This is a genomic window from Azospirillum sp. SYSU D00513, from assembly GCF_017356015.1.
Lineage (GTDB): Bacteria > Pseudomonadota > Alphaproteobacteria > Azospirillales > Azospirillaceae > Azospirillum.
This window is the reverse complement of sequence record NZ_JAFIQV010000002.1, coordinates 162382-218513: the sequence shown is the minus strand read 5'-3', so window position 1 is coordinate 218513 and position 56132 is coordinate 162382. Positions and strand designations below refer to the sequence as shown.

The 56132-nt window shown below is 70.3% G+C and carries 51 protein-coding genes (2 of these 51 only partly in view); 18 read left to right on the top strand and 33 right to left on the bottom strand.

All coding sequences use genetic code 11. The features are described from left to right. The 4 genes from pstA to phoB all read left to right on the top strand — a co-directional run. On the top strand, positions 1-532 hold the 3' end of the coding sequence (gene pstA, locus JUB11_RS02505; RefSeq protein WP_247886802.1) for a phosphate ABC transporter permease PstA. Its footprint begins 734 nt before the window's first position; 532 of the gene's 1266 nt are visible here — the last part of the coding sequence; its start codon lies beyond the left edge, outside the window; the stop codon is at positions 530-532. A 4-nt stretch (positions 533-536) separates the two neighbouring features. Beyond that, positions 537-1355: a phosphate ABC transporter ATP-binding protein PstB gene (gene pstB, locus JUB11_RS02500; RefSeq protein WP_207455897.1), complete on the top strand. Its 819-nt coding sequence runs from the start codon at positions 537-539 to the stop codon at positions 1353-1355. Positions 1356-1452: 97 nt separating this feature from the next. Further along, positions 1453-2211, top strand: a complete 759-nt coding sequence (phoU, locus tag JUB11_RS02495; RefSeq protein ID WP_207455895.1) for a phosphate signaling complex protein PhoU — start codon at positions 1453-1455, stop codon at positions 2209-2211. Between the two features lie 56 nt (positions 2212-2267). Then, positions 2268-2972: a phosphate regulon transcriptional regulator PhoB gene (gene phoB / locus JUB11_RS02490; RefSeq protein WP_207455893.1), complete on the top strand. Its 705-nt coding sequence runs from the start codon at positions 2268-2270 to the stop codon at positions 2970-2972. A 237-nt stretch (positions 2973-3209) separates the two neighbouring features. Here phoB and JUB11_RS02485 read toward each other — a convergent pair whose 3' ends face one another. The 8 genes from JUB11_RS02485 to coaBC all read right to left on the bottom strand — a co-directional run bounded on the left by JUB11_RS02485 (position 3210) and on the right by coaBC (position 9169). Continuing rightward, positions 3210-3470: a hypothetical protein gene (locus JUB11_RS02485; protein ID WP_207455891.1), complete on the bottom strand. Its 261-nt coding sequence runs from the start codon at positions 3468-3470 to the stop codon at positions 3210-3212. Positions 3471-3475: 5 nt separating this feature from the next. Further along, positions 3476-3913, bottom strand: a complete 438-nt coding sequence (locus JUB11_RS02480; protein WP_207455890.1) for a DsrE family protein — start codon at positions 3911-3913, stop codon at positions 3476-3478. A 22-nt stretch (positions 3914-3935) separates the two neighbouring features. Next, positions 3936-4724 carry a molybdopterin-synthase adenylyltransferase MoeB gene (moeB, locus tag JUB11_RS02475; RefSeq protein ID WP_207455889.1) on the bottom strand — a complete coding sequence of 263 codons (789 nt, stop codon included), beginning with the start codon at positions 4722-4724 and terminating at the stop codon, positions 3936-3938. A 112-nt stretch (positions 4725-4836) separates the two neighbouring features. Further along, the gene (locus JUB11_RS02470; protein ID WP_207455888.1) at positions 4837-5664 is read right to left on the bottom strand and encodes a hypothetical protein; all 828 of its coding nucleotides are present in this window, start codon (positions 5662-5664) and stop codon (positions 4837-4839) included. Between the two features lie 247 nt (positions 5665-5911). After that, positions 5912-6871, bottom strand: a complete 960-nt coding sequence (gene cysK, locus JUB11_RS02465; RefSeq protein ID WP_207455887.1) for a cysteine synthase A — start codon at positions 6869-6871, stop codon at positions 5912-5914. 137 nt (positions 6872-7008) lie between these two features. After that, positions 7009-7464, bottom strand: coding sequence for an Rrf2 family transcriptional regulator (locus JUB11_RS02460; protein ID WP_207455886.1), 456 nt, complete (start codon positions 7462-7464; stop codon positions 7009-7011). Between the two features lie 17 nt (positions 7465-7481). Then, positions 7482-7928 carry a dUTP diphosphatase gene (gene dut, locus JUB11_RS02455; protein WP_207455885.1) on the bottom strand — a complete coding sequence of 149 codons (447 nt, stop codon included), beginning with the start codon at positions 7926-7928 and terminating at the stop codon, positions 7482-7484. Next, on the bottom strand, positions 7925-9169 hold the full coding sequence (coaBC, locus tag JUB11_RS02450) for a bifunctional phosphopantothenoylcysteine decarboxylase/phosphopantothenate--cysteine ligase CoaBC (protein ID WP_247886801.1): 1245 nt from the start codon (positions 9167-9169) through the stop codon (positions 7925-7927). The genes dut and coaBC overlap by 4 nt, the downstream gene beginning before the upstream one ends. A gap of 438 nt (positions 9170-9607) precedes the next feature. Between coaBC and JUB11_RS02445 the strand changes: the two genes are divergently transcribed. Continuing rightward, positions 9608-11029, top strand: coding sequence for a sigma-54 dependent transcriptional regulator (locus tag JUB11_RS02445; RefSeq protein WP_207455883.1), 1422 nt, complete (start codon positions 9608-9610; stop codon positions 11027-11029). Between the two features lie 345 nt (positions 11030-11374). Continuing rightward, a complete protein-coding gene (locus JUB11_RS02440) occupies positions 11375-11584 on the top strand; it encodes a cold-shock protein (RefSeq protein WP_207455882.1) in 210 nt (69 codons plus the stop codon). 132 nt (positions 11585-11716) lie between these two features. On the opposite strand, the gene JUB11_RS02435 is transcribed toward JUB11_RS02440, so the two are convergent. The 8 genes from JUB11_RS02435 to JUB11_RS02400 all read right to left on the bottom strand — a co-directional run bounded on the left by JUB11_RS02435 (position 11717) and on the right by JUB11_RS02400 (position 20829). After that, positions 11717-14572 carry a PAS-domain containing protein gene (locus JUB11_RS02435; protein WP_207455880.1) on the bottom strand — a complete coding sequence of 952 codons (2856 nt, stop codon included), beginning with the start codon at positions 14570-14572 and terminating at the stop codon, positions 11717-11719. Beyond that, complete coding sequence (locus tag JUB11_RS02430; protein ID WP_207455878.1) at positions 14572-15573, bottom strand: metal ABC transporter permease; 1002 nt, start codon at positions 15571-15573, stop codon at positions 14572-14574. Before JUB11_RS02430 ends, JUB11_RS02435 begins: the two co-directional genes overlap by 1 nt. Positions 15574-15595: 22 nt before the next feature. Continuing rightward, the gene (locus tag JUB11_RS02425; protein WP_207455877.1) at positions 15596-16885 is read right to left on the bottom strand and encodes a metal ABC transporter permease; all 1290 of its coding nucleotides are present in this window, start codon (positions 16883-16885) and stop codon (positions 15596-15598) included. Next, on the bottom strand, positions 16882-17748 hold the full coding sequence (locus tag JUB11_RS02420; RefSeq protein WP_207455876.1) for an ABC transporter ATP-binding protein: 867 nt from the start codon (positions 17746-17748) through the stop codon (positions 16882-16884). Before JUB11_RS02420 ends, JUB11_RS02425 begins: the two co-directional genes overlap by 4 nt. Before the next feature lie 11 nt (positions 17749-17759). Further along, positions 17760-18743, bottom strand: a complete 984-nt coding sequence (locus tag JUB11_RS02415; protein ID WP_207455875.1) for a zinc ABC transporter substrate-binding protein — start codon at positions 18741-18743, stop codon at positions 17760-17762. A 396-nt stretch (positions 18744-19139) separates the two neighbouring features. Next, entirely contained in the window at positions 19140-19847 is a 708-nt protein-coding gene (locus tag JUB11_RS02410; protein WP_207455872.1) for an HAD family hydrolase, read from the bottom strand. Positions 19848-20001: 154 nt separating this feature from the next. Continuing rightward, positions 20002-20235: a hypothetical protein gene (locus JUB11_RS02405; protein ID WP_207455871.1), complete on the bottom strand. Its 234-nt coding sequence runs from the start codon at positions 20233-20235 to the stop codon at positions 20002-20004. Between the two features lie 159 nt (positions 20236-20394). Then, positions 20395-20829 carry a Fur family transcriptional regulator gene (locus tag JUB11_RS02400; RefSeq protein ID WP_207455870.1) on the bottom strand — a complete coding sequence of 145 codons (435 nt, stop codon included), beginning with the start codon at positions 20827-20829 and terminating at the stop codon, positions 20395-20397. A 222-nt stretch (positions 20830-21051) separates the two neighbouring features. Between JUB11_RS02400 and JUB11_RS02395 the strand changes: the two genes are divergently transcribed. Further along, positions 21052-22002, top strand: coding sequence for a transglutaminase family protein (locus JUB11_RS02395; RefSeq protein ID WP_207455869.1), 951 nt, complete (start codon positions 21052-21054; stop codon positions 22000-22002). 468 nt (positions 22003-22470) lie between these two features. On the opposite strand, the gene htpG is transcribed toward JUB11_RS02395, so the two are convergent. Beyond that, on the bottom strand, positions 22471-24354 hold the full coding sequence (gene htpG / locus JUB11_RS02390) for a molecular chaperone HtpG (protein WP_207455868.1): 1884 nt from the start codon (positions 24352-24354) through the stop codon (positions 22471-22473). Positions 24355-24480: 126 nt separating this feature from the next. Next, positions 24481-26073 carry a hypothetical protein gene (locus tag JUB11_RS02385; RefSeq protein WP_207455866.1) on the bottom strand — a complete coding sequence of 531 codons (1593 nt, stop codon included), beginning with the start codon at positions 26071-26073 and terminating at the stop codon, positions 24481-24483. A 218-nt stretch (positions 26074-26291) separates the two neighbouring features. Between JUB11_RS02385 and JUB11_RS02380 the strand changes: the two genes are divergently transcribed. The 3 genes from JUB11_RS02380 to JUB11_RS02370 all read left to right on the top strand — a co-directional run bounded on the left by JUB11_RS02380 (position 26292) and on the right by JUB11_RS02370 (position 30314). Beyond that, on the top strand, positions 26292-28814 hold the full coding sequence (locus JUB11_RS02380) for a helicase-related protein (protein ID WP_247886786.1): 2523 nt from the start codon (positions 26292-26294) through the stop codon (positions 28812-28814). 184 nt (positions 28815-28998) lie between these two features. Beyond that, the gene (locus tag JUB11_RS02375) at positions 28999-29475 is read left to right on the top strand and encodes an RNA-binding S4 domain-containing protein (RefSeq protein ID WP_207455864.1); all 477 of its coding nucleotides are present in this window, start codon (positions 28999-29001) and stop codon (positions 29473-29475) included. An 89-nt stretch (positions 29476-29564) separates the two neighbouring features. Continuing rightward, a complete protein-coding gene (locus JUB11_RS02370) occupies positions 29565-30314 on the top strand; it encodes a TerC family protein (protein WP_207455862.1) in 750 nt (249 codons plus the stop codon). A gap of 45 nt (positions 30315-30359) precedes the next feature. Here the strand turns inward: JUB11_RS02370 and JUB11_RS02365 are convergent, their stop codons facing one another. Then, positions 30360-31106 carry a creatininase family protein gene (locus JUB11_RS02365; protein WP_207455861.1) on the bottom strand — a complete coding sequence of 249 codons (747 nt, stop codon included), beginning with the start codon at positions 31104-31106 and terminating at the stop codon, positions 30360-30362. A 175-nt stretch (positions 31107-31281) separates the two neighbouring features. On the opposite strand from JUB11_RS02365, the gene JUB11_RS02360 reads away from it, so the two are divergent. From JUB11_RS02360 to JUB11_RS02350, 3 genes are all read left to right on the top strand, one after another. After that, positions 31282-32817: a YifB family Mg chelatase-like AAA ATPase gene (locus tag JUB11_RS02360; RefSeq protein ID WP_207455860.1), complete on the top strand. Its 1536-nt coding sequence runs from the start codon at positions 31282-31284 to the stop codon at positions 32815-32817. Between the two features lie 74 nt (positions 32818-32891). Further along, positions 32892-33170, top strand: a complete 279-nt coding sequence (locus JUB11_RS02355) for a hypothetical protein (protein WP_207455855.1) — start codon at positions 32892-32894, stop codon at positions 33168-33170. 248 nt (positions 33171-33418) lie between these two features. After that, positions 33419-33619, top strand: coding sequence for a hypothetical protein (locus JUB11_RS02350; RefSeq protein WP_207455853.1), 201 nt, complete (start codon positions 33419-33421; stop codon positions 33617-33619). A gap of 16 nt (positions 33620-33635) precedes the next feature. Here the strand turns inward: JUB11_RS02350 and JUB11_RS02345 are convergent, their stop codons facing one another. Then, positions 33636-35126, bottom strand: a complete 1491-nt coding sequence (locus JUB11_RS02345) for an alpha/beta hydrolase (protein WP_247886785.1) — start codon at positions 35124-35126, stop codon at positions 33636-33638. A 727-nt stretch (positions 35127-35853) separates the two neighbouring features. On the opposite strand from JUB11_RS02345, the gene JUB11_RS02340 reads away from it, so the two are divergent. Continuing rightward, entirely contained in the window at positions 35854-36054 is a 201-nt protein-coding gene (locus tag JUB11_RS02340) for a hypothetical protein (protein ID WP_207455848.1), read from the top strand. Then, positions 36032-36427: a MarR family transcriptional regulator gene (locus tag JUB11_RS02335; protein WP_207455845.1), complete on the top strand. Its 396-nt coding sequence runs from the start codon at positions 36032-36034 to the stop codon at positions 36425-36427. The genes JUB11_RS02340 and JUB11_RS02335 overlap by 23 nt, the downstream gene beginning before the upstream one ends. A 185-nt stretch (positions 36428-36612) precedes the next feature. On the opposite strand, the gene JUB11_RS02330 is transcribed toward JUB11_RS02335, so the two are convergent. From JUB11_RS02330 to JUB11_RS02315, 4 genes are all read right to left on the bottom strand, one after another. After that, the gene (locus JUB11_RS02330; protein ID WP_207455843.1) at positions 36613-39480 is read right to left on the bottom strand and encodes a [protein-PII] uridylyltransferase; all 2868 of its coding nucleotides are present in this window, start codon (positions 39478-39480) and stop codon (positions 36613-36615) included. A 255-nt stretch (positions 39481-39735) separates the two neighbouring features. Continuing rightward, positions 39736-40173: an iron response transcriptional regulator IrrA gene (irrA, locus tag JUB11_RS02325; protein WP_207455840.1), complete on the bottom strand. Its 438-nt coding sequence runs from the start codon at positions 40171-40173 to the stop codon at positions 39736-39738. Positions 40174-40335: 162 nt separating this feature from the next. Next, the gene (locus tag JUB11_RS02320) at positions 40336-41733 is read right to left on the bottom strand and encodes a nitronate monooxygenase (RefSeq protein WP_207455838.1); all 1398 of its coding nucleotides are present in this window, start codon (positions 41731-41733) and stop codon (positions 40336-40338) included. A gap of 214 nt (positions 41734-41947) precedes the next feature. After that, positions 41948-42691 (bottom strand): glycerophosphoryl diester phosphodiesterase, encoded by a 744-nt coding sequence (locus tag JUB11_RS02315; RefSeq protein WP_207455835.1) that lies wholly within the window; start codon positions 42689-42691, stop codon positions 41948-41950. Between the two features lie 118 nt (positions 42692-42809). Between JUB11_RS02315 and JUB11_RS02310 the strand changes: the two genes are divergently transcribed. Continuing rightward, on the top strand, positions 42810-43844 hold the full coding sequence (locus JUB11_RS02310) for a lysine-2,3-aminomutase-like protein (RefSeq protein ID WP_207455833.1): 1035 nt from the start codon (positions 42810-42812) through the stop codon (positions 43842-43844). Between the two features lie 3 nt (positions 43845-43847). Here JUB11_RS02310 and JUB11_RS02305 read toward each other — a convergent pair whose 3' ends face one another. Then, positions 43848-44384 carry a TspO/MBR family protein gene (locus JUB11_RS02305; protein ID WP_207455832.1) on the bottom strand — a complete coding sequence of 179 codons (537 nt, stop codon included), beginning with the start codon at positions 44382-44384 and terminating at the stop codon, positions 43848-43850. Between the two features lie 110 nt (positions 44385-44494). Between JUB11_RS02305 and JUB11_RS02300 the strand changes: the two genes are divergently transcribed. Both JUB11_RS02300 and JUB11_RS02295 read left to right on the top strand, forming a co-directional pair. After that, positions 44495-45418 carry a neutral zinc metallopeptidase gene (locus tag JUB11_RS02300; protein ID WP_207455831.1) on the top strand — a complete coding sequence of 308 codons (924 nt, stop codon included), beginning with the start codon at positions 44495-44497 and terminating at the stop codon, positions 45416-45418. A gap of 66 nt (positions 45419-45484) precedes the next feature. Beyond that, entirely contained in the window at positions 45485-46048 is a 564-nt protein-coding gene (locus JUB11_RS02295; protein ID WP_207455829.1) for a Uma2 family endonuclease, read from the top strand. 128 nt (positions 46049-46176) lie between these two features. Here JUB11_RS02295 and pnp read toward each other — a convergent pair whose 3' ends face one another. The 8 genes from pnp to rimP form a co-directional block, all read right to left on the bottom strand. Next, a complete protein-coding gene (gene pnp / locus JUB11_RS02290) occupies positions 46177-48300 on the bottom strand; it encodes a polyribonucleotide nucleotidyltransferase (protein WP_207455827.1) in 2124 nt (707 codons plus the stop codon). A gap of 273 nt (positions 48301-48573) precedes the next feature. Next, positions 48574-48843, bottom strand: coding sequence for a 30S ribosomal protein S15 (gene rpsO, locus JUB11_RS02285; protein WP_207455826.1), 270 nt, complete (start codon positions 48841-48843; stop codon positions 48574-48576). A gap of 16 nt (positions 48844-48859) precedes the next feature. Next, complete coding sequence (gene truB / locus JUB11_RS02280) at positions 48860-49798, bottom strand: tRNA pseudouridine(55) synthase TruB (RefSeq protein ID WP_207455825.1); 939 nt, start codon at positions 49796-49798, stop codon at positions 48860-48862. Beyond that, positions 49788-50405 (bottom strand): 30S ribosome-binding factor RbfA, encoded by a 618-nt coding sequence (gene rbfA / locus JUB11_RS02275; RefSeq protein WP_207455824.1) that lies wholly within the window; start codon positions 50403-50405, stop codon positions 49788-49790. Before rbfA ends, truB begins: the two co-directional genes overlap by 11 nt. 141 nt (positions 50406-50546) lie before the next feature. After that, entirely contained in the window at positions 50547-53312 is a 2766-nt protein-coding gene (gene infB / locus JUB11_RS02270) for a translation initiation factor IF-2 (RefSeq protein ID WP_207455823.1), read from the bottom strand. After that, a complete protein-coding gene (locus tag JUB11_RS02265) occupies positions 53302-54015 on the bottom strand; it encodes an RNA-binding protein (protein ID WP_247886784.1) in 714 nt (237 codons plus the stop codon). The genes infB and JUB11_RS02265 overlap by 11 nt, the downstream gene beginning before the upstream one ends. A gap of 60 nt (positions 54016-54075) precedes the next feature. Next, the gene (gene nusA, locus JUB11_RS02260) at positions 54076-55623 is read right to left on the bottom strand and encodes a transcription termination factor NusA (protein WP_207455818.1); all 1548 of its coding nucleotides are present in this window, start codon (positions 55621-55623) and stop codon (positions 54076-54078) included. A gap of 87 nt (positions 55624-55710) precedes the next feature. Then, on the bottom strand, positions 55711-56132 hold the 3' portion of the coding sequence (gene rimP / locus JUB11_RS02255; protein ID WP_207455816.1) for a ribosome maturation factor RimP. It continues 133 nt past the right edge of the window; the window shows 422 of its 555 coding nt (coding positions 134-555); the start codon falls outside the window, past its right edge — the gene reads right to left on this strand; its stop codon occupies positions 55711-55713.

The following is a 56132-nucleotide window of genomic DNA, read 5'->3' as shown; positions in this document are numbered from 1 at the left end:
CAACAACCTCGCCGCGGTGCCGTCGATCATCTACGGCCTGCTCGGGCTGGCGGTGCTGCTGGGCTTCTTCGGCATGCCGCGCTCGGCCCCCCTGGTCGGGGGCGTCGTGCTGGCCCTGATGACGCTGCCGGTGATCATCATCACCTCGCGCGTCGCGCTGAAGTCGGTGCCGCCGTCGATCCGCGAGGCGGCACTCGGCATCGGCGCCTCGCCGCTCCAATCGGTGACGCACCATGTGCTGCCGCTGGCGATGCCCGGCATCCTGACCGGCACCATCATCGGCATGGCCCGCGCGCTCGGCGAGACGGCGCCGCTGCTGATGATCGGCATGGTCGCCTTCATCGTCGACGTGCCCCAGGGCTTCACCGACAGCGCCACCGTCCTGCCCGTCCAGATCTTCATGTGGGCGGACAGCCCGGAGCGCGCCTTCAGCGAGCGCACCTCCGGGGCCATCATGGTGCTGCTCGGCTTCCTCATCCTGATGAACGGCTTGGCCGTGTTCCTGCGCAAGAAATTCGAGAGGCGGTGGTAGTCCCATGACCGTGCAGACCCAGTTCCAGACCGGCGCCCAAGCCGCCGCGCTCCGCCAGTCGGGCGCCAGCGTGAAGATGGTCGCCAAGGACGTGAAGGTGTTCTACGGCGCCAAGCAGGCGCTGAAGGGCATCGACCTGGAGATCCAGGAGAACCGCGTGATGGCCCTGATCGGGCCGTCGGGCTGCGGCAAGTCGACCTTCCTGCGCTGCCTGAACCGCATGAACGACACGATCGAGAACTGCCGCGTCGAAGGGCTGATCGCGCTCGACGGCGAGGACGTCTACGGCCGGCAGATCGACGCGGTCCAGCTGCGCGCCCGCGTCGGCATGGTGTTCCAGAAGCCGAACCCCTTCCCGAAGTCGATCTACGACAACATCTCCTACGGCCCGCGCATCCACGGCATCGCGTCGCACCGCGACGAGATGGACGAGATCGTCCAGAAGTCGCTGGAGCGCGCCGGCCTTTGGAACGAGGTGAAGGACCGCCTGCGCGAGCCGGGCACCGGCCTGTCGGGCGGCCAGCAGCAGCGTCTGTGCATCGCGCGCGCCGTCGCCGTCAGCCCCGAGGTGATCCTGATGGACGAGCCCTGCTCGGCGCTCGACCCCATCGCGACCGCCCACATCGAGGAGCTGATCGACGAGCTGCGCGAGAACTACACGATCGTCATCGTCACCCACAACATGCAGCAGGCGGCGCGCGTCTCCCAGAAGACCGCCTTCTTCCACCTGGGCGAGATGGTGGAGTGCGACGACACCGAGGAGATCTTCACCAACCCGCGCGACGAGCGCACCCAGGGCTACATCACCGGCCGCTACGGCTGATCGACGGTCCCGGCCGGCCCCCGCGGCCGGCCGGGCAATGAACGGACCGGCCGCGAGGCAAGGGCCGGACCCGTCCGGCCCCGAGGGGGAGTGGAGCATGAGTCCCGAACACATCGTCCGTTCCTTCGCCCAGGAACTGGAACGCCTGGCCAACCTGCTGACCCAGATGGGCGGCGTGGCCGAGGCGCAGGTCGCGGGCGCCGTTCGCGCCGTGACGCGCCGGGACGTGGAGCTGGCGGCCCAGGTCATGGCGGCCGACCAGCGGCTCGACGAGTATGAGCGCGCCATCGAGGCGGAAACGATCCGCCTGCTGGCGCTCCGCCAGCCGATGGCGCAGGACCTGCGGGAGATCGTCTCGGCGCTGAAGGTCGCCGCCGACCTGGAGCGCATCGGCGACTACGCCGCCAACATCGCCAAGCGCTCGCTGGCGTTGGCCCAGGTGCCGGTGGTGCCTCCCGCTTCGGGGATCGCCAGCATGGGGCGGCTGGTCGGGACGATCCTGAAGGACGTGCTCGACGCCTACATCGAGCGCGACGTCGAGAAGGCGGTGGCCGCCTGGAAGCGCGACGAGGAGTTGGACGACCTGCACACGGGCCTGTTCCGCGAGCTGCTCGCCCACATGACCGCCGACCCGCTCACCATCACGCCCTGCACGCACCTGCTGTTCATGGCCAAGAACCTGGAGCGCATCGGCGACCACGCGACCAACATCGCCGAGACCATCCATTTCGTCGTGGTGGGATCGCCGCTGGCGATGGAGCGCCCCAAGGGCGACGGCAGCAGCTTCGCCGTCATGACGCCCGGCTCCGGGCCGGAGGCGCGGACCTTGCCCCGCCGGCCGGGCAACGCCGCCTGAGACATGGCACCGACCGTCCCGCGGACCGAAACAAGAACCTGGATCAAGAGGGAACGATGAACCCGGCGCAGAAGCCGCTCGTCCTGATCGTCGAGGACGAAACCGACCTTGTCACCCTGCTGAAGTACAACCTGGAAAAGGAAAGCTTCCGCACGGCCGTCGCCAACGACGGCGAGGAGGCCCTTCTGCTGGCCAACGAGCAGCCGCCGAACATCGTCCTGCTGGACTGGATGCTGCCGCTGATGTCGGGGCTGGAGGTCTGCCGGCAGATGCGCCGCAACCCCAAGACCCGCGACACGCCGATCATCATGCTGACGGCGCGCGGCGAGGAGGGCGACCGGGTGCGCGGGCTCAACTCCGGCGCCGACGACTACATCACCAAGCCCTTCTCGCCGACCGAGCTGGTCGCCCGCATGCGCGCGGTGCTGCGCCGCGCCACGCCCGGCATCACGGAAGAGACGCTGAGCTTCCACGACGTCACCATGGATCTCGCCGCCCACCGGGTCCGCCGCAACGGCCGCGACGTCCATCTCGGCCCGACCGAGTTCCGCCTGCTGCGCCACTTCATGCAGCACGCCGGCCGCGTCTTCTCGCGCGAGCAGCTGCTGGACATCGTCTGGGGCCACGACGTCTATGTCGAGCCACGCACCGTGGACGTCCACATCCGCCGCCTGCGCAAGGCGCTCAACGAGGAGACTGAGGTGGACCTGATCCGCACCGTCCGCTCGGCGGGCTATTCGCTGGACGCCAACTCGATGTGAGGTTCCGGCCAGCCCTGGTTTAGGACTCGCACACATCTCGCAATACAGCATTGATTGCGAAAGCAACAACTTGACCGTCATCCCCGCGAAAGCGGGGATCCAGGCTTCACCAGAACAACACGCAATGGAAAGCTCTGGATCCCCGCTTTCGCGGGGATGACGGAAAACTTGCTTTCTCCGTAGGCAGTTCCTGCGGTGCGCGCTTACAGCAGTGCAAATATTTGCGGCCCCGCTCCCCTACCCCCGCAGCCGCTCCGCCGCCTCGCGCAGGATCGCGACCTTCCGCGCGAAGCGCCCGTCCGGGGCGCTCTCCTCGATCATCGCGCACAGGATGCCGAGCGCGCGGGCGACCTCGCCGGGCAGGCCGGGGGCCGGGTGCGCCCGCACGCGGCGGGCGAGGTCGGCGAGTGCCTCGGCGTAGGGCCGGCCCTCGAAACCGTCCGTGGCGATGGCCTCGAAGCGGTTGGCATGGTCGATGATCAGCGCCGGTTCCGCCATGCCGCTCACACGAAAAGGACGGCACCGGTCTTCGGCGCCTCGTTCAGGAAGGTGACGACCCCGCCGGTGCGCACGGGCACGTCCGCGCGCAGCGGCGTGCCCGTGGGAAGGCCCAGCGCGCGGACGCCCATCTCGCAGGCCATGACGGTCGCGTTCAGCATGACGCAGGCCTCCAGCAGCTCCTCGAAGCCGCCGACGCCGTTGTCGCGGAACCAGGCGTCGCGCTCGGCGGGGCTGCGGCCGTCGTCGGCGGGATCGAGCCCGTGCCAGCCCGGAGCACCCCCGGCGTTCTCCGCGAGCAGCGCGTTGAGCGCGCGGCCGGTGAAGAACAGCGTCACCTTGCGGTTGGTCGCGGCGGCCGCACTCGCCATGACGAGCGCGTAATGCACGCGGTCGAAGCCCCCCGCGAAGAGGACGATCGACAGGCTTTCGGGTCCTTGCATGGTCTGTTCCCCGGGTCAGGCCCTAATGGCCGGACAGGTCGCGTATGGTCGGATGCGCGCCGCAGAGCGGGCAGTCGGGGTCGCGCCGGACCGTGACGCGCTGGAAGGCAGTGTTGAGCGTGTCGAGCATCAGCAGGCTGCCCGACAGGCTCTCGCCGATGCCCAGCAGCTCCTTCAGCACCTCCGTCGCCTGGAGCGAGCCGACGAAGCCCCCCAGCGCTCCCAGAACTCCGCCCTCCGAGCAGGAGGGCACGAGGCCCTTGGGCGGCGGCTCGGGGAAGAGGCAGCGGTAGCAGGGGTGGGGTGCACCCTGATGCGCCTTGTAGGTGGAGAGCTGCCCGTCGAAGCGCAGGATCGCCGCCGAGACCAGCGGCTTTCCGGCGAAGTAGCAGGCGTCGTTCAGCAGGAAGCGCGTGGCGAAATTGTCCGAGCCGTCGGCCACGAGGTCGTAGCGCCCGATCAGGTCGAGCGCGTTGTCCCGGCCGATGCGCGTGCGGTGGGTCTCGACCCTGACATCCGGGTTCAGCGCCCGCAGCCGCGCCGCGGCGCTCTCCACCTTGGGCGCGCCGATCCAGGCCTCGTCGTGGATGACCTGGCGCTGGAGGTTGGAGAGATCGACCGTGTCGTCGTCCACGACGCCGATCGTCCCCACCCCTGCGGCGGCGAGGTAGAGGAGCAGCGGCGCGCCGAGTCCGCCCGCCCCGACCACGAGCACGCGCGAGCGGAGCAGGGTTTCCTGCCCGGTGCCGCCCACCTCCGGCAGGATGATGTGGCGGGAGTAGCGGTGAAGCTGGGTTTCGGTGAAGTCCATGGGCGGGAGCATAGCCCAACGGCACCCCTCCCCCGCAAGAGGCGGCGCCGGAAATTCCGGGTTGCAGGATGAGCGCGGGTCCGCCCGCCCGGACCGCCGGGCTTCGAGCCTGTCAGGCGGTGAGGTTCGTCTTGTTGGCCGGCTTCCTCGCATCCTCCGAGGCCCAGCGGGCGAGCCGCTCCTCCCGCTCGCGCATGATGCGGTCGAACTCCCGCTCTTGCGTCGGCGCCTCCAGGGACGCCGTCTTGGCCACGAACTGGAGATTGTAGGGCACCTCGCCCTCGACCTTCTTCGGCGGGACGACCATCAGCTCGTACTGGCCGGGCTCCAGCTTGAAGCTGGGCTTCTTCAGGATGTCCTGAATCTGTTCCTCCGGCTTCATGGTGTCGCCCGACGCCTTCACCTTGCCGTCCTTGTCCATGATCACCCAGCGGGTGAAGGGGATCGACAGGTTGGCCGTGAACTCGCCGCCCTGGGCGACGTTCAGCGTGTGCTTCTGCACGCCCGAGTCATTCCCGACCGCCTCGCGCGCCGTACCCCGGAGCATGCCGCCGCCGGCCGTCATCAGCACATTCTCGCGGACCGAGACGTCGAGCTTGTATTCGCTGGCGCTGACCTTGGTGCCGTCTTCCTTCTCGACCACGGCGTTGAGGTTGCTGGCGTATTGCCGTGAGACGACCGCCCGGTAGGTTCCGGGGCCGAGCTTGGCGCTGGCGTCGCCCACGTCCATGCCGGACTTGGCCGTGGCGACGACCTGGTTGCGCTGGTCGACGATCTGGACGGTCGTGTGCGGATTGTTGATCCGGAAATTGAACTCGCCGGCCTTGCTGACGACGAACTGCTGGGTGTCGGTCGGCAATCCCTTGGCCCCGACCTTGTTGGTCTGGCCACTGAATTGATAGAAGTTCCGCATCGACAGGTTGGGAACCGAGACGCCCATGGCCCATCTCCCCTTCGTCGCCCGTCCGCTCCCCGTCCCCGGCCGCGCGGGGGGAAAGCCGGATTCGGCCGCCATTCACACAAAACTCGATCCATCGCTCGAAGGAACGCGCCGCCGCATCGCGGCGCTCCCTTAGGACGAGCTACATCGACAAGCTACATCGACTCCGCGGCCGCCGCAACGGCCCCGCCGGTTCCGGAAGCGCCCCCGCCCCGGCCGGGCGCCGGGACGGGGGGCGAGCGTGGCCTTACTCCAGGCCTTCGAAGAGGGCCGTGGAGAGATAGCGCTCGGCGAAGGACGGCAGGATGACGACGATCAGCTTGCCCTCATTCTCCGGCCGGGCGCCGATCTCCAGCGCTGCGGCGAGTGCCGCACCCGAGGAGATGCCGACCGGCAGCCCTTCCAGGCTGGCGACCCGGCGCGCCGTCTCGAAGGCACGCTGGTTGGAGATGCGGACGACCTCGTCGATCAGCTCCTTGTTCAGGATGTCCGGGACGAAGCCGGCGCCGATGCCCTGGATCTTGTGCGGGCCGGGCATGCCGCCGGACAAAACGGGGCTGTCCTCCGGCTCGACCGCGACGGTGCGGAAGCCGGGCTTGCGCGCCTTCAGAACCTCGCTGACGCCGGTCAGCGTGCCGCCGGTGCCGACACCCGAGACGAGGATGTCGACCTTGCCGTCGGTGTCCTTCCAGATCTCCTCCGCCGTGGTCTTGCGGTGGACCTCCGGGTTGGCGGCGTTCTTGAACTGCTGGAGCATGTAGGCGTCGGGGCCGGCGGCCACGATCTCCTCGGCACGGCGGATGGCGCCCTTCATGCCCTCGGCGGCCGGGGTCAGCACCAGCTCGGCGCCCAGCAGCTTCAGCATCTTGCGGCGCTCGATCGACATGCTCTCGGGCATGGTCAGCACGAGCTTGTAGCCCTTGGCGGCGGCCACGAAGGCCAGCGCGATGCCGGTGTTGCCCGAGGTCGGCTCGACCAGGGTGGTGCGGCCCGGCGTGATGGTGCCGGCGCGCTCGGCCGCCTCGATCATGGCGTTGCCGATGCGGTCCTTGACGCTGGCGAGCGGGTTGAAGAACTCCAGCTTGCCGACGATCTGGGCCTTGGCCCCGGCCTCGTCGGCGAGGCGCCGGACGCGCACCAGCGGGGTGGCGCCGATGGTGTCGAGGATGCTGTCGTAGATCTTGCCGCGGAATTCCGGGTTGGCCATGATTTTACCTCACCTTTTGTGTGTTTCCGCCCGATTTCACAGTCCGGGCCGATTCTATCCGCATTCCACACCGAAGCAAACCGCAAAGAGGGGCTGGAACCGGAGCCCCCGGCCCGGCGATGCCCGGCCGGACCGAGTCAGATCGTGAAGTCGATGCGGTCCTCGGTCTCGCTCTCCACCCCCGCGGTGCGGGCACGCAGGCAGAGATCCTCGATGGTGACCTCGTCGAGCTTCTTCATGCACTCGTCCTGAAGCTCGCTCCACAGGGGGCGCACGACCATGTGGCCGAGGATGGAGCCGGCCGGCTCCTCGATCGGGTCGGTCGCGGTTTCCATGGCGCGCACCACCCGCACGATTTCGCCCAGCGTGATGCGCCGCCGCTCGCGGGCCAGCCGGTAGCCGCCGCGCGGGCCGCGCACGCCGGCCAGCACGCCGTCGCGCACGAGCTGCTGGAGCACCTGCTCCAGATAGCGCTTCGGAATGCCCTGGCGGCGCGTGATCTCGCCGGACTGCACCGGCTCGGTGCCGGCGTTGTAGGCGATGTCCAGAACCGCCTCGATCGCGAACATCAGCTTCTTGGAGATGCGGAGCATCACGGGTTCCTCTGGCTTTACTGTCCGGTGGAGCCGAAACCGCCGGCCCCCCGGTCGCTGTCGGGCAGCACGCCCGTTTCCTCCCAGGCGGCCCGCTCGTAGCGGGCCAGCACGAGCTGGGCGATGCGCTGGCCGCGCTCCACGGTGAAGGGCTGGTCGCCGTGGTTGATCAGGATGACACCGACCTCGCCGCGATAGTCGGCGTCCACGGTGCCGGGGCTGTTCAGCACCGTCACCCCGTGCTTCAGCGCAAGGCCGGAGCGCGGGCGCACCTGCGCCTCCCAGCCGGCGGGCAGCGCGAAGGCGATGCCCGTGGGGATCAGCGCCCGCCCTCCCGGCTCCAGCACCACCGGCGCGGCCACGGCGGCCAGCAGGTCGAGCCCGGCCGACTGGCCGGTCGCGTAGGCCGGCAGCTCCAGCCCCTCCGCGTGGGGCAGGCGCAGGATGGGGATGGTGACCGTCATGCTGTCTCCTCGGCGGGGATGTTTCCCGTGAAACGTGCGGCGATGGCCCCGGCCAGCCGGGCCGCGACCGCGTCCTTGCCCAGCCTCGGCCAAGGCTCCACCCCGTCGGCGGTGATCAGGTGGACCGTGTTCTCGTCGCCGCCGAAGGTGCCGGTGCCCGGCGACACGTCGTTGGCGACGATCCAGTCGCAGCCCTTGCGGGCGCGCTTGGCCGTCGCGTACTCGACCACGTCGCCGGTTTCCGCAGCGAAGCCGACGACGAGCGCCGGGCGCCGTTCCCCCGCCCTGGACAGGGTCGCCAGGATGTCCGGGTTCTCGGTCAGCGTCAGGGCCGGCGGGCCGGCGGCGCCCTTCTTCAGCTTGCGGTCCGAGGAGCCGGCCACGCGCCAGTCGGCGACGGCGGCGGCGCAGACCGCGATGTCCGCGGGCAGCGCCGCCTCGCAGGCGGCCAGCATCTCGCGCGCCGTCTCCACCGCGCGCACGCTGCAGCCCGGCGGGTCGGGGATCCGCACCGGGCCGGTGACCAGCGTCACCTCCGCCCCCAGTTCGGCCAGCGCCGCCGCGATGGCGTGCCCCTGCTTGCCCGACGAGCGGTTGGCGATGTAGCGCACGGGGTCGATCGGCTCGTGCGTCGGGCCGCTGGTGACCAGCGCGCGCCGCCCGGCCAGAGGACGGCCGGCGGGCGGTTCCGGCGCGTTTGCCCGCGCGAAGAAGGCGGCCACCGCCTCCAGGATCTCCATGGGTTCGGCCATGCGCCCGGCCCCGTACTCGCCGCAAGCCATGGCGCCGTCGTTGGGGCCGACACGCAGGACCCCGCGCGACTCCAGCAGCGCCATGTTCGCCCTGGTCGCCGGATGCTCCCACATGCGGACGTTCATCGCCGGGGCGACCAGCACCGGCTTGTCGGTCGCCAGCAGCACCGTGGCCGCGAGGTCGTCGGCCATGCCCGCGGCCATGCGCGCCAGCAGGTCGGCCGTGGCCGGCGCCACCACCAGCAGGTCGGCGTCGCGCGAGAGCTGGATGTGGCCCATCTCCGATTCGTCGGTCAGCGACCAGAGGTCGCGGTAGACCGTGTCCTCCGTCAGAGCCTGGACGGACAGCGGCGTCACGAACTCCGCCCCCGCTTTCGTCAGGACCGCGCGCACCGAGGCGCCGCGCTCCTTCAGCCGGCGGATCAGCTCCAGGCTCTTGTAGGCCGCGATGCCGCCGGCGATGACGAGCAGGATGCGCTTGCCCGCCAGCGCTGCGTGAGGGGAAGCGCCCGCAAGGGAGGCGCCGGTCGGAACGGGCTGGTCGGCCAAGATTGCGTCGCCTGAAGGGGGTGTGACGGGTGCCGGCGGATCGCGCGCGGAAGCGCACACGGCTTTTGTAGAATCTAAATATTCCATCAGGCGGGGCAGGACAAGCGCGCTTTCACCACACATACGGTGTTTTTTGTGTGGAATTCCCCGGCAATCCCCAGCTGTAAAATCGTCGCTTTCCCGCACCGCGCGTGATATATCATTGCGAGGGATCGTTCCGGCTCTTTCGCGGGCCGCGTGCCGCCGTTAGCATCGGATTTCAGGCCCCCCTCCTCCGCACCAGCCCTTCCGCGCACGCCCGGCTCCCTTCCCCGCCACGTCCTTCATCGCCACCTCCGCCGCCCTCCCCGATCCGCCTGACGAGTGCCGATCCCGCCCATGCCGTTCGCCGCGACCCCCGTCCTCCTGGTCGAGGACACGCCCTCCCTGGCCCGCGTCTATGCGGAGTTCCTGAAGAAGGCGTCGCACGCCGTCGAGCTGGTGGACACCGGGACCGCGGCGCTGAAGGCGCTGGAGGACGGCGCGCCCCGCGTGGTGCTGCTCGACCTCGAACTGCCGGACATGAACGGGATGGAGGTGCTGAGGCGGATCGAGGCGCAGGCCCTGCCCTGCGCGGTCATCGTCATCACCGCGCACGGCTCGGTCAGCGCGGCGGTGGAGGCGATGCGCTGCGGCGCCTACGACTTCCTCGCCAAGCCCTTCTCCGCCGACCGGCTGACGGTGACCGTGCGCAACGCGCAGGAGCGGCTGCGCCTCAAGCAGATCGTCGAGACCTACCGGCAGGATCTGGGACGCGTCCGCTATCACGGCTTCATCGGCTCGTCGCTCGCGATGCAGGCGGTCTACCGGATCATCGACAGCGCCGCCTCCTCGCGCGCGACCGTCTTCATCACCGGCGAGTCCGGCACCGGCAAGGAAGTCTGCGCCGAGGCCATTCACCGGCAGAGCCCGCGCGCCGCCAAGCCCTTCGTCGCCATCAACTGCGGGGCGATCCCGAAGGACCTGATGGAGAGCGAGATCTTCGGCCATGTGAAGGGCGCCTTCACCGGGGCGGTGGCCGACCGGCCGGGTGCCGCGGCGCGCGCCGACGGAGGCACGCTGTTCCTGGACGAGATCTGCGAGATGGCGCCGGACCTCCAGACGAAGCTGCTGCGCTTCATCCAGACCGGCACCTTCACGCCGGTGGGCGGCACCGCGCTGGAGAAGGTGGATCTGCGCATCGTCTGCGCGACCAACCGCGATCCCCTGCGCGAGGTGGAGGAGGGCCGCTTCCGCGAGGACCTCTATTACCGGCTGCACGTCATCCCGGTCCATCTGCCGGCCCTGCGCGAGCGCGAGGAGGACGTGATCGAGATCGCGCGCCAGCTGCTGGCCGATTACGGGGCGGAGGAGGGAAAGGGCTTCCGGCGCTTCGCCCCGGAGACGGAGCAGGCCCTGCGCGACTATCACTGGCCGGGCAACGTGCGCCAGCTCCAGAACGTGCTGCGCAACATCGCCGTCCTGCACGACGGCGAGACGGTGACGCCGGCCATGCTGCCGCCGCCGCTCGCCCGGACGAACGGCGACGGCGCGCTGTCCGCCTCCGCCGGCCCGGCCGCCGTTCCCGCCGCGCAAGCTGCGGCGCAGGGCTCCCCGGTTCCGCGCGCCGTGAAGCCGCTGTGGGAGGTCGAGAAGGACGCCATCGAGGAGGCGATCCTCGCCTGCGAGGGCAACATCCCCCGCGCCGCCCAACTGCTGGGCATCAGCGCCTCGACCATCTACCGCAAGCGGCTCGCCTGGCAAGCGGAAGGAAAGCTTTGATGCACTGCAAACAAAGCGCCTCCCCTTCGGGAAGAGACAGCTGGAAACGGATGAGCTGACGCGGGCCGACGGCCTTCGATCGGCGTATCTGCTTGCGATTGTGTTACATCTCCAGGGCATATGCCCTGAATCAGCCTTGTCTGTGGCCGATTACTGTGAAAGCCTTCCAGCGTCGTCTTGGCGGGCGCCGTGCCGGCCCGGGCGATGGCTGCCCGGCCCGCGCCGGGACCAGCCCGCCGCGACACGCCTCCACAGGAAAAGCGGCGGGATGAAGAGGCCGGAAAAGGCCCGACGACGTGCGACCGAACGCACGCGATCCAAGACACGCCAACAGGGAGCAGACGCATGGCCACCGGTACCGTCAAATGGTTCAACACCACCAAGGGCTACGGATTCATCGCGCCGGAGGCCGGCGCCAAGGACGTCTTCGTCCACATCACCGCGGTGCAGCGCTCGGGTCTGCATGGTCTGACGGAAGGCCAGCGCGTGGAGTTCGAGGTGAACAAGGGCACGAACGGCAAGGACGCCGCCGTCAACATCAGCGTCATGGGCTGAGCGCCCGCGCGGGCCGCCCGCCCCGCACGCCCGCCTCCCCCGACCGACCGTCCGGGGAGGCAGGGCGTTGCCGTGCCGGCGGGCCGGCCGGCGGCCGCTCCTACGGATAGCGGGCCCTACAGATAACCGGCCCTACAGATAGCCTCGGCCGCGGTAGTCGGACACGGCCTCCTCGACAAGGCGGGGGATGGCGCGCCGCAGGCGGTCGGCCTCGGCCTCGGCACCCCTCCGGCAGGCCTGTTCCAGCGCGCTCGCCGCCTCGGACAGAGGGAGGGCGCCGAAGGTCGCCGCCGTGCTCTTCAGGCTATGCGCCTCGCGGGCCAGTTCCGCCGGGGTGATGTCGCGCGCGGCGATGCGCACGGCCCGCGTCAGGGTTTCCTCCATGAACTGCCGGACGATGTCGGCGAGCAGGCCGGGGTCGAGGTCCTGCCCCAGCCGCTCGAGCACGCTCCCGTCCACCGCCGCATGCCCGGCGGGGCCGGGGCTGCCGTCCGTTATCGGAGATGATGGCGGGGCCGCCATTGGCCCGGCGGGCGCCAGCCAGCGCGCGATGGTCGCCAGCAGGCGCGCGCGGTCCAGCGGCTTCGCGATGTGGTCGTTCATCCCGGCGGCGAGGCAGCGCTCGCGGTCGGCCTCCATGACGTCGGCGGTCATGGCGATGACGGGCACCGTCCCCATCGGCGCCGGCAGGGCGCGCAGCGCCCGCGTCGCGGTCAGCCCGTCCATCTCCGGCATGGCGAGGTCCATCAGGACGAGGTCGAAGGGGTGAGGATGGGGGTGGGCCTGGACCATCCGAAGAGCCTCCAGCCCGTTCTCCGCGATCTCCACCCGGTGGCCGGCGGCGCGCAGGAGTCCGGCCGCGACCATCTGGTTGGTCCGGCTGTCCTCGACCAGCAGGATGCGGCCCTCCCCCGCGACCGAACCCAGCGGCTCCAAGACCGGCGTCTGCGGAACCGATCCTTCCAGATCTGGACCGCGCACCACCGCCCCGGTCCAGGGATCGGCGGGCGGCGCCGTGAGCGCCGCGAGCAGGCGGTTCCGGCGCGCCGGCTTCGGCAGGGCGCCATCGACGCCCGGAGGTGGCGTCACGACCGCCTCGCCGGGGGCGGCCAGCCAGATGATCCGCCCGGCTCCGGCCGCACGCAGCCGGCGGGCCAGCGCGGACGCGGCGGCGCGGCTGCCGCCGCCGATGACCGCCGCGTCGAAGGACGGCACGCCCCCCCCAAGGCCGCCCTGATCGGGCGGCGGATGCCCCGGCAGGCCGGGGTCCAACCCATCCAGCGCGGTCACCGCGGCACCCCAGGAGCGGAGCTGGCGCGCCGTCAGCTCGCGCCCGACGGCGTTCGGCTCCAGCAGCAGCAGGCGCCGCCCGGCCAGCGGACCCGGCTGCGCGGCATGGGCTGGGGCATGGTCCGGGGCGGGCGCGGCCCGTTCCCAGGCCAGCGGCAGCACGAACCAGAAGCGGCTGCCCCGGCCGGGTTCGCTCTCGCAGCCGATGCCGCCGCCCATCAGCTCGACCAGCCGCTTGGAGATGGCGAGCCCCAGCCCGGCGCCGCCGTGCCGCCGCGACAGGTGGGGATGGACCTGCGCGAACTCGGTGAAGAGGCGCTCCCGCGCCGAATCCGGAATGCCGACCCCGGTGTCCGCGACCTCGAAGCGCAGGCGCGGCGCGTCCCCCTCCCCGTCCAGCGCGACCGTGACGGCGACCCCGCCCTCCTCGGTGAACTTGACCGCGTTGCCGACGAGGTTCAGCAGCACCTGCCGCAGCCGTCCGTCATCGCCGCGCACATGCTCCGGCACGCCGGCACCCACGCAGACCGCCAGCTCCACGCGCTTCGCGGCGGCGCGCGCGGCCTGGAGCGCCACGACCCCCTCCACCACCTCCACGAGGTTGAAGCGGCGTTTCTCCACCGACAGCTTGCCGGCTTCCATCTGCGACAGGTCGAGGATGTCGTTCAGGATGGACAGCAGCGCCTCGGCCGATTCCCGGGCGGTGCGGGCGTAGCTCCGCTGGTTCTCGCGCAAGGCCCCGCTGCGCTCCTCGTCCATCAGCAGCTCGAGCATGCCGAGCACGCCGTTCATCGGCGTGCGGATCTCGTGGCTGATCATGCGCAGGAACTCGGACTTGGCCTGGTTGGCCTGCTCGGCCTGCTCCTTGGCGAGGCGGAGCTGCGCCTCGTCGCGGCGCTGCGCGGTGATGTCGCGGAAGGACACCATGCTCATCCGCCGCCCGCGGTACTGGACGTAGCGCGACTCGCCCTGGACCGTGATGCGCGTGCCGTCGGCCCGGAAGGCGCCCAGCTCGAAGGGCGTCTCCGCCTGCGCGACGAAGCGTTCGCGCAGGATGCCGTGGTCCTCCGGAGCCACCAGCGCCAGCAGGCTGCGCCCGATCATCTCCTCCGGCGCCAGCCCGAGCATCGCCGCCGCGGCACCATTCACGTCGGCGATGCGGCCCTGGTCATGCACGAGGATGCCGTCCATCGACGCTTCCGACAGCTTGCGGAAGCGCTCCTCGCTCTCGCGCAGCTCCGTCTCCGCCCGGCGGGCCGCCGTGATGTCCGTGTAGGTCATCAGCATCGAGCCGTCACGCATGCGCGTGCAGACGATGTCCAGGACTCGCCCGTCCGGCCCCACGCGCTCGGCGCGGGCGACGGTCTCCGGCCCGATGTCGGCCATGCGCTGCGCCGCCAGCTCGGCCGGAACGCCGGGGCCGAAATCCCCGCGCTCGGCAAGGTGGCGCAGGAAGGCCTCCCGCGGCAGGCCCGGCCGGAGAAGGCCCGGGGGCAGCTCCAGGATCTCGGCCAGCCGCGCGTTGCAGACGAGGAGCCGCTGGTCGGCGCTCCACACCAGCAGCCCCTGCGTCATGGCGCCGAGCGTCGCCTGAAGGAGGTCCGCCGCGCCCGCCGCGCCCGACGCCCCCGGCGGCCGCGAAGGCTTCGCCCGCGCCGGACGCCGGAACAGGCCCGCGAGGCGGTGCAGCGGCCCCATCACGCCTCCCCGCCCAGGACGGCGGGGCCGGGGGAGGAAGCGGGGGTGGCGGACGCGCGGACGCGCCGCAGCCCGCGCCGGCGCCCCACCAGCCCGTGGCGCGGCCCGAACAGGACGGCGAGCGCCAGGATCAGCCCGGAGGCGACCGCGATCATTCCGGCCGCGTTCAGGGAATGCTCCGCCCCCAGCCACAGCGGCAGGAAGGCCGCCCCGCCGTAGCCCAGCACCGCCGCCAGCACGCCCAGCAGCACGCTCAAGGCCAATTGCGCCGCGAAGCGGTCGGTCAGCATCCGCGCCGCCGCCGCCGGGCAGATCAGCATGGCGATGACGAGGATGGAGCCCACCGCCTCGAAGGCGGCGATGGCGGTGGCCGCCACCAGCAGCACCACCCCGTAATGGAAGGCGCCCGCCGGAATGCCGAGCGTGCTGGCCAGCGCCGGGTCGAAGGTGGTGATCTTCAGCTCCTTGTAGAAGAGCAGCACGAGCCCCGCGCAGAGCGCCAGGACGAAGCCCAGCGTCATCACCTCGCGCGGCAGGCCGGCCAGCGCCGCCGGGTCGAGCAGCGAGCCCCAGCCGGTCGGCTCCAGCCACAGGATGGTCTCAAGCTGGCCATAGAGCACGCAGTCGGCGTCGAGATCGACGCCGCTCGCCGCCGCGCGCTCGATCAGCACGACGCCGGCCGCGAACATCACCGTGAAGACCACCCCCATGGCCGCACCCGATTCCAGCCGGCCGAGCCGGCGCACCGCCTCGATCAGCACGCCGGCGAGTGCGGCGGCCAGCAGGGCGCCCGCCATCATCGGCAGCGTCTCGCGCGTGCCGGCCACCAGGAAGCCGCCGACGATGCCCGGCAGCACCGCGTGGCTGATCGCGTCGCCCATCAGCCCCTGACGCCGCAGCACCAGGAAATTGCCGACCAGCGCGCAGGCGGCGCAGGCCAGCACCGCCGCCAGCAGGGCCGGGAAATCGATGCGCAGGAAATCCAGAAGCGTCAGTTCCATGGCCGTCTCCGAAGGGTTCCGATCAGGACGCGAGCCGTCCGGGGGCCGGTGCTTGCCGTGCCAAAGCGTTCCGCTCTTGGGCATCGCGCTCTTCGAGCAGCCGCACCAGATCCCCGGGCAGCGCCTCGTCGATGTCGTCGATGCCCCAGCGGAGCTGGCCGGGGAGCAGCGTCGGGTGGTCGATGAGGAAGCGCTCCCAGAGCCGGCGGTTGCGCTCGGCCCGGCGGGCGGCGGCGCGGCCCCGCCCGGTCAGCCGCCCGCCGCGCAGATGGCCGCGGGCGGCCAGCGCCAGCCGGAGCGGCGCCGCGAGAACCGGTGCCGGGGCGCCGCCCTCCGCGGCGAGCAGCCGGACCAGCGCCGCGCGCTCGGCGTAGCCGGCGCGCAGCGCCAGGCCGCGCAGCGCCGCGGCGGCGAGCCCGCGCGCCGGGGCGAACAGGAAGCTCAGCAGGAAGAAGAATCCCGCCACCAGCACGATGACGGCCCCGGCGGGCATCTTCGGCAGGAGCGCCGACAGGGTTGCGCCGAGCCAGCCGCTGAGCGCCCCGATGCCGGCGGCGAGCCAGGTCATGAGGGCGAGACGGTCGGTCCAGAAGCGCGCGGCGGCCGGCGGGATGATCAGCAGCGCCACCACCAGGATCAGCCCGACCGTCTGGAGACCGATCACCGTCACCAGCGTGGCGAGCCCCATCAGGGCGAGGTCGAGCCGGGCCACCGGCCAGCCCTGCACCGCGGCGAAGCCGGGGTCGAAGGCGAGCGCGCGGAACTCCTTGAAGAGCAGCGCCACCGCCGCCGCCGCCCCGGCGGCGAGCAGTCCGATGGCGATGGCCTCCCCCCGCGCCATCGCCGCGGTCTGGCCGAGGATGAAGGTCTTCAGCCCCGCCTGCCCGGCCAGCTCCAGGTTCTGGATGTAGCTGATCAGCACGATGCCCAGCCCGAAGAAGACCGACAGCACGGCGCCGATGGCGGAATCCTCGGTCAGCCGGGTGTGGCGCGCCAGCGCCTGCACCGTCAGCAGACCCAGCACCCCGCTGACCACGGCGCCGGCCAGCAGCAGCGGCAAGGAGCGGCCGGGCAGCCCGAGCGCCGCTCCGATCAGGAAGGCGACGGCGATGCCCGGCAGCGTGGCGTGGCTCAGCGCGTCGCTGACCAGCGCGCGGCGGCGCAGCAGCAGGAAGGTGCCGACCGTCCCGCCGGCGAGCCCGAGCGCCGCCGTGCCGGCCACCACCACAGCGGTGTTGAAGCCGGCCTGGAAGAAGAGCACGCGCAGAAGCTCCTCCAGCGGGATGCCGCCCGTCAGCGCCTCCGCACTCATGGCCGGGCGTCCTGCCGTGCCGGAAGAGCCGCCGCGAAGGCCTGGGACTGGCCACCGTAGGTGCGGGCCAGCAGCTCCGGCGTCAGGGTGGTGGCGACCCGGCCGTGCGCGACCACCCGCGTGTTCATCAGCAGCACATGGTCGAAATAGCCACCCACCGTCTGCAGGTCGTGGTGGACGCAGACCACCGTGCGGCCGGCGGCGTCCAGGTCGCGCAGCACGTCGAGGATGGCGTGCTCGGTCGCGGCGTCCACCCCGGCGAAGGGCTCGTCCATGAAATAGAGCTGCGCCTCCTGCGCCAGCGCGCGGGCCAGGAAGACGCGCTGCTGCTGCCCGCCGGAGAGCTGCCCGATCTGCCGCCGCGCGAAGTCGGCCATGCCGACGCGCTCCAGCGCGTGCAGCGCCGCCTCCTTGTGGGCGCGCGACACCCGGCGGAACCAGCCGATCCGGCCGTAGCGCCCCATGGCGACCACGTCGAGCGCCGAGACGGGGAAGTCCCAGTCCACGCTTTCGCGCTGCGGCACATAGCCGATGCGGCGGCGCTGCTCGCCGATTGGCCGCCCGAAGGCCTCGACCGTTCCCGCGACCTTCGGCACCAGCCCCAGGCAGGCCTTGATGAGGGTCGATTTGCCAGCGCCGTTCGGCCCGACCACCGCGATCAGCCCGCGCGGCGGCGCCTCGTAGGCGACCTCCCACAGCACCGGCCGGCGGTGGTAGGCGACGGTCAGGCCGCGGATGGCGAGCGGGCTCGGCAGGGGATTTGGCAAGGGATTCGGGAGAGGATCAGGAAGGGGGCTGGACCCGGCGTCCGCGTCGCCGGATCCGGGTTCCGCGGCGGCGTGCCGCCCGATGAAATGCTGCATTCCCCAACCCCTTACCGTTGTTCCGCCGGGGCCAGCTTGCCCTGGAAGCCGCCCGCCGGCGCCTGCCCGCCGAGCGCGCGGGCGATGGTCGTCACGTTGTGGTCGATCATGCCGACGTAGGTGCCCTCGTAGCTGCCCGGCGCGCCCATCGAGTCGGAGAAGAGCGCACCGCCCAGCGCCACCGCGTGGCCGCGCGCCGCGGCCCCCTCGATCAGTGCCCGCACGTTGCGGTCCGACACGCTGGTTTCCGGGAAGACCGCCGGGACGCGCCGGTCGGCCAGAAGCGCCACCAGCTCCTCGATGACCTTGAGGCCGGCCTCCGACTCGGTGCTGATGCCCTGGATGCCGCGCACCGCGATCCCGTAGGCGCGGCCGAGATAGTTGAAGGCGTCGTGCGCCGTGACCAGCAGCCGGGCGTTGGCCGGAACGGACTCCAGCACCCGCCGTGCGTAGCCGTCCAGCTCGCGCAGCCGCGCCGTGTAGGCCTCGGCGTTGCGGGCGTAGAGGTCGGCGCCCGCCGGGTCGAGGCGGGACAGGGCGTCGCGCACCGGTGCCACCGCCAGCATCCAGGCCCCGACATCCATCCAGACATGCGGGTCGAAGGAGCCCTCGAACTCCGGCGGCGCGACGAGCCGGTCCCTGGGCACCGCCTCCGCCACCGCCACCACCGGCTTGCCGGCGCCGGACAGGCGGGAGAAGGAATCGGTCATCTTGCCCTCCAGCAGGAGGCCGTTGATGAAGATCACGTCGGCGCCGAGCAGCCGGGCGGTGTCGGAGCGGGTCGGTTTGTAGAGGTGCGGGTCGATGCCCTCTCCCATCAGCGCCTCCACCTCCGCGCGGTCGCCGGCGACCGCCCGCACGAGGTCGGCGACCATGCCCGTGGTCGCGACGGCCTTCAGCCGCGCTTCCGCCGCGCCCGCCGGTGAAGCCACCGGAGAGGCCGCCAGCAGCGCCGCCAGCAGCGACAGGCCGAGCACGCGGCGCAGCAACGGCATGAGTCGCCGCCCCGGCCATCCGAGAAAACGTCTATGTGAACATATGTTCATATTGACTGTTGTCTTCATGTTTGACCCGTCTTTCCCGTCAATGCCAAATAAACAACAGCGGCAAGACTTGCGTTCCACTGTTATATGAAGCGAAGACACGGCCGTGCAAGGGCCACCGCCAACACGCCGATTCACGCCGCCGCCAGAAGCCGGCGGGAGCGGGCGCGCAATATTGGGGAAGAGTCCCTGTTCCGCCGGGCCGGAGCGGGCATCGGCGGCGCGGCGGGGGCAAGCGCCACCAGGAAAAACCGGCGGAAGGAAAGACGGCGGGGGGAAAGACGGCGGAGGGAGGAAGGACATGGAACGCCGCCGGCCGCGAAGGGCCAGCGCCGGATCCTCCGGGGATCAGATCTTCACGAAGACGGGGTTGTCGAGGATGGACAGCATCGGCACGTCGCTCGGCCGGTTGCCGTAGCCCCAGGTCTGGAGGAAGGGGCCATGCCGCTCGATCCAGGCGCGCACGCGCGTGGCCTTGTCCAGCCGCACGCAGTTTCCGGTGCACAGGCGGCCGGTCAGGACCCCGTCCTGCACCTCCATGCCCGTCGCCAGCAGGTCGTCGATCCGCAGCCCGCGCAGCAGCGCCGGCATGTAGATGTCCAGCGCGCCGGTCGCCACCACCACGCGGCGGCCCTCGCGCCCGTGCGCCTTCAGCGTCTCCACCATCGGCTCGTGCCAGCGCAGGCGGTGGACCAGCCGTTCCGCCGCCTCCAGCGCGTCCGCCACGGGCAGCCCGCGCAGGGTCCGCTTCAGCATGATGGCCTTGACCGAGCCGGGGAAATCCACGCCCGGCCCGCGCCGGCGCACATGGCGGTGCAGGCCGGATCGGAGCGCGTCGGCGAAGGCGAGATGGGCGCGGCGCCGGCCGATCACCTCGCCGATGAACAGAAGAAGGCTGTCGCCGTGAATCAGCGTGCCGTCGAAATCGAAGAAGGCGGCGCCGGGAGCGGGGGTCCGTCCCGGCTCCGGCAGGGGATCGGTCTGACGGTCGGTCTGGCGGTCGGAGGAGTGGGATCCTGCCGCCTCGGCCGCCGGGATGCCGTTGAGGGAGCGCATGGAACGGTTATCCGGCGCGGGCGCCCGGCGGGCAAGCGGATTCCGGCCGCGACCGATGCCGAGGGATCAACACAGGGAGGCGTTCCCGATGTTCATGGCCGGAACCCTTAGCCCGGAGAGACGCGCTGGAAGGGACGGTGCCGGGATCAGCGCGTCAGTGCAGGACCGCGTCGGGCGCCATGCCCTCGCCATCCTCCTCGACCTCCACCAGGATCTCCCCGGTGGCCTCCTCCAGCCCGGCCTTCACGGCGATGAGGAGGTTGATGATCTCACCGTTGTCCTGCTCCAGAAGGCGCAGGCGCTCTTCCAGCTGGTCCAGGCGACGCGAGACCTGCTCGGTCAGGCGGTCGATGCGGGCGAGCAGGGGATCGTTGCTGCTGTCGTCCATGACGGGCCGGCTTTCGTCGATTGTTTCTCGACCTTAAGCTAGCCACGCCCCTCCCGTCCGCCTAGCCTCGCACCCGGCGCACTCCGCAAGCGATGACCTACCGAACCGCGCGTGGGTGCGGGCGCAACGGGGTGATGCCTAGCGGATGGGCAGGAGCGCTCAGGACTCCTCGGGCTTGCCCTTCCGGGTGGCGAGCGGCACGCCGTACAGCTCCAGCCGGTGCCCGATCAGCTCGTAGCCGAGTTCGCGGGCGATGGTTTCCTTGAGCCGCTCGATTTCCTCGTTGGTGAACTCGACCACCTCGCCCGACTCCAGGTCGATCAGGTGGTGGTGGTGCTCGGCGCGGTTCTGCTCGTAGCGCGCGCGCCCGTCGCCGAAGTCCAGCCGGTCGATGACGTTGGCTTCCTCGAACAGGCGCATGGTGCGGTAGACGGTCGCGATCGAGATCCGCGGATCGATCGCGGCGGCGCGGCGGTGCACCTCCTCCACGTCCGGATGGTCGGTCGCGTCCGACAGCACGCGCGAGATGACGCGGCGCTGGTCGGTCATCTTCAGACCCTTTTGGACACAAAGCTCCTCCAGGCGCGAGGCCATGACGCTCCCCTTCCCTGTTCGTGACGGCCGAACCCTGCCGCTGTCTTTGGACAGTGTCTCTAGCAAGCTTCGCCCGTCGAGGCCATCTTCTTTCCAGACAGCCCCTTTGTCCCCCGGTTCCGCCAGCATAATGCGAGTTGGAACAGTTCACAAATGGGTGTGTTTCGTGCTGACCGCCAGCGCGGGGACGTCCCTCCCGGCGCGGTATTTTCCGGAACGATCATGCAGACGCTCGAGGTTCATCACAGCACGGTCTACCGCTACGCCAGGCCGGTGCGCTTCGGCGATCACCGCCTGATGTTCCGGCCGCGCGACAGCCACGACCTGCGCCTTCTGGAGACCGGCCTGGTCATCGCGCCGAAGCCGGCAAAGGTGCGCTGGCTGCACGACGTGTTCGGCAACTCCATCGCCGTGGCGAGCTTCGACACCGAGGCCGAGGAGCTGCGGTTCGAGAGCCACATACGGCTCAACCACTACCCGCTCGACGGGCCGCAGTTCGAGATCGAGGATTACGCGGCCACCTACCCCTTCAGCTATTCGGCGGAGGAGATCCCGGACCTCGCCCGCAACGCCCAGCGCCACTACCCCGACCCCGACCATCTCGTGGACGACTGGGCCAAGCGCTTCGTGGTGACGGCCGGCGGGCCGCCGGACACGCGCGCGATGCTCGCCGCCATGACGCTCGCCATCAAGGAGTCCTTCACCTACGCGTCGCGCCACGCCGAAGGGACCCAGACGCCGGTGGAGACGCTGACCGGGGGCACGGGCTCCTGCCGCGACTTCGCCCTGTTCATGATGGAGGCGGCGCGCTCGCTGGGCTTCGCCGCGCGCTTCGTGTCCGGCTACCTCTACGACCCGGCGGCCGACGCCGCCGCGCGCAAGGACGAGGCGAAGGCCGGAGGCGGGAAGAAGGACGCCACCCCGGTCGTCGGCGCCGGCGCCACCCACGCCTGGGTGCAGATCTACCTGCCGGGCGCGGGATGGGTGGAGTTCGACCCGACCAACGGCATCGTCGGCGGCAAGAGCCTGATCCGCGTCGCCGTCGCCCGCGACCCCGCCCAGGCCTGCCCGCTCTCCGGCGCCTGGTACGGCGACGCCGCCGACTATCTCGGCATGACGGTGGACGTGCAGGTCACCGAGGTGAGGGAGCCGGCGGAGAAGGCGGCGGCCTAGGCTTGCCGCATCGAGGCAGCAGGACGGCGGAACCTTTCGCCATCCGCGCGGAACCTCAAAAACCCCAGAATCCCGATCCTTAGAACGCCAAGCCGCTCAAGTCTTCATGGCGTCCATGGCCTCATGGCGTGTGTCTTCATGAAACGAAAATCATGCAGAGATTATTCGAATATGCGCCGGCGCTGGAAAACACGCATGCATGACCGGAGCCTCTAGGCTCTTCCCTGCGGGTCATTTATAGCGGAGGGGTGTGGAGGCACGGGCGGCGGATCGGCCACCGCCCGCACCACACGGTAGGGAGAATGAGGATGTACGCATTCCTCAAGCTCCTGGTCCTGATCCTTCAGGCGGTCAAGGCTATCCTTGATCTCCTAGGCTAAGACCAGGCCGGGGAGAGAGGTAGCCGCCTCTCTCCCTTGGCCCTCAAAATAAGTCCGATGACGGACCCTGACAAGTTTGCTTGTGGCCTTACGCCGCGAGACCCTTCTCCATGGCGCTCGCCAGGCGGCGGGCGAAGGCCGCGGGGTCGGGCAGGGACTCGCCCTCGACGATGCGCGCCTGGTCGAGCAGGAGCCAGGAGGCGTCCTCCAGCGTGTCGGCGGCACCCTCCGCCTTGGCGCGCTCCGCCAGCCGCTTGATCAGCGGGTGGGAGGGGTTCACCTCCAGAATGCGCTTGGACAGGCTGTCGGCGCCGAGCTGCTTGTGCTGCTTCAGCAACCGCTCCAGGTGGATGTCCATGTCGTTCTCGTCGGCGACGAGGCAGACGGCGCTGTCGGTCAGCCGTTCCGACGCGCGGACGTCCTTCACCGCGTCGGCGAGCGTCAGCTTCAGGAGCGCCAGCAGGTCGGTCAGCTCGCCTTCCGGCGCCTTGTCCGCCGGCTTCTCCTCGCCGCCCTTGATCTTGCCGAGGTCGGCGCCGCCACGCGTGACGGACTTGAAGGGCTTGCCCTCATACTGGCCGACGGAGGGGACCCAGAACTCGTCCACCGGGTCGGTCAGCAGCAGAACCTCGACGCCCTTGGCCCGGAAGCCTTCGAGCTGCGGGCTCTTCATCAGGCTGTCGATGTCGTCGCCGGAGATGGTGAAGATGGCCTCCTGGCCCTCCTTCATGCGGCCGGCATACTCCTCCAGCGAGACGAGCCCGTCGCCGTGCGTGCTGCGGAAGCGCATCAGCTTCAGCAGCTCGTCGCGGTTCTCGTAATCCTCGTAGAGCCCTTCCTTGAGGACGGCGCCGAAATTCTCCCAGAAGGCCGCGTATTCGGCGGCGGCTTCCGTGTCGCGGGCCTTCTTGCCGATCTCGCCCAGCACGCGGCGGGTCAGGCCGGCGCGGATCTTGGCGAGCATCGGGTTGTGCTGGAGCATCTCGCGCGAGATGTTCAGCGGCAGGTCCTCGCTGTCCACCACGCCGCGCAGGAAGCGCAGGTAGGCCGGCACCAGCCCTTCGGCGGCGTCGGTGATGAAGACGCGCTTGACGTAGAGCTTCACCCGGTGGGCGCGCTTGGGGTCGAACAGGTCGAAGGGCCGGGTCGAGGGCACGTAGAGCAGGTTCGTGTATTCGATGGCGCCCTCGGCGCGCCAGTGCAGCGTCAGCCAGGGCTCGTCGAAGCCGCCGCCGACATGGTGGTAGAATTCCTTGTACTGCTCGGCCGTGATCTCGCTCTTGGAGCGGGTCCAGAGAGCCGACGCGCTGTTCAGCGACTTCGCCTCCTCGCCTTCCCCGAACTGGATGGGGATGGCGATGTGGTCGGAGTATTTGCGGACGATGGCGGAGAGGCGGTGCTCCTCCAGATACTCGTCGTCGCCCTGGCGCAGATGCAGGACGATGCGGGTGCCGCGCGGCAGGTCCGCGGCCTCGGCGATGGTGAACTCGCCCTTGCCGTCCGAGGTCCAGCGCCAGCCCTGGGGCTCGCCGGCCTTGCGGGTCAGAACCTCGACCTTCTCCGCGACCATGAAGGCCGAATAGAAGCCGACGCCGAACTGGCCGATGAGGTTGACGTCCTTCCTGGCGCCGTCCTTCCCCTCGGCCTCGAGCCCCTTCATGAAGGCCGCCGTGCCGGACCGCGCGATGGTGCCGAGGTTGGCGACGAGGTCGTCGCGGTTCATGCCAATGCCGTTGTCGGCGACGGTCAGCGTCCGCGCCTCCTTGTCCGCCAGCAGCCGCACCTTGAGGTTCGGGTCGTCCGCCGACAGCTCGGGCTGGGTCAGCGCCGCGTAGCGCAGCCGGTCGCAGGCGTCCGACGCGTTGGAGATCAGCTCGCGCAGGAAGACTTCCTTCTCGCTGTAGAGCGAGTGCGCGACGATGTCGAGCAGGCGGCTCACCTCGGCCTGAAAACTGAGCCGTTCCTCGGTCATGAACTCACCATCCGTCATTTTTGTTGCCATGGGGGCCGTTGCAGGGTCCCGGCGAAAGCCGGCGGAGATATGTGCGAGCACACCGCCCCATGCAAGAGCCCCCATGCCACCAAAAGGACGGAAAGATCAGTTCTTCTTCGCTTTCTTGAGCGGCTGCTCCTCGATCTCCTCTTCCTCGTACTCGCCGCCGTCCAGCTCCTCCGGCTCGTCGGAGCCGCCCATGCCGGCCAGCAGCGGCCCCATGTCGGTGCCGTTGAGAAGGAAGCGCCCGTCCTCGGTCATGTCGATCTTGTAGCTGCGCGTCTCGTTGCCGGCATCGTCCTTGCCCGGCTGCCCCATGGCCTGGACCATGGCCAGCCCGGCCAGCAGCCCCGCCGTCTCCTCGTCCGGCTTTCCGGAGGCGGGCTGGAGCGCGCGGGCCGCCCCGTCCAGGCCGCGCAGCAGAACGGTCATCCCGCCGACGGCACCCTGGGCGGCGGTCGCGGTCGCGCGGAAGGCGCCGGACAGGCTGCCGGACAGGGCGGGGCTGTCCATGGCCACCTTGTCCAGGCGCAGCTCGGTGCCGGCCTGCGACAGGGCGCCCATCAGCCGCTGCATGGCGGCCTCCTGACGCGGATCGGCCTCCCCCTCCTCCAGGGTGTCGGACAGGGCGGAGAGGTCGGCGATGGTCCGCCACAGGGCGGGGCTCGGCAGCTTGGCGATGCCGAGCTGGAGCTGCAGGCTCCGCGGCTCGAAGCCGGTCGGGGCGACGGCCGGGCTCATCGAGAAGCCGCTCGCCTCCAGCCCCAGCGACAGCCCGCCGAGCGGCTGGTCCAGATCCTCCACCCCGCCTCCGGCGCTGAGCAGCCCCAGCGCGATCCTGGTCCCGCTCTCCGGTTCGAAGGTCGACAAGCCGGACATGCGCATGCGGACGGACGCCCCTCCGAGCAGGCCGCGCAGGGCGCTCAGCGTCTCGGCGGGCGGCGGCTCCGTGCCCGCGGCGGCCTGGCGCTGAGCGAAGGTCTGGAAGGCGTTGACGCGCGCCAGGTCGACGCGGCTGTAGGTGCCTTCCAGCGCCAGCCCGTCGAGCGACATGAGCTCGCGCTTGGACTCGTCCGTGACGGTGACCTTGCTGACGGCGAGCGCGCCGGGGCCGCTCCAGGTCGGCGCACCGGCCGCGTCCGGCTTCAGCGCCGACATGGCGGTGACCGCGCCGATCCGCAGCACGCCGTCGTTCTTAGCACCGGTCACCGACAGGTCGCCGTAGTCGGCGTCGAGCGACAGGAAGGTCTCGAAGCCGCCGGACCACAGGCCGTCGAACCGCTGCCGGCCGAGGCGGATGGTCGCCTCGGTCTTGCCCTTGTCCAGGATGGGGATGCTGTCCGGCAGGGTCGCCGAGACGGCGTAGGTGGCGCCCTCGCGCGGGGCGACCGTCATGGACACGGTGCCGAACCAGATGCCCGACCCCTCGGCGTCCTTGACGGTCAGCTCCGGGATGGTCACGGCGTAATGGTCGCCCGACGGCACGACCTGGAGCGCCTTCCAGCTCACCGTGGTGCCGTCCTGCGGCGGGAACCAGCGCTTCAGCCCGTCGGAGAGCGCCGCGGCCAGCGTCTTCGCGCCCGCCTCGCTCGGCGCCTGAACCTGGGCTGGGACCTGCGCCCGGGCGGTGTTCCAGGAGAGGGTGGAGGCGGCGACCAGGAGGACGGCGGCGAAACGGTGGGATCGGTGTGGGCGCATGGGTTCCTCGGGGTTTGAGCCCGTTCAGTAAAGCCTGATAATCGACCCCGATCCATGATTTCGCGGCGGCTTCCCCGCGACAAAACCGGGCTCCGGGGCCGTTCCCCGCCGCCCGGCCCACGCCGCCGGAGGGCGGGACGCGGATTTTCCGGACAGCCGGCCCGCTTACGGCCGCCCTCACGCTTGCATTGGAGGCGCCTCCGCCCAATGGTTATGAAATGATGTCCCATTTCGATCCCCTGAGCGCGGGCGGCGGCCTCGGCGCCGGGGGGCGGGTGGTCGCGGTGCTCGGCCCGACGAACACCGGCAAGACCTATCTCGCCATCGAACGCATGCTCGGCCACCGCACCGGGATGATCGGCTTCCCCCTGCGCCTGCTCGCCCGCGAGAACTACGACCGTATCGTCGCGATCAAGGGCAAGAAGGCCGTGGCGCTGGTGACCGGCGAGGAGAAGATCCTGCCGCCGGGCGCCACCTACTGGGTCTGCACGGTGGAATCCATGCCGCTCGACCGGCCGGTGGATTTCCTGGCGGTGGACGAGATCCAGCTCTGCGCCGACCCGGAGCGCGGCCACATCTTCACCGACCGGCTGCTGAACGCGCGGGGCATGGTGGAGACGATGTTCCTGGGATCGGACACGATCCAGCCGCTGATCCGCCGGCTCGTGCCGCGCGCCGAGTTCATCCAGCGCGAGCGCTTCTCCAAGCTGACCTACGCCGGCTACAAGAAGCTGACGCGGCTGCCGCCGCGCTCGGCCGTCGTCGCCTTCTCGGCCACGGACGTCTATTCCATTGCGGAGATGATCCGGCGCCAGCGCGGCGGCACGGCGGTGGTGCTGGGCGCGCTGAGCCCGCGCACCCGCAACGCGCAGGTCGGGCTCTACCAGGCGGGCGAGGTGGACTATCTGGTGGCCACTGACGCCATCGGCATGGGGCTGAACATGGACGTGGACCATGTCGCCTTCGCGCGCATGGTGAAGTTCGACGGCTTCTCCCCGCGCCGGCTGCGCCCGACCGAGGTGGCGCAGATCGCCGGCCGCGCCGGGCGCCACATGCGCGACGGCACCTTCGGCACCACCGACGAGGCGGGCGAGCTGGAGCCCGAGCTGATCGACCGCGTCGAGAACCACCAGTTCGAGACCCTGAAGGCGCTGAGCTGGCGCAACAGCAAGCTGCGCTTCGAGACGCCGGGCTATCTTCTGAAATCCCTGGAGGAGCGCCCGCCCCTGCCCGAGCTGGTCCGCGCCCGCGACGCCGACGACCATCTGACCCTGCAGGCGCTGGTGCGCGACCAGGAGATCCTGGACCTCGCCAAGGGGCGGGAGAACGTGCGGCTGCTGTGGGAGGTCTGCCAAGTCCCGGACTTCCGCAAGACCCTGTCGGACGCGCACACGCGGCTGCTGGCGCAGGTGTTCCGGTCCTTGCGCACGGGCACCGGCCGGCTGGACGAGGACTGGGTGGGCCGGCAGATCGCCCGGCTCGACCACACGGACGGCGACATCGACGCGCTGGTCGCGCGCATCGCCCACATCCGCACCTGGACCTACATCTCCAACCGGCCGGCCTGGCTGAAGGACCCGATCCACTGGCAGGAGCGGTCGCGCGTCATCGAGGACCGGCTGTCCGACGCCCTGCACGAGCGGCTGACGCAGCGCTTCATCGACCGCCGCTCGGCCACGCTCGCGCGCTCGCTGAAGGACGGGCGGGAGCTGCTGGGTGGCGTGCGCGCGGACGGCGACGTGGTGGTGGAAGGGCACAGCGTCGGGCGGCTGGAGGGGTTCCGCTTCGTCCCCGACGCGCCGGTGCGCTCGGAGGAGGCGAAGGCGCTCTTCTCCGCCGCGCGCCGCGCGTTGCGCGACGAGATCCAGAACCGCCTGCGCGTCTTCGAGCAGGAACCGGACGAGGCCTTCGCGCTCGGCCCGGACGCCGCGCTGACCGCCAACGGCATCCCCGTGGCCCGGCTCGCCCCCGGCCCCTCGACGCTGAGCCCCGCCATCGTGCCGCACGACGAGGGGCTGCTCGACCAGGCGCAGCGCGAGCGGGTGCGCGCCCGGCTGGAACGCTGGCTGAAGGCCCACATCGCCGCCCGGCTGAAGCCGCTGGCCGCCCTGCGCGACGCGGAAGCGCTGACCGGCAGCGCGCGCGGCCTCGCCTTCCAGATCGTGGAGGGGCTGGGGGTGATCCCCCGGGCACCCGTGGCCGCCATGACCGAGCAGCTGGAGAAGAGCGACCGCAAGGCGCTGAGCCGGCTGGGCGTGCGGCTGGGCGTGTCGCACATCTATCTGCCGGCGCTCGCCAAGCCGGCGGCGGTGGAACTGCGCGCGCTGCTCTGGGCCGTGCACAAGGGGCATCCCCTGCCCGTCCCCACCCCGCCGCCCGGCCGCGTCTCCGTCGAGTCGGCCGGGGCGCCGCCCGCCTTCTGGGAGGTCATCGGCTATCCCACCGCCGGCCCGCGCGCCGTGCGGGTGGACATGCTGGACCGTCTGGAGACGGAGATGATGAAGCAGTCCAAGGAGGGCGAGGCCGCGAACGAGCCGGCGTTGGGCCAGATGATCGGCGTCAAGCCGGAGGAGCTGGGCGGCGTGCTGAAGGGGCTGGGCTACACCCGTTCCGTCGCCGAGGACGGCAAGATCACCTGGCGCCGCCGCCGCAACCGCGCCACCCCCAAGCACCGCCGCGAGGCCCCGGCCAACGCCGACCACCCCTTTGCCAAGTTGCGTCACCTGTCCAAAGCCGGATGAGGGAAGGACATTTGTCCATGGCAGCTTCATCCGCGTTTCCGCCCTTCGCCGTCATCCCCGCGAAAGCGGGGATCCAGGCTTCGCCCCGTGGGCACGTGGCCCGAAGTCCTGGATTCCCGCTTTCGCGGGAATGACGGACGAAAAGTGTGTTTCCAACAGGCTGCCGCGCGATGCGCAGGAAGACATGATCGACGACATCAAGGACGACACCGAGGACGACATCCTCGACGATGAGGCCGAAGACGAGGCCGACGCCAAGCCGGGCTCCGCCGCCTCCCCGGCCGGCGGTGGCCGGCTGCGCATCGACAAGTGGCTGTGGTTCGCGCGCTTCTTCAAGACGCGCAGCCTCGCGGCCAAGCTGTGCAACGGCGGCGTCGTGCGCTGCGCCGGCACGGTGGTGACCAAGGCGCACGCTTCGGTCAAGCCGGGCGACGTGCTGACCTTCCCGCAGGGCAAGCACATCCGCGTCATCAAGGTGGTGGCGCTGGGCAGCCGGCGCGGCCCCGCCCCGGAGGCGCAGGCGCTCTACGAGGATCTCGACCCGCCGGCCCGCGAGACGGCGATGGCCGACCCGTTGCCGCCCGCGTCCCGCGCGCCCGGCGCCGGCCGCCCGACCAAGCGCGACCGCCGCGCCATCGAGACCCTGCGCGAGGAGGACTGACGAACGCGGCGGCGCGAGGACGGGCGGAACGGCCCGCCCCGCCCGTGGGTTAAGGGCAGGTACTCTGCTGCTGGAGCCGACCCGTCCCCATGCTCGACCTTCTTTCCGACCCGCAGACCTGGGCCAGCCTGCTGACCCTGACGGCGCTCGAGATCGTTCTCGGCATCGACAACATCATCTTCATCTCGATCATGGCCTCCAAGCTGCCGGCTCACCAGCAGCACCGGGCGCGCCGGGTCGGGCTGGGGATGGCGCTGATCACGCGGCTGGCGCTGCTCGCCTCCATCGCCTGGGTGGCGACCCTGACCGAGCCGCTGTTCAGCGTGGCGGGATGGGAGATCTCGGGCCGCGACCTGATCCTGCTGGTCGGCGGCCTCTTCCTGCTCGCCAAGGGCACGCGGGAGATCCATGAGTCCGTGGAAGGCGACAAGGAGGAGGGCCACGGCTCGGCCAAGGCCGTGAGCTTCACCAGCGTGGTCGTCCAGATCATGTTCCTGGACATCGTCTTCTCGCTGGACAGCGTCATCACCGCCGTCGGCATGGCCCAGCATCTGGAGATCATGATGGCCGCGGTGATCATCGCGGTCGGCGTGATGCTGTTCGCCTCCGGTCCGGTCGGCGATTTCGTCAGCCGCCACCCGACGGTGAAGATGCTGGCATTGTCCTTCCTGCTGCTGGTCGGCGTGGCACTGATCGCCGACGGGCTGGGCTTCCACATCCCCAAGGGCTACCTGTATTTCGCCATCGCCTTCTCGGCCGGCGTGGAGGCGCTGAACCTCATCGCCGCGGGCCGCAAGAAGAAGGCGGCGCAGCAACAGCGCAGCGCCGCGGCGCAGTGAGCCCGGAAAAAACGGGCCGGCGGCGCCCCCGCCGGCCCCCCTCGTTCACGCCTCTTCCAGGAAGCTCCGGTACTGTCCGGACAGGGCCTCCACGGCGGCCTCAAAGAGGCGCTTGCCGTGCTCCGGCGTCGCCAGCGACGGCGCCGAGCCGATGCGGCCGTCGGGGTAACGGCGGCGGAAATTGCGCGCGTCGTAGAAGCTTCCCGATGGGGCGACGTGCGGCTCCATCGGCACCGACTTGATCGAGTCGGGGAAGGCGTATTGCGTCACCGCCACCTCGCTTGGCGTGGCGTGCGAGCCCTCGGCCCCCGGATAGAGTTCGCGGGAGATCTGCGGGACGGCCGCGTTCTCCCACCAGCTCGCCACCGTGCAGCGCAGGTCGGGCGCCTCCCTGCCACGGGCGGCGCGCTGCCGGGCGTAGATCTCGAAGAAGCTGGCGCGCAGGGTGGCGATGTTGCCGCCATGGCCGTTGATGAAGAAGAAGCGCTCGAACCCATGCTCGGCCAGCGAGGACACATAATCGTCCACCACCGCCATGAGGGTGGAGGGCTTCAGCGTCATGGAGCCCGGAAACTCCATGTGGTGGACGGCCATGCCCACCGCGATGGTCGGCCCGACCAGCGCCCCGGTGGCGTCCCCGACCCCGCGCGCGATCACCTCCGCGCAGAGCGCGTCGGTGCCGATCAGCCCGTTCGGCCCATGCTGCTCGGTCGAGCCGATGGGCAGGATGATCCCCTTCGACGTCTTCAGATAGGCCTCGACCTCGGCCCAGGTGCTGAGAAGAAGCTGCACGGCGTTGTTCCCCGGTGGCGATTGGTTGGTGACGGTTGTGTGGGAGGGATCTTAGGGCCGCGGGGCCGGTGGGCCAACCCCGCCGCCCGTTCCGCACCGCGTCACAGCCGGCGCTGGCGCATCCCCTCGCCCTGCCATACACTTGCGTGCACTGATCCCCAGGCGAGGCTTAACCGTGGTTGCGCGCATCCAGACTGTCGCCTTTCAGGGCATCGACGTTCTCGATATCGACGTCCAGGTGCAGATGTCCGGCGGCATCGTCGCCTTCACGGTGGTGGGGCTGCCGGACAAGGCGGTGGGGGAGAGCCGGGAGCGGGTGCGGGCGTCGCTGCACGCGCTGGGGCTGTCGCTGCCGGCCAAGCGCATCACCGTCAACCTCGCCCCCGCCGACGTGCTGAAGGAGGGCAGCCATTTCGACCTGCCGATCGCGCTGGCGCTGCTGACGGTCATGGGGGTGCTGCCGGACGAGGAGATGCAGCGCTACTGCGCGCTCGGCGAGCTGGCGCTGGACGGGGCGCTGACGCCGGTGGCGGGGGTGCTGCCCGCCGCGATCAACGCGCTGGCCAACGACCGCGGGCTGATCTGCCCGGCCGCCTGCGGCGGCGAGGCGGCCTGGGCCGGCGAGGGGCTGGACGTGCTGGCCCCCGCGACGCTGCTGGCGCTGGTCAACCACTTCAAGGGCAGCCAGGTCCTCACCCCGCCGAAGCCGCGCGTGCAGGAGGAGGAGGCCTCCCCGCTCGACCTGCGCGACGTGAAGGGCAACGAGACGGCCAAGCGCGCGCTGGAGGTCGCCGCCGCCGGTTCCCACAACATGCTGATGATGGGTCCGCCGGGCTCCGGCAAGTCGATGCTGGCCGCGCGCCTGCCGGGTCTGCTGCCGCCGTTGGACCCATCGGAGGCGCTGGAGGTCTCCATGATCCACAGCGTGGCCGGCCTGCTGGAGGGCGGAAAGCTGCTGCGCAGACGTCCGTTCCGCGACCCGCACCAGTCGGCCAGCCTGCCGGCGCTGGTCGGCGGGGGCACGCGCGCCAAGCCCGGCGAGATCTCGCTGGCGCACCAGGGCGTGCTGTTCCTGGACGAGCTGCCGGAATTCCCGCGCGCGACACTGGAGGCCCTGCGCCAGCCGCTGGAGACCGGCCGCGCCACGGTCAGCCGCGTCAACGGCCACGTCACCTACCCCGCCCGCGTGCAGCTCGTCGCCGCCATGAACCCCTGCCGCTGCGGCCATCTGGACGACGCCTCGCTGGCCTGCGCCCGCGCGCCGAAATGCGCGGCCGACTACCAATCCAAGATCAGCGGCCCGCTGTTCGACCGCATCGACCTGCACATCGACGTGCCCGCGGTCACCCCGGCCGACCTCAGCCTGCCGCCCCCGGCGGAGGGCAGCGCCGAGGTCGCCGCCCGCGTCGCCTTGGCCCGCGCCATCCAGGCCGAACGCTACGCCCGACTTGCCCCACCAGCACCCGGCCAGCGCCCGGTACGCACCAACGCCGAGGCCGACGGCGAGCTGCTGGAACGCGCCGCCGCTCCCGACCAGCCCGGCCGCGCCCTGCTGACCGACGCCGCCGAGCGGATGAAGCTGTCCGCCCGCGGCTACCACCGCGTCATGCGCGTCGCCCGCACGCTCGCCGACCTGGAAGCCAAGGACGCCGTCACCCGCCGCCACGTCGCCGAAGCCCTGAGCTACCGCCGCATCGCGCCGGGGCGGTGAGGGGATGGCTTGTCCGATAGACTGGAATTGCCAAGATAATCGCAATGCACCGGTTGCATGCAGGAGTGAATGACATGGCAAGCCTCACCGTCCGCAGCCTCGACGATCGCCTTGTTCGACTGCTGCAAATACGGGCAGCCGAGAATGGCCGGTCAGCCGAAGCCGAACATCGGGAGATCCTTCGGCAGGCGCTTGAAGGCGACCACACGGTGCCGAACCGCTCGGACCTCGTAAAGCACCTCACCGCTCTTCAGAATGAGTTGGGAGACCGGCCCTTCAATTCAGCAGCTGATCTTCAGGAAACCCGTCAGGAGCGTTTGCGGCAGTTGACCGGGTCCAGAGAGGAAAGCTGATCCATGATCGTCGTCGATGCGTCGGTCGGGCTCAAGTGGGTCCTGCCGGAAGCGGACAGCCCACAGGCGCTCGCGCTTCTGGACAGTGACGAACGCCTCATGATCCCTGATTTCTGGCTGAATGAGGCCACCAACGTACTTTGGCTGCAAGTCCGAAAGGGCCTTATGACTCCAGACCAAGTCAGGGTCCGCTTGCAGATTCTGGCGTCCGCCCTGCCCCCACTCCCTCGGCGGACCTCAACCTCCATATGGCAGCACTCGATATCGGATTGGTGGTGAACCACTCCCCCTATGATTGCCTGTATGTGGCCTTCGCCATCTCCATGGGTGCCGACCGGGTCATTGTTGCAGACGGCCCGTTTCTCAAGGCAATGCGCGCCCACCCAGAAAGCAGGATGAAGGGATTGCTCCTGTCGCTGGCGGACTGGGCGCAGGCAAAAGGCGTCTGAACGGAAATCACCCCCCTCACGGCCCAAGGAACCGCGGCGCCCTCGCCGCCTCCGGGCAGATGCCTTCCGGCAGCGCGTCCGGGGCGGCGATGAAGGCGGCCACGGCGGTCATGGCGCATTCCTCGGTCGCGGTCACCGTGTGCCCTGCGCTGCGGAAGACGATGTGGCGGCTTTTCGGCAGGGTGGCGGCGGCGCGGTCGGCCCAGTCCGGCGGGGTGACGGGGTCGTAGGCGCCGGACAGCAGCAGCACGGGCACGGGGCTCGCCACCGGCAGCAGTTCGGCGGGCTCGGGCCGGCTGGCCGGCCAGTCGGCGCAGACGCGGCGGCCGGGTTCGTCGGCGTTGACGGCGCCGTAGGGGGCGTGGCGCCTTGCGTTCGCCTCCAGACGTGCGGGGTCGGCGGCGTTCACCGTCTCCCGGCATTCGATGGAGAAGGCCAGCCCGTCGGCCGTGTCGGGATCGCCGATCCAGGGGGGCGGCGCCCAGACGGCGAGCCGCTCCAGCCGGCCCTGCGCCGCCCGGTCGAGGATGCGCGGCAGGCGCGGCACCGGCTCGCCCGCCGCCATGGCCTCCAATGCGGCGGAGAGCGCCGCCGCAGCGTCCAGATCGACGGCCTGCGGGATGTCCGGGTCGCCGATCTGCACCACGGCCGGCCGGTCCTCCAGCGCGGCGACGCGCGCGAGGAAGCGTTTTTCCAGGTCGGGGGAGGCGGCGCGGCAGGCGCGGCTGGCCGCGCAATCCTCGAACAGCCGGCGGAAGGCGCGCTGGGCCAGCCAGGGCGCTTCCTCCAGCGCGTTCACGTCGGGCGGGTAGACGGCGTCCAGCACGGCGCTGCGCACCCTGGCACCCTGCCGGCGCAGGATCGACAGGGCCACCCGCGTCCCATAGGACACGGCGAACAGGTTGACGCGCTGGGCGCCCAGCGCCGCCGCCACGTCCAGCGCGTCGTCGGCGGCGATGGGGCTGGTGAAGAGCGCGCTGTCCAGCCCATTCGCCTTGAAACGCTCGGCGCAGGCGAGGATGGCCTCGCGCTCCAGCGCCGCGCGCTCCGCCCGCGTCGGGGGGCGCGGGCGCGGCGTGGCGCCGAGCACGTCCAGCTCCGGGCAGTCGGTGTCCGGCTCCGCCCGGCCGGCGCCGCGCGGGTCGAACAGGATCACGTTGCGCTGGCGCCGCAAAGCGTCGGTCTGCAGCCACCACCCCTCCATCCGCTCCTCCACCGCCTCGCCGCTGCCGAAGGGAGAGGCGCCGGGGCCACCCTCCAGGAACAGCACGGGGTCGGGTGCGGGATCGGCGGCGGTGCTCAGCAGCACCACGACCGGCAGGCGGAAGGCGCGGGTGGCCTCGGCGTCGCGGCGGTCCGGCACGGCGACCGTGCCGCACAGCGCCGATTCCCCTTCCGGGATGGTGAAGAAGCAAGGGCCGGGGGTGAAGCGCGGCTCCGCCGCCGCGGGTCCGGCCGCGAGCACGCCGAAAGTGGAAGCGAGCAGCGCGGAAGCGAGCAGGAACAACGGCCCGGGAAACCGCGAGCGGAACGCGCAGGATGTCATGGAAAGCGCCGCCGGAGGTCGCCTCGATGATCCCTGTTTGACCGGCCCGCGCCCGCTTGTCCAGCCGCCCCCGCCCCACCCGGCCGCGCGCGCGCGGAAGTGGTGCCGGGTGATGCAAACGCGCCACACGCCGTTGCTTTCTTTCGCGGCGCTTGACCGGATGCATCCGCATGCGGATATATTGCCAGCCTGCAAAGGGCGCACCGGTCCGCCCCGCAGGCTGAAAGACAGGCCGGAAGAAGGAAGATCATCATGGACAGTTTGTGGGGCGCCCTGTGGCGCAAGTGGCTGGATCCCGGCGGATTCTCAACCGGATTGCCGAGTGGTCCGTCGGGGGTGGACCACCTCTGCGGCCATCTCCGGCGCGACATCGGGCTGACGGAGGCAGAACCGGGCCTTCCCGCGCCCGAAAGCATCCGGGACCGGAAGTTTTCGGACCCGCGCACATTTTGCAGCTTGCAAGCCTATCGCTGAAGGGTGATAGCTGAACCCGCCGGTTCCAGCATCACCGGCATTTCTTCAACCCTGGAGACAGACATGAAAACCGTAACCCCGATCAACCGAGCCGGTCGACTTATCGACTGGGCCACTGCCGAGCACGCCATGCGCCAAGCCTGCCATCGACGTTCCCGCACCCGTGGCTTCCTGCCCCCGCCCGAAGGCGAATTCCCGAGATCGAGAGGATATCATGAGCGTCTATCTGGGTTTTTGCGGCCGTCGCCTCTTCCTTGAGCATGCCCAGTGGGCCTCATCCGGTGTTGGTTTCGACATCCGGCAGGAAAACGGGGAATATCTGATATGGCTTGGTCGCCTGCACATCATCTACACGCCGGCCCGATGGGGTCCGCGGTCCGGGGGGCTCGCTGATGCCGGCCCGAACCCGCCCTGAGGCGCGCTTCGACGAGGTCGCGACTCTGGTCCATGTGCTCGAGGCGTTCCGCAGGCTCGACCCCGACCTGCCGATCCAGTACGCGCTGTCCTTCATGACGATCGCCCGCAACGAGGGGCTGTCGATCGGAGAACTCGCGGAACGCCTCGGCATCGCCCAATCCTCCGCGTCGCGCAACGTCGCGGCGCTCAGCCGCTGGCACAGCTTCGGCAAGGCCGGGCTCGGCCTCGTCCAGGCGGTCGAGGACCCGCGCGAGCGCCGCCGCAAGGTCGTGACGCTGACCGACACGGGCCGCGCCTTCCTCGACGAACTGCGCGCCATCGTCAACCCGCCCGACACGCGCGGGACGGAGCGCCAGGCCCGCTCGGCCTGACCCCCGCGAACTCATACGATTTTCATGAAGTCCTGACCTGTGGTCAGGACTTCCGCGCCCCGTGGCGCCGGGGGGCGGGGCGCGGGGCCGCAGTCACGGCCCTATACCGGGTTCGGAGGTCGGAATTTTCCGAACCCGGTATCAGAAGAATTCAGGCGCGCCCGCAGCCGGCGCGCCCTGCCCTCTCAGCCCGCCGCATCCTCATCCGCCGCGCGGGGACGCCGCCGGCGCACGCTGCTGCTGGGCGGGGGCAGCGCGTCGCCGCTCGCGTCGACCAGCGACTGCAGCAGCCGCTCGCGGATCTGCGCCAGCTTGGCGTCGTGCGTGACCTTCAGCCCGAACAGGTCCTTCACGTAGAAGACGTCGATCGCCTTCTCGCCGTAGGTCGAGATCTTCGCCGAGGAGATCTGAAGCGTCAGGCTGCTCAACGCGCGGGTCAGGTCGTAGAGCAGCCCCGGCCGGTCGCGCCCGTTCACCTCGATCACCGTGTGGGTGGTCGAGGCGTTGTTGTCGATCAGCACGCGCGGCGGCACCTGGAACACGCGGGTTCGGCTGGCGTGCGGCGCCTTGCGCTGGGCCAGCTCCTGCAAGGGCTTCAGCTGGCCGCCCAGCACCTTCTCGATCATCACCGACAGCTTGGCGAGCTTCTCGCGGCTTTCGAAGGCGCCGCCGGTGACGGCGTCCTGCACCGAGAAGACGTCCAGCGCCATGCCGTTGGTCATGGTGAAGATCTTGGCGTCGGCGATGTCCGCCCCGACCGACGCCAGCGCCCCGGCCAGCCGGGAGAAGAGGCCGTGATGGTCGGCGGTGTAGATGGTGACCTCGGTCACCGCGCGCCCCGGATCCACCCGCGTGTCGATGGTCAGCGCCCGCTTCTCCCCCTCGGCCTCGCGCACCAGCCGGGCGTGGCGCGCCAGCGTGTCGGTGTCGAAGGCCAGCCAATAGGCCGGGTAGCCCAGCGTCAGGTGCGTCTCGCAATCCTCCGGGCTGAACTCGCCGGCCAGCGCCTCGCGCAGGGTGGCCTGGGCGGCCTGGATGCGCCGCTCCCGCCCTTCCGCCGACAGGCCGCCGGACATCAGCTCCTCGGAGCGGTGGTACAGCTCGCGCAGCAGCGTGGCCTTCCAGTTGTTCCAGCGGCCCGGCCCCACCGCGCGGATGTCGGCGACCGTCAGCACCAGCAGCAGCCGCAGCCGTTCCGGCGACTGGACGAGCGAGATGAAGTCCCGCACCGTCTTGTCGTCCTCCAGGTCGCGCTTGAAGGCGGTGTGCGACATGGCGAGGTGCCAGCGCACCAGCCAGGCGACCGTCTCCGTCTCCTCCGCCGTCAGGCCGAGCCGCGGGCAGAGCTTCTCCGCCACGCGGGCGCCGAGGACGGAATGGTCGCCGCCGCGCCCCTTGGCGATGTCGTGCAGCAGCACCGCCACATAGAGCGCCCGGCGCGACACCAGCTTGTGGACCGCCTCGCAGGACAAGGGCAGCTCGTCCTTCAGCGCGCCCGACTCCACCTTGTGCAAGATGCCCAGCGCGAACAGCGTGTGCTCGTCCACCGTGTAGACATGGTACATGTCGTACTGCATCTGTGCGACGACACGCCCGAAGTCGGGGATGAAGCGCGCCAGCACCCCCGCCTCGTTCATGCGGCGGAGCGAGATCTCCGGATCCCGGCGGCTGGTCAGTATGTCCAGGAACAGCCGGTTGGCCTCCGGGTCGTTGCGCAGGCGCGGCCCGATGCAGGACAGCGAACGGGTGATGGCGCGCAAGGCGTTGGGGTGGATGTCCAGGTCGTGCTGCTGGGCCACCCGGAACAGCCGGATCATGTCGATCGGCTGGTCCTTGAACTGGCGGTCGTGGTGGACGTTCAGACGCTCGCCGTCCAGGACGAAGCCGTCCACGTCCTTGTCCTTGCTGCGCCGGGCCAGCGCGGCGAGCTTCATGATGTTGAACTTCGCCGGCCGCTTGGCCTCGGCCTCCAGTGCCGCGCAGAAGATGCGCGTCAGGTCGCCGACATCCTTGGCGACCAGGAAATAATGCTTCATGAAGCGCTCGACGCCCTTGGTGCCGGCATGATCGGTGTAGCCCATGCGGGCGCCGATCTCCCTCTGCACGTCGAAGGTCATCCGGTCTTCCAGCCGGTTGGCGAGATAGTGCAGGTGGCAGCGCGCGGTCCACAGGAAGTTCTGCGCCTTGGCGAAGCGCTGCGCCTCCTCCGGCAGCAGCACGCCCTTGCCGACCAGCTCCTCCACCTCGCCCACGCGGTACAGGTACTTGGCGATCCAGAACAGCGTCTGGAGGTCGCGCAGCCCCCCCTTGCCGTCCTTCAGGTTGGGCTCCAGCACGTAGCGGCTGTCGCCCATCTTCTGGTGGCGGGCGTCGCGCTCGGCCAGCTTGGCCTCGACGAATTCCGGGCCGGAGGCGGCGACCACCTCGCGGTCGAAGCGCGTCGTCAGCTCGGTGAAGAGCTTGCGGTTGCCCCAGAGAAAGCGCGATTCCAGGATCGCCGTGCGGATGGTCACGTCGCCGCGCGCCTGCCGGATGCATTCGTCCACGCTGCGCACCGCATGGCCGACCTTCAGGCCGAGGTCCCACAGGACGTAGAGCATGTATTCGACGACCTGCTCCACCCGCGCCGTCTGCTTGTAGGGCAGCAGGAACAGCAGGTCGATGTCGGAGAAAGGCGCCAGCTCGCCGCGCCCGTAGCCACCGGTCGCGACGATGTCGAACACCTCGCCGGCGGTCGGGTTGGCGGCCGGGAAGATGTGGGCGACGGTGAATTCGGCCAGCGCCTTGACCACCCCGTCGGCGAGGTAGCAGTTCTGCAGCACGCATTCCTCGCCGGAGGCGCCCGCGTCGAAGCGCGAGCGCACCTCCGCCCGCCCGTCGGCCAGCGCCTGGCGCAGCCGCGCGATCAGCGCCGGCCGCAGCCCCTTGCCGTCCACCCCGTGTTCCGCGACCAGCGCATCCAGGTCGCCCGCGAGCTTGCGCCGGGACAGGATGGCCCGCTTGTTCGGAATGGCGGAGGGGGAGGCGTCGGACAGGGCGAGGGCGGACGACATCGGCGGACCAGAGCCTTTCACGGACGGCGGAACGGAATACCGGCGCGCGCGGCCGGCGCACGGGGCGGTGGCCCGGGCCGCGCGGAAGGCCGGACTATAGCCGCAAACAGGCGCGACCGCACGCGCATCCCCGGCACCGCCGCGCGCAGATCCGCCATCCCATGCGCGAAACACACGAAAGCCCTCCCCCGGAGGCCGGGAGAGGGCTTCTTCACGTCGCCGCCGCCGATAAGGCTGGCGCCAAGATGGCCGGGATCAGTGCGCGGAGCCGTCGTCGGGCGCCAGGCGGATGATCACGTCGACCCGCGCGATGCGCGTGCCCTTCGGCGCCTGGGGCAGATTCTCCACCACGATGGAGTCGGCGGGGATGTCCTCCAGCCGGCCGGTGTCCTCCATGAAGAAATGGTGGTGGTCGGTGATGTTGGTGTCGAAGTAGGACTTGCCCGACTCCACCACCACCTCGTGCAGCAGGCCCGCGGTGGTGAACTGGTTCAGCGTGTTGTAGACGGTCGCCAGCGACACCTGGAGGTTCGCGGCCAGCGCCTCGCCATGCAGCTGCTCGGCGGTGACGTGGCGGTCGCAGCCCTCGAACAGGAGGCGGGCCAGGTCCAGACGCTGGCGGGTGGGGCGCAACCCGGCGGCTTGCAGCCGGTCGAGCGCGCGCTGGAGATTGTCTGTGCCGGTCGTCTGCATCGGCTGCGCCCTGACAACGAAAAAGAAAAACGAGCCGCGACCTCTGTCACGGCTCGTTCACTTTAGAACAGTTTCAAGGTGGGGCGCAACAGATTGGGTTAAGGGCGTCCCGATTCTCCCTTATTGCCGCGCCTTCCCTTCGCTCCTTACCCCGAAGGGGCCTCAACCGCCGATGGCGATCCGCTCGATCAGCTCCTTCACCGTCGGGATGAACCCGTCGCGGTAGAAGGGATCGCTGGCGAAGCGGTAGGCGTTGTGGCCCGCGAACATCAGCTGATTCTCGCAGTCGTCGGTGTGGCTGACGGCCTGCAGCGTCTTCTGGATGCAGTAGGAGCGCGGGTCGGCCTTCTTGCCGGTCGTCCCCTCCTCGTTCTGCGCCCAGTTGGAGAAGCCGCAATGCGACAGGCAGCCCATGCACTCCACCTGGTCGCGGTGGATCTGCTCGGACTTTTCCGGCGTGACGAAGACGACCGTGCTGTCCGGCGTCTTCAGCGCGACCGTGTGGCCCTGCGCCACCCAGGACTCGGCGCGGGCCTTGTCCGTCTCCGTGATGTAGATCGGGCGGCCGCGCGGGCCGACCGGGAACTCGGCCGAATGCTCGCCCACGGGCTTGGGCAGGAAGGCGATCTGCCGCTCCGACCGCGCCATCAGGTCCATCATGAAGGCGTTCTTCACGCCCGACGAATAGAAGCCCGTCGGCGAGAAGCGGTTGAGGAAGACATCGCCCTCCTTCAGCGTCAGCAGACGCCGCTTCCAGGCCATGGAGATCGGGCTTTCCTGCGTCAGCAGCGGGCGGGTGCCGAACTGGAAGGCGACGGGGCCGAGGTCCGGGTTGTCGATCCAGTCCTCCCACTCCGACAGGTTCCAGACGCCGCCGGCCATGACGATCGGCGTGTCGTTCAGCCCGAAGCTGTTCATCATCTGGCGGAGCGCCAGGACGCGGGGGAAGGGATCCTCCGGCCGCTCCGGATCCTCGGAGTTGGACAGGCCGTTGTGACCGCCGGCCAGCCAGGGGTCCTCGTAGACCACGCCGCCGAGATGGTCGCTGAACTTGTTGTAGGCGCGCAGCCACAGGGCGCGGAAGGCGCGGGCCGACGACACGATGGGATAGTAGTGCACGCCGTAGCGCACGGCGATCTCGGCCACGCGGTAGGGCATGCCGGCGCCGCAGGTGACGCCGTGGATCAGGCCCTGAGAGCCCTCAAGCACGCCGTGCAGGATGTGCTCGGCCCCGCCCATCTCCCACAGCACGTTCATGTGGATGCGGCCCTGGCCGTTCGACCGCTCGTGCGCGATGCGCGCCTGGGCGATGCCGCCCTCGATGCCGAAGCGGATCAGCTCCTCGTGCCGCTCGCGCCGCGTCTTGCCGTAATAGATCTGCGGCAGAAGATTGCCGTTCTCGTCGTAGCTGTCGGCGTTCACGCCGGAAAAGGTGCCGATCCCTCCGGCCGCCGCCCAGGCGCCGGAGCTTTCGCCGTTGGAGACGGCAATTCCCTTGCCACCCTCGACGAGCGGCAGAACTTCCCGGCCTGACATGACCAGCGGCTTCAGCGCCTTCAACGAAACCTCCAAAACCCGACGGCCGCCATAGGGTAGGTCGGCCCCAAAAAAACGGCAGAAAGCCACGCCGGGAACCAGCCGGTCCCCAGCGTCGCGGCGCCGTGAGGCGCATATATATGTTGAAATCCCCGTGCCGACGAGTGGATTCGAACCTCGTGGGAATTTTCTGTCACAGCACGGAAAAGCGGCGGACGCCCGTTTCCACCCCCTGTTCCTACAACCGTGGGCCGAGCCCGTCGGCCAGCCGCCCCGGCGCGTCGGTGAACAGCGCCGACACGCCCCAGCCCAGCAGCTCCCGCGCGCGCTCGACCGAATTGACGGTGTAGGACAGCACCGGACGCCCGGTGCCGCGGTAGGCGGCGACCGTCTCGGCCGTCTGGCGCTCCTGGTCCACGTTCAGCGTCGCCGCAGCCACGCGGTCGGCGATCTCCGCCCAGTCGGCCGGCGGGTCCCACAGCAGGTAGCCGCGCGGGATCTCCGGCGCCAGCGCCTGCGCCACCTCCAGGCAGGGCACCTCGAAGCTCGACAGCAGCAGGGGCCGCGCTTCCGGCCACAGCCGCTTCAGCGTGGCGATGGCGACCTCCGCCGTCGGAACCTCCTGGCCGGGATAGGGCTTGATCTCCAGGTTGAGACCGAGCCCGAGGTCGAGGATCAGCGCCAGCGCCTCCTCCAGCGCCGGCACGCGCTCGCCCGCGAAGCCTGGGCCGAACCAGGAGCCGGCGTCGAGCGCGCGAAGGTCCGAAAAATCCAGATCGGCCACCGGCCCGCGCCCGCTCGTGGTGCGGTCGAGCGTGTCGTCGTGGATCAGCACCGGCACGCGGTCGCGCGTCAGCATCACGTCCAGCTCCACCCAGCGGGCGCCCTGGCGGGCCGCCTCGCGGATCGAGGCGAGCGTGTTCTCCGGCGCGCTTTCCTTGGCGCCGCGGTGGCCGATGAGGCGGGGAAGAGTCGACAGCATGGGCATCCCGGGAGTAAGAGCGGGGCTCGTTTTACCCTGGGGACGTTGCGGTTCGATGAACCCCGGGGTCGTGGATGCCCGACTTATCGCCGAGAGCGCGGCGGATGGGAAGAATGCGATGAAGGCTGCGCACAGCGTGTCCGACCTGGTGGACGCCGGCCTCCTGACCCCGGAAGGGGGCGAGGCGGTGGCACGCGTGGCCGACCGCTACGCCGTGGCGCTGACCCCGTACCTTCTGGACAAGCTCGCCGGGGCCGGTCCGTCCGACCCCCTGTACGCGCAGTATGTGCCGAGCCCGGAGGAGGGGTACACCGCCCCGGAGGAACGCGCCGACCCCATCGGCGACGTGGCGCGCAGCCCGGTGAAGGGGATCGTCCACCGCTATCCCGACCGGGTGCTGCTGAAGCCCCTGCACGCCTGCGCCGTCTATTGCCGCTTCTGCTTCCGGCGCGAGATGGTCGGGCCGGGCGGCGACGCCCTGTCCAACGCGGAGCTGGACGAGGCGCTCGCCTATGTGCGCGCCCATGCCGAGGTGTGGGAGGTGGTGGTCACCGGCGGCGATCCCTTCCTGCTGAGCCCGCGCCGCCTGACCCACATCGTGCGCAGCCTGTCGGACATGCCGCATGTCGGCGTCGTGCGCTTCCACACCCGCGTCCCCGTCGCCGACCCGGCCCGCGTGACCGATGAGCTGGTCGCGGCCCTCAAGGCGGAGGACGTCGCGAGCTGGGTGGCCGTCCACGTCAACCACGCCGACGAGCTGACGCCGGAGGCGCGCGGCGCGCTCGCCCGGCTCGCCGATGCCGGCATCCCGCTGCTGAGCCAGACGGTGCTGCTGAAGGGCGTCAACGACGAAGCCCCGGCGCTGGAGGCGCTGTTCCGCGGGCTGGTGCGCAACCGGGTGAAACCCTACTACCTGCACCACCCCGACCTCGCCGCCGGCACCAGCCATTTCCGCCCGACCCTGGCCGAGGGGCAGGCGCTGGTGAAGAGCTTGCGCGGCCACCTGTCGGGCCTCTGCCAGCCGACCTACGTGCTGGACATCCCTGGCGGCCACGGCAAGGCCCCCGCCGCGACATCCTGGATCGAGCCGGACGGAGAAGGCGGGCACGTCGTGGAAGACTTCACCGGGGCCAGGCACAGATACGGTCCCTGACCGTCAGGGAAGCACGGCGGGCGTCCCGAACAGCGGGTCGTGATTCAGCAGCGCGCCGTGAACACCGACGACCGAGGCGAAGCCGGTCCAGAGCAGCAGCGGCACCCAGCTCAGCGCGATGGCCCGGTCGTCGCGCCGGACCAGGGCGATGCTCCAGGCCGTCAGGATGAAGAAGGCCACCGTCCAGGCCGCCGCCAGGATTGGGCTGCCCAGCGTGAAATAGGCGGCGTTGAAGGTCGCGTAGAGCGCCCAGGTCGCGGCCTGCGCGCCGATCAGCGCCCGCCGTTGCGCGATCGCCCCGCCCCGGTTCAACAGCCGCACCCCGCCCCAGAGATGGACGAGGCTCATCGACAGCCACACGGCCGGGAACACCCAGCCCGGCGGCTGGAGCGGCGAGGGCCGGTAGCCGGGATAGGGCTCCCCTCCCCGCTCGAAGAAGCCATAGGCGTTCAAGGCCAGCCAGAACAGGAGCGCGTGCCACCAGCGCACGCGGAAGGGAAAGGAGCCGGATTCGGCCCGGTAGGAGCTTGCCTGGGTCATGGCCAGTAAGCTGTGACGCGGGCATTGGCGGTCAAGGGCCGGAACGCTTCCGGGGAACCTCCGCCTGCGCCGCGCGGTTCATGCGCTGCACAGGACGGGGAGGAACGGGCATGCGGTGGCGGGGCGGACGCGAGAGCGAGAATGTCGAGGACCGGCGCGGGTCGGGCGGATTCGGCGGGTTCGGCCGGGGCGGCCTTCCCGGTGGCGGGCTGCCCGGCGGCGGCTTCCGGATCGGCCGGGGCGGGCTCGGCATCGGCGGCGTGCTTGTGCTCTTCGCCATCTCCATGTTCCTGGGGGTGGACCCGACCGTTCTGCTGAACGGCGGCGGCGCGCCGATGCAGCAGCAGTCCGGCTACGAGCAGGGCGACCTGCCCCGCAGCTCCGCCGACGACGAGCTGAGCCGCTTCGTCTCCGTCGTGCTGGCCGACACGGAGGACAGCTGGCACGCCATCTTCCAGCGGGCCGGGGAGCAGTACCGGGAGCCGAAGCTCGTGCTCTTCTCCGGGGCGGTGGAATCGGCCTGCGGCACCGGCCAGTCGGCCATGGGACCCTTCTATTGCCCGGCCGACCAGAAGGTCTACATCGACCTCGCCTTCTACCGCGACCTGCGCGACCGCTTCCGCGCGCCGGGCGATTTCGCCCAGGCCTACGTCATCGCGCATGAGGTCGGGCACCATGTGCAGAACCTCATGGGCATCTCCCAGCAGGTGCAGACCGCCCAGCGGCGCGCGGGGTCCGGCGCGGAATCCAACGAGCTGTCCGTGCGGCTGGAGCTTCAGGCGGACTGCTTCGCCGGGCTCTGGGCCAACCACGCCAACCGCGAGCGGCAGATCCTGGAGCCCGGCGACGTGGAGGAAGCCCTGACCGCCGCCAGCGCCATCGGCGACGACCGGCTGCAACGCCAGTCGCGCGGCACCGTCTCCCCGGACAGCTTCACCCACGGCAGCTCCGAACAGCGCGTCCGCTGGTTCCGCACCGGCCTGCAAAGCGGCGACCTGCGCGCCTGCGACACCTTCAGCGCGGACCGGCTATAAGGGCCTCCATTCGGGGCTTGAACGAGGCACGCGCGCGCGGCACCTTTTCCTGAGCAGGAGTGCCCCATGGCAGACGCCGCGCGCAAAATCGAACCGGTCACGCTCGAAAACTTCCGAGCCATGGAGTTCGGCGGCCGCACCGCCGAGCTGATCGGCGGCTTGGTCGTCGTCGCGCAGGCCTTTCCGAGTTCACGGCATGGCCGCGTGACCGCCGGCCTCACCGTCGCGCTGGCCGCCGCCATCGAGGAGGCCGGTGCCGACTGCGCGGTGGAGTCCGGCACGGGACTGGACGTCCGGCTGGAGAGCGACTTCAGCCTCGGCCCCGACCTGATGGTCCGCTGCGGCGGCGATCCGGGCGAACCCGTTCTGGTGGCGGAGATCCTGTCTCCCTCCAACAGCGCGTCCGAGATGCTCCAGAAGTTGCGGGCCTACCAGTCGGTGGAGAGCATCACCGACATCCTGGTCCTCGACCAGGACCGCGCCTACGCCGAGCACTGGACCCGCCGCCCCGGCCAGCCCTGGAACGCCCCCGAACGCCACCTCGGCACCGGCGCGAGCCTGCGCATCGGCCGCTTCGGGGTGGAGGTGCCGCTGGCCGTGGTTTACCGGACGGCGCTCCGGGGCGGGTAATCCCGCCTCCCCGCTCGACAAGCTCCGCCCAGCAAAAAAGGCGCCTCGCGGCGCCTTTTCCGTATCAGGAACCCGCGGGGGCTGTTCGCCCCCACGATCCCCTGCAACCATCCTGCCCCGTGGCAGCCTCAGTCGGCGGCCGGGGCGTCCTTCTTGGTCAGGTCCTCGCCGGTGGCCTGGTCGACCTGCTTCATGGACAGCTTGACCTTGCCGCGGTCGTCGAAGCCGATGACCTTGACCTTCACCTCGTCGCCCTGGTTGACCACGTCCGAGGTCTTGGCGACGCGCTGCTGGGCCAGTTCGGAGATGTGGACGAGACCGTCGCGCGAACCCAGGAAGTTCACGAAGGCGCCGAAATCGACGACCTTCACGACCTTGCCGGTGTAGACGACGTTCATCTCCGGCTCGGCGACGATGCCCTTGATCCAGTCGATGGCCTTCTGGGCCGCCACCTGGTCCACGGCCGCCACCTTGACGGTGCCGTCGTCCTCGATGTCGATCTTGGCGCCGGTCTGCTCCACGATCTCGCGGATCACCTTGCCGCCGGAGCCGATCACGTCGCGGATCTTCTCCTTGGGGATGTTGATCACGGTGATGCGCGGCGCGTTGGCGTTGACGCCCTCGCGCGCGCCGGTCAGGGCCTTGGACATCTCGCCCAGGATGTGCAGGCGGCCGTCCTTGGCCTGGCCCAGCGCGATCTTCATGATCTCCTCGGTGATCGAGGTGATCTTGATGTCCATCTGGAGCGCGGTGACGCCCTTCTCGGTGCCGGCTACCTTGAAGTCCATGTCGCCGAGATGGTCCTCGTCGCCGAGGATGTCGGACAGGACCGCGAAGCCGTCGGCCTCCTTGATCAGCCCCATGGCGATGCCGGCCACCGGGCGCTCCAGCGGGGCGCCGGCGTCCATCAGCGACAAGGACGTGCCGCAGACCGTCGCCATCGAGGACGAGCCGTTCGACTCCGTGACTTCCGACACGACGCGCACGGTGTAGGGGAACTGCTCCTTGCTCGGCAGCAGCGGGTGGATGGCGCGCCAGGCCAGCTTCCCGTGGCCGATCTCGCGGCGGCCCGGCGAGCCCATGCGGCCGGCCTCGCCCACCGAGTAGGGCGGGAAGTTGTAGTGCAGCATGAAGCGCTCGCGGTACTCGCCCTCGAGCGCGTCGATGATCTGCTCGTCCTGGCTGGTGCCGAGCGTGGTCACGACCAGCGCCTGGGTCTCGCCGCGGGTGAACAGGGCCGAGCCGTGGGCGCGCGGCAGGATGCCGACCTCCGACACGATCGGGCGCACGGTCTTGGTGTCGCGGCCGTCGATGCGGCGGCCGGTCTTCAGGACCGCGCCGCGCAGGATGTCGCTCTCCAGCTCCTTGAACTCGGTCGAGATGGCGCCCGGCTCGATCTCCTCCGACAGGGCTTCCAGCGCCTTCGCCTTGGCGGCGGCGAGCTTCTCCTGGCGGACCTGCTTCAGCGTCTCGGTGTAGGCGGCCTCGACGTCGGAGCCGACGGTGGCGCGCAGGCGGGCCTTGACGGCGGCGCGGTCGTAGGCCGGCTCCGGCAGGTCCCAGGGGTCCTTGGCGCATTCCTCGGCGAGGTCGATGATCGCCTCGATGACCGGCTGGAAGCCCTTGTGGCCGAACATGACGGCGCCGAGCATGACCTCCTCGGTCAGCTCCTTGGCTTCCGACTCGACCATCAGCACGCCTTCGGTGGTGCCGGCGACGACGAGTTCCAGCGCGGAGTCGCCGATGCGGTCCATCGTCGGGTTCAGCACATACTGGCCGTCAATGTAGCCGACGCGGGCGGCGCCGATGGGGCCGAGGAAGGGGATGCCCGACAGGGTCAGCGCCGCCGAGCTGCCGACCATCGCGACGATGTCCGGGTCATTCTCCAGGTCATGGCTCAGCACCGTGCAGACGACCTGCGTCTCGTTGCGGAAGCCGTCGGCGAAGAGCGGGCGGATCGGACGGTCGATCAGGCGGCTGACCAGCGTCTCCTTCTCCGACGGGCGCCCCTCGCGCTTGAAGAAGCCGCCGGGGATCTTGCCGGCCGCGAAGGCCTTTTCCTGGTAGTTGACGGTCAGCGGGAAGAAGTCCACGCCGGGCTTCGGCGCCTTCGCCCCGACGACCGTGCAGAGCACGGTGGTCTCACCATAGGTGGCCAGCACCGCGCCGTCGGCCTGACGCGCGATCTTGCCGGTCTCCAGCGTCAGCTTGCGCCCGCCCCAATCGATCTCTTTACGGTAAACCTTGAACATCTTTCACTTCCTTCCATCCGGCACCCGGGCCGCCCGGATTGGCGCCACGGGCCGGGATTAGGGGGACCCTCCCCCGGATCCCGCATAACAAAAAGCCAAGCCGCCGGTCCCGGTCATCCGGGCCGGCGGCTTGGCGGGAGCGTAACGACGAGAACAGAAAAACGCCCCGATCGGCGCGCTCTTCCCTGTGGCGCGGTGAAGCGCGGGGGAAAGGCGGCTGATCGGGGCGTTCTTCCTGTCACTGAAGCTCGGAGGCCTTGAGGCTTCGAGGGATCAGCGGCGCAGGCCCAGGCGCTCGATGAGCGTGGCGTAGCGGCCCTGGTCCTTCTTCTTCAGATAGTCCAGCAGGCTGCGGCGCTGACCGACCATCACGAGGAGACCACGGCGGGAGTGGAAGTCCTTCTTGTGGCCCTGCAGGTGCTCGGTGAGGTTGCGGATGCGCTCCGACAGGATGGCAACCTGGACCTCGGGCGAACCGGTGTCCGCCTCGGCGCGGGCGTATTCCTTGATCAGCTCTTGCTTGCGCTCAGCCGTGATCGACATCGGGGTCTCCTAAGTTTCAAAGGTTGAGTACGCGCACCGGACGGACCTCCGCCCCCTCCACGCGGGCCAGCGCCACCGGCTTGCCGGCGAAAAGCGCAATGACGGCGCCATCCGCGCCCGCGGAAGCCTGGAGCGCCGCGAGGCGTTCCTGGTCTTGGCGGGTGAGGAGTGCCACCGTCTGGCCGTGTTTCAGTCGGTGCGCTTCGGCTTCCGTAAGGGCCAGCGCCGGGATGTCGTCCAGCGCGGTCTCGATCGGAAGCAGAAGTCTTTCGACGGCGGCACCCTGCTCCATCGCGGCCAGATCGTCCAGGGAAATCGACCGTTCCAGCGTGAATCCGCCGACGCGGAGCCTGCGAAGAAGGGTTACGTGGCCGACCGTGCCGAGTTTCCGGGCGAGATCGCGGGCGAGCGAGCGGATGTAGGTGCCCTTGCCGCAATCGACCTCGAAGGTCGCGCTGTCGGCGTCCGGCTCCCCCGCCAGCTCGAAGCGGTCGATGCGCACGCGCCGCGCCGCCAACTCCACCGTCTCCCCGCCGCGCGCCATGTCGTAGGCGCGCTCGCCGTCCACCTTGATGGCGCTGAACTGCGGCGGGACCTGGTCGATCTCGCCCAGGAAGTCCGGCAGGGCGGCGCGGATGGCGGCGGCGTCCGGACGCACGCCGGAACGCTCCACCACCGGCCCCTCGCGGTCGTCCGTGGTGGTCCGCTCGCCCCAGCGCACGGTGAACAGGTAGGTCTTGCGGCCGTCCATGGCGTAGGAGACGGTCTTGGTCGCCTCGCCCAGCGCTATGGGCAGGACGCCGCTCGCCAGCGGGTCGAGCGTGCCGCCATGGCCGCCCTTCTCCGCGTTCAGCAGCCAGCGCACCTTGGCGAGCGCCTGTGTGGAGGTGACGCCCTCCGGCTTGTCGAGCACCAGCCAGCCATGGACCGGCTGGCCCTTCCGCTTACGCGCCACGGCGGCCATCCCGGCCGGTGCCGTCCTCGTCCGCCTCCTCCCCGTCGAGGTCGCCGTCCTCGCCGAGGTCGCCGTCCTCGCCGAGGTCGTCGTCCTCATCGTCCTCGTGGTCGTCATCGGCGCCGTTGACGCGGACGGTGGAGGCCTCGTCCTCGTCCCAGCCGTCCTCCTCGTCCTCATCCTCCTCGGGGAGGCGGTAGCGTCCCTCGTGGCTCAGGTCGCGGGCGACCTCCGGGCTGTGCAGGATGTTGTCGATGTGGCTGGCATAGTCGAAGGACGTGTCGCCCTCGAAGCTCAGCGTCGGGACGCTGCGCAGGTTCCTCATGGCACGGGCGATCTGGCCGCGCAGGAAGGGCGCCGCGCGGCGCAGCGCGGTCAGAGCCTCGCCCATGTTGCCGCCGCCGAGCGGGGTGACGAAGACGGTCGCGTTGCGCAGGTCCGGGCTGATCCGCACCTCGGTCACGGTGACGTTGAGGTTCAGGAGATCCGGGTCGTGGAAGTCGCCGCGCTGGAAGAGGGCGGCCAGGGTGTGGCGCAGCTCCTCGCCGACGCGCAGTTGCCGCTGGGACGGGGCCCGGCCGGCTTCGTGGTTGCTTTTCTTACGCATCTGTCGATCCCGAAATGGGCCGAAAACGGCACGAGAGGGAATTGCTCCCTCTCGTGTCAAGGGCAAGGGGCGCCGGAGAAGGTCTCCGGCGCCCCCCGCGGTCGCTGACGTGCGGCCTGCCGAGTGGATCGGGCGGCGGGCTTACAGCTCGCGCGCCACCTCCTCGATCTCGAAGGCCTCGATGACGTCGTTCGGCTGGATGTTGTCGTAGTTCTCGAAGGCCATGCCGCACTCGTAACCCTCGCGGACCTCGCGGACTTCGTCCTTGAAGCGCTTGAGCGTCTTGAGCGTGCCCTCGTGGATGACGACGTTGTCGCGCAGCAGGCGCACGCCGGCGCCACGCTTGACGGTGCCCTGCGTGACCATGCAGCCGGCGACCTTGCCGACCTTGGTGATGTTGAACACCTCGCGGATCGTGGCGTAGCCGATGAAGCGCTCGCGCAGCGTCGGGGCCAGCAGTCCGGTCAGGGCCGCCCGCACGTCGTCGATCACGTTGTAGATGATCGAATAGTAGCGGATGTCCACGCCGTCGCGCTTGGCGAGATCGCGGGCCTGCGGGTTGGCGCGGACGTTGAAGCCGATCACCCAGGCGCTGGACGCGTTGGCCAGCGTGATGTCCGACTCGTTGATGGCGCCGACCGAGGCGTGCAGGATGCGGACCTTGACCTCGGTGTTGCCGCTGGTGAGCTTCTCCAGCGCACCCGAGATGGCCTCGATCGAGCCCTGCACGTCGCCCTTGATGACGACCGGCAGTTCCTTGATCTCGCCCGCCTGGATGCGGCTGAACATGTCCTCCAGCGTCGTGCCGCGGGCGGTCGCCGCGTTCGCCACGTCGCGCTTCTTGCGGGCGCGGAACTCGGCGATCTCGCGGGCACGGGCCTCGGTCTCGACCACGGTGAAGTCGTCGCCGGCGAGCGGCGTGCCGTTCAGGCCCAGCACCTCCACCGGGACGGCGGGGCCGGCCTCGGTGACGTTCTGGCCGCGGTCGTTGATCAGCGCGCGGACGCGGCCCCATTCGGACCCGGTGACGAACACGTCGCCGACCTTCAGCGTGCCGCGCTGGACCAGCACGGTGGCGACCGAACCGCGGCCGCGCTCCAGCTTGGCCTCGACCACGACGCCCTCGGCGGCGCGGTTGGCGTTGGCGCGCAGCTCCAGGATCTCGGCCTGGAGGATGATCGCCTCCTCCAGCCGGTCCAGGTTCAGCTTGGACTTGGCCGAGATCTCGACGTCGAGCACGTCGCCGCCCAGGCTTTCCACCACCAGCTCGTGCTGGAGCAGCTCCTGGCGGACGCGGTCCGGCTTGGCGTCGGGCAGGTCCATCTTGTTGATGGCGACGATGATCGGAACCTTCGCGGCCTTGGCGTGATGGATCGCCTCGATCGTCTGCGGCATGACGCCGTCGTTGGCGGCCACGACCAGCACGACCACGTCGGTCACGTTGGCGCCGCGGGCGCGCATCTCGGTGAAGGCGGCGTGGCCCGGCGTGTCGATGAAGGTGATCTTCGCACCGGACTCCAGCGTCACCTGATAGGCACCGATGTGCTGGGTGATGCCGCCGGCCTCGCGGCTGACCACGTCGGTCTGGCGCAGGGCGTCCAGCAGCGAGGTCTTGCCGTGGTCGACGTGGCCCATGATCGTGACGATCGGGGCGCGCGGCACGCGGTTCTCGTCGGTGTCCTCCTCGCCCCGCATGCCGATCTCGACGTCGGCCTCCGAGACTCGGCGCACGCGGTGGCCGAACTCGCTGATGAGCAGCTCCGCCGTGTCGGCGTCGATGGTCTGGTTGATCGTCGCCATCACGCCCATGCGCATCAGGCTCTTGATCACGTCGGCGCCGCGTTCCGCCATGCGGTTCGCCAGCTCCTGGACGGTGATGACCTCGGGCAGAATGACGTCGCGGGTCACCTTCTGCGTCTCCTGCATGCTCATCTGACGCAGGCGCTCGCGCTCACGGGCACGGCGGACGGCGGCCAGCGAGCGGGTGCGCTCGCCGCCCTCGTCGCTGAGCGCCTGGGAGACGGTCATCTTGCCGCCCTTGCGGCGGTCGCCGCCGGGCGCACCGCCCGGGCTCTTGCGGGCGGCCGGAGCCTTGGCGGCCACCTTGCCGGGCTTGCCGCGACCGCGGCCGTCGTCCTCGTCCTCGACGGCGGGACGGGCGGCACCGCCCACGGCCGGGCGGGCCGACGGCGCTTCCGTCGCCGGGGTGGCGGCGGCCGGGCGGGCACCCGCCGGGCCGCGGGCGCCGGCACCAGCGCCGGCCGGACCACGGGCGCCGTCGCGGCGCGCCGGCTCGTCGGTGCGGCGGCGGGCCTCCTCGGCCTCCTTGCGCTTGGCTTCCTCTTCCTTGCGGCGGCGCTCGGCCTCCTCGGCCTGGGCGCGCTCGGCTTCCTGGATGCCGCGCAGCTCGGCCAGCTCGCGCTGGCGGAGCGTCTCGGCGTCGAGGACTTCCGGAACCTCCTCGACCGCGGGTTCGGCGGCCGCTGCTTCGGCGGCGGCGGCGGCCGACGCCTGGCGCTCGGCCTCGCGTTCGGCTTCCAGCGCGCGGCGCTGCTCGGCGTCGGTCGCGGCCTGCTGAAGGGCACGGATGCGCGCGTCGCGCTCCTCCGTCGTCAGCTGGCGCACGCCGGAGCCGGCGTTGCCGCGGGCACGCTGGCCCGGACCGCCGCGGACGGGCAGCCCCTGGGCCGCCTGGCGCGCTGCGGCGCCACCGTCGGCGACGCCCGGAAGGGCGCCCTTCTCGATGGTGCGCTTGCGTTTCACCTCGACGGTCACGGGCTTGGAGCGCCCATGGGAGAAGCTCTGCCGAACCTGGGTCTCGACCGGCTTCTTCAACTCCAACTTACCCTTGCCGGGGCCGGAGAGGTGCAAGACTTTCTTCTGGTCCTGGTCGTTGCTATCGGTCATCGGTACCCAAATCGTCAGACGTTATTTCCTGGCCGGCCGGCGGCGCGCCGGCGGCGAATTCCTGCAGCCCTTTGAGACGCGCCACGTCGCGGGCCAGCCCATCGGCCAGCCGCCCGCGGGCGATCACAACGTGGACCGCGTGCTCTCGGCCCATCGCGGCCGCAATCGCGGCCGAGTCGAAGAGGTCGACCACGGGCAGGCGGGGCGCAAGCGCCCGGATCTTGCCGCGCTGGTCGGGAGAGCCGTCGCGGGCCTCCAGCAGCAACGCCGGCGCGCCCGCCCGGGCGACCTGATTGTGTTTGAGTGCTTCACGCACCTTGTCGTAACCGGCGAGCGCCTGGCCGGCGCGCCGGGCGAGGCCCAGCGCGTCGAGGCAGCGGCGCTCCAGCAGCCCGGCGATGCGCCCGGCGAAGTCCGGCGGGACGCGCACCGCGCGGCGGGCGGCCTTCGAGAAGAGATTCTTCGACACGGCCTTGGCGAGCGCCTGCCGGTCGGCGGAGATCCACAAGCCACGGCCGGGGAGCCGCTCCTCCAGATCGGGCACGACCTCGCCGTCCGGCGCGATCCCGAAACGGATCATGCCGTCCTTCGGCTGCACGGCCCCCGTGGCGATGCAGCGGCGCAGCGGACCCTTTTCGTCGTCCGCCGGCACCCCCACCCCGCCGGGGACCTGCCCGGCCTCATCCCCGATCGCGTCGTTCAACCCCGTCATGCGTTCCGTAGCAACCTCCGCTCAAACCCGTCTCTGGCCGCCTACACCGGCTCAACCCTGGGCCGGCTGGCCGCCGGCCTCCGGCTGACCCGCCGCGGGAACGGCGCCTTCCCCGTTGCCCTCGCCGTCGAACCAGTGGGCGCGAGCGGCCATGATCAGCTCATTGGCCTCCTCCTCGGTCAGCGCGTCGCCGCCGAGGATCTCGCGCAGCTCGTCGCCGGCGAGGTCGCCCAGGTCGTCCAGCGTCTTCACGCCGTTCTCGCCCAGCTTGACGAGCTGGGTCGGGGTGAAGTTTCCGAGTTCCGCCACCGCGTCGTCGACGCCGAGCGCCTGGCGCCGCTCGTTCATGCGGCCGTCCAGCTCCTCGAGGTAGTTCAGGGCGCGCTGCTTCAGCTCGTCCGCGACGTCCTCGTCGAAGCCCTCGATCTCCGCCAGCTCCTCGGTCTCCACGAAGGCGATCTCCTCGACCGTCGTGAAGCCCTCGGCCACCAGGAGATGGGCGATGACGTCGTCGACGTCCAGCGCGTCGATGAAGAGTTGCGAGCGGGTGCGGATCTCGTCCGACCGGCGGTCCGATTCCTCGGCCTCGGTCATGATGTCGATGTCCCAGCCGGTGAGCTGGGTGGCGAGCCGCACGTTCTGGCCGCGCCGGCCGATGGCCAGCGAGAGCTGGTCATCGGGGACCACGACCTCGATGCGGTTGTTCTCCTCGTCCAGCACGACCTTGGCCACCTCGGCCGGGGCCAGCGCGTTGACGACGAAGGTCGCGGTGTCCTGCGACCAGGGAATGATGTCGATCTTCTCGCCCTGCAGCTCGCCGACGACCGCCTGGACGCGGCTGCCGCGCATGCCGACGCAGGCGCCGACCGGGTCGATGGAGCTGTCGTTGCTGATCACGGCGATCTTGGCGCGGCTGCCCGGGTCGCGGGCCACGGCCTTGATCTCGATGATGCCGTCGTAGATCTCCGGCACTTCCTGGGCGAAGAGCTTCGCCATGAAGAGCGGATGGGTGCGCGACAGGAAGATCTGCGGGCCGCGCGCTTCCTCGCGCACGTCGTAGATGTAGGCGCGCACGCGGTCGCCGTTCTTGAAATGCTCGCGCGGCAGAAGCTCGTCGCGGCGCAGCGTCGCCTCGGCGCGGCCGAGATCGACCGTGACGTTGCCGTACTCGACGCGCTTGACGAGGCCGTTGACGATCTCGCCGATGCGGTCCTTGTACTCGTTGAACTGGCGCTTGCGCTCGGCGTCGCGGACCTTCTGGACGATGACCTGCTTGGCGGTCTGGGCGGCGATGCGGCCGAAGTCGATCGGCGGCAGCGGGTCGATCAGGAAATCGCCCACCTTCGCGTCCGTCTTGCGGCGCTTCGCGTAGTCCAGCGTGACCTGGGTCGCCTCGTTCTCCACCGCCTCGACCACTTCCAGGAAGCGGGAGAGGTGGATGTCGCCGGTCTTGCGGTCGATGCGCGCGCGGATGTCGTGCTCGTGGCCGTACTTGGAGCGGCCGGCCTTCTGAATGGCCTGCTCCATCGCCTCCAGGACCTCGTCCCGGTCGATGTTCTTTTCGCGGGCGACCGCGTCAGCGACTTGCAGGAGTTCCATCCGTCACACTTCCTGAACTGGCGTTGTCTGGCAGTTGTCTTTTTTTGGGGGCGCCGATGGCGCCGCGCCCGTCTCGCGGTCCGCCGCTCAGTGCGGGCCGGGTGCCGTGCCGGGCTGCTCCGGGTCCGCCTCGTCCGCGCCGTCGTCCCCGGCCGGGCCGGCCGGCGCCATGCTGGCGCGGATCAGCTCGTCGGTCAGGACCAGCTTGGCCCGGTGAATGTCGTCGAACGGCAGCCGGGCGGGTCCCTGCTCGGTGTCGAGCACCACCTGCCCGTCCTCGACGCCCTTCAGCAGCCCCTTGAAGCGCTTGCGGTTGTCGACGGCGATGCGGGTTTCCAGCTTCGCCTCGAAACCGGCGAAGCGCTCGTAATCCTTGAGGCGGGTCAGGGGCCGGTCGATGCCGGGCGAGCTGACCTCCAGCGTGTAGGCTTCCTTGATCGGATCCTCGACGTCGAGGAGGGCGGAGATGGTGCGGCTGAGATCGGCGCAATCCTCCACCGTCATCGGCG

What these genes read in the sequence shown, in the direction of transcription:
- pstB (WP_207455897.1), top strand. Translation starts at nt 537, where the DNA reads ATGACCGTGCAGACCCAGTTCCAGACCGGCGCCCAAGCCGCCGCGCTC.
- phoU (WP_207455895.1), top strand. Translation starts at nt 1,453, where the DNA reads ATGAGTCCCGAACACATCGTCCGTTCCTTCGCCCAGGAACTGGAACGC.
- phoB (WP_207455893.1), top strand. Translation starts at nt 2,268, where the DNA reads ATGAACCCGGCGCAGAAGCCGCTCGTCCTGATCGTCGAGGACGAAACC.
- JUB11_RS02485 (WP_207455891.1), bottom strand. Translation starts at nt 3,470, where the DNA reads ATGGCGGAACCGGCGCTGATCATCGACCATGCCAACCGCTTCGAGGCC.
- JUB11_RS02480 (WP_207455890.1), bottom strand. Translation starts at nt 3,913, where the DNA reads ATGCAAGGACCCGAAAGCCTGTCGATCGTCCTCTTCGCGGGGGGCTTC.
- moeB (WP_207455889.1), bottom strand. Translation starts at nt 4,724, where the DNA reads ATGGACTTCACCGAAACCCAGCTTCACCGCTACTCCCGCCACATCATC.
- JUB11_RS02470 (WP_207455888.1), bottom strand. Translation starts at nt 5,664, where the DNA reads ATGGGCGTCTCGGTTCCCAACCTGTCGATGCGGAACTTCTATCAATTC.
- cysK (WP_207455887.1), bottom strand. Translation starts at nt 6,871, where the DNA reads ATGGCCAACCCGGAATTCCGCGGCAAGATCTACGACAGCATCCTCGAC.
- JUB11_RS02460 (WP_207455886.1), bottom strand. Translation starts at nt 7,464, where the DNA reads ATGCTCCGCATCTCCAAGAAGCTGATGTTCGCGATCGAGGCGGTTCTG.
- dut (WP_207455885.1), bottom strand. Translation starts at nt 7,928, where the DNA reads ATGACGGTCACCATCCCCATCCTGCGCCTGCCCCACGCGGAGGGGCTG.
- JUB11_RS02445 (WP_207455883.1), top strand. Translation starts at nt 9,608, where the DNA reads ATGCCGTTCGCCGCGACCCCCGTCCTCCTGGTCGAGGACACGCCCTCC.
- JUB11_RS02440 (WP_207455882.1), top strand. Translation starts at nt 11,375, where the DNA reads ATGGCCACCGGTACCGTCAAATGGTTCAACACCACCAAGGGCTACGGA.
- JUB11_RS02435 (WP_207455880.1), bottom strand. Translation starts at nt 14,572, where the DNA reads ATGGGGCCGCTGCACCGCCTCGCGGGCCTGTTCCGGCGTCCGGCGCGG.
- JUB11_RS02430 (WP_207455878.1), bottom strand. Translation starts at nt 15,573, where the DNA reads ATGGAACTGACGCTTCTGGATTTCCTGCGCATCGATTTCCCGGCCCTG.
- JUB11_RS02425 (WP_207455877.1), bottom strand. Translation starts at nt 16,885, where the DNA reads ATGAGTGCGGAGGCGCTGACGGGCGGCATCCCGCTGGAGGAGCTTCTG.
- JUB11_RS02420 (WP_207455876.1), bottom strand. Translation starts at nt 17,748, where the DNA reads ATGCAGCATTTCATCGGGCGGCACGCCGCCGCGGAACCCGGATCCGGC.
- JUB11_RS02415 (WP_207455875.1), bottom strand. Translation starts at nt 18,743, where the DNA reads ATGCCGTTGCTGCGCCGCGTGCTCGGCCTGTCGCTGCTGGCGGCGCTG.
- JUB11_RS02410 (WP_207455872.1), bottom strand. Translation starts at nt 19,847, where the DNA reads ATGCGCTCCCTCAACGGCATCCCGGCGGCCGAGGCGGCAGGATCCCAC.
- JUB11_RS02405 (WP_207455871.1), bottom strand. Translation starts at nt 20,235, where the DNA reads ATGGACGACAGCAGCAACGATCCCCTGCTCGCCCGCATCGACCGCCTG.
- JUB11_RS02400 (WP_207455870.1), bottom strand. Translation starts at nt 20,829, where the DNA reads ATGGCCTCGCGCCTGGAGGAGCTTTGTGTCCAAAAGGGTCTGAAGATG.
- JUB11_RS02395 (WP_207455869.1), top strand. Translation starts at nt 21,052, where the DNA reads ATGCAGACGCTCGAGGTTCATCACAGCACGGTCTACCGCTACGCCAGG.
- htpG (WP_207455868.1), bottom strand. Translation starts at nt 24,354, where the DNA reads ATGACCGAGGAACGGCTCAGTTTTCAGGCCGAGGTGAGCCGCCTGCTC.
- JUB11_RS02385 (WP_207455866.1), bottom strand. Translation starts at nt 26,073, where the DNA reads ATGCGCCCACACCGATCCCACCGTTTCGCCGCCGTCCTCCTGGTCGCC.
- JUB11_RS02380 (WP_247886786.1), top strand. Translation starts at nt 26,292, where the DNA reads ATGATGTCCCATTTCGATCCCCTGAGCGCGGGCGGCGGCCTCGGCGCC.
- JUB11_RS02375 (WP_207455864.1), top strand. Translation starts at nt 28,999, where the DNA reads ATGATCGACGACATCAAGGACGACACCGAGGACGACATCCTCGACGAT.
- JUB11_RS02370 (WP_207455862.1), top strand. Translation starts at nt 29,565, where the DNA reads ATGCTCGACCTTCTTTCCGACCCGCAGACCTGGGCCAGCCTGCTGACC.
- JUB11_RS02355 (WP_207455855.1), top strand. Translation starts at nt 32,892, where the DNA reads ATGGCAAGCCTCACCGTCCGCAGCCTCGACGATCGCCTTGTTCGACTG.
- JUB11_RS02350 (WP_207455853.1), top strand. Translation starts at nt 33,419, where the DNA reads ATGGCAGCACTCGATATCGGATTGGTGGTGAACCACTCCCCCTATGAT.
- JUB11_RS02340 (WP_207455848.1), top strand. Translation starts at nt 35,854, where the DNA reads ATGAGCGTCTATCTGGGTTTTTGCGGCCGTCGCCTCTTCCTTGAGCAT.
- JUB11_RS02335 (WP_207455845.1), top strand. Translation starts at nt 36,032, where the DNA reads ATGCCGGCCCGAACCCGCCCTGAGGCGCGCTTCGACGAGGTCGCGACT.
- JUB11_RS02330 (WP_207455843.1), bottom strand. Translation starts at nt 39,480, where the DNA reads ATGTCGTCCGCCCTCGCCCTGTCCGACGCCTCCCCCTCCGCCATTCCG.
- irrA (WP_207455840.1), bottom strand. Translation starts at nt 40,173, where the DNA reads ATGCAGACGACCGGCACAGACAATCTCCAGCGCGCGCTCGACCGGCTG.
- JUB11_RS02315 (WP_207455835.1), bottom strand. Translation starts at nt 42,691, where the DNA reads ATGCTGTCGACTCTTCCCCGCCTCATCGGCCACCGCGGCGCCAAGGAA.
- JUB11_RS02310 (WP_207455833.1), top strand. Translation starts at nt 42,810, where the DNA reads ATGAAGGCTGCGCACAGCGTGTCCGACCTGGTGGACGCCGGCCTCCTG.
- JUB11_RS02305 (WP_207455832.1), bottom strand. Translation starts at nt 44,384, where the DNA reads ATGACCCAGGCAAGCTCCTACCGGGCCGAATCCGGCTCCTTTCCCTTC.
- JUB11_RS02300 (WP_207455831.1), top strand. Translation starts at nt 44,495, where the DNA reads ATGCGGTGGCGGGGCGGACGCGAGAGCGAGAATGTCGAGGACCGGCGC.
- JUB11_RS02295 (WP_207455829.1), top strand. Translation starts at nt 45,485, where the DNA reads ATGGCAGACGCCGCGCGCAAAATCGAACCGGTCACGCTCGAAAACTTC.
- pnp (WP_207455827.1), bottom strand. Translation starts at nt 48,300, where the DNA reads ATGTTCAAGGTTTACCGTAAAGAGATCGATTGGGGCGGGCGCAAGCTG.
- rpsO (WP_207455826.1), bottom strand. Translation starts at nt 48,843, where the DNA reads ATGTCGATCACGGCTGAGCGCAAGCAAGAGCTGATCAAGGAATACGCC.
- rbfA (WP_207455824.1), bottom strand. Translation starts at nt 50,405, where the DNA reads ATGCGTAAGAAAAGCAACCACGAAGCCGGCCGGGCCCCGTCCCAGCGG.
- infB (WP_207455823.1), bottom strand. Translation starts at nt 53,312, where the DNA reads ATGACCGATAGCAACGACCAGGACCAGAAGAAAGTCTTGCACCTCTCC.
- nusA (WP_207455818.1), bottom strand. Translation starts at nt 55,623, where the DNA reads ATGGAACTCCTGCAAGTCGCTGACGCGGTCGCCCGCGAAAAGAACATC.